Below are 52065 nucleotides of genomic sequence, written 5' to 3' on the forward strand. Positions count from 1 at the left end.
CTGGGCCGTGCGCCGCACCTCGCGTTCGCGGTCGGTCTTCGCCGGCTCCTCCTCGACGCCGTCCCGGACCAGCTTCTCCGGGTCGTCGGAGTAGCGCTTGTACCCCTCGTGGTCGAACGGTCTGCGCAGGTAGGCGCACAGCACGTCGAGCACGGTCTGCTTGTAGCGCGGCGACGAGAACGTCAGCCCTGCCAGCGCGTGCATCGCGCCGACACGCACCTGGTCGGCCTCGTGGCCGAGCATCTCCACCGACCGCGCGAACCGCTCGTCGGCGACCTTCACGCTCTCCAGCTCGTGCCGGGCCTCCTCGGTGCGCCGCCGCCGGTCGTTGAGCCACAACGCGTACAGCGCCACGACCGCGCCACCCGCGAGACCACCGGTCTTGAGCGCCTCGGCCTTGGACAGCTTCGGCTCCACCACCAGCAGGACCACGATCGTCGCGGCGGTCACGACGACGGCCGCCAGCACGCTGAGCAGCAGCATCCACCGGCCGCGCATCACAGCTCCTCCTCGGCGGCCTCGACGGTGTCGGCGGTCCAGCCGTCGGGCAGCACCGCGGTGCCGCCGCCTCCCACCCGGAGCGCCCGGATGTCGGGTTCGGCGCTGAACGCGGTGCCGCTGAAGGACACCCCGCCCAGGTACGTGCCATAGGCGAACTTGGCGCTTCCCAAGAACTTGCTGTCGTGGAAGTCGACGTTGTCGTGCGAGACGAAGTTGCTGAACCACGCCCGCGCGTGGAACACGGAGTCGTGCAGGTACAGCCTGCCGTGGTTCTGGGCGCCGGTGAAGTAGGTGTTGCCGTGGAACGCGGTGTGGTGGAAGGCGTTCGAGCTGATGAACTGGGCCCGTCGCGCGGCGAAGTTGCCCACCTGCCGGTTCTCCAGGTCGAAGTACTCCAGCCGCGCGTTCGTGAGGTTGAGGTCGTAGTGGGGCGCGTCGACCTGGTCGAGCCGGGGGAGCAGGTCGGAGATCAGCTGCTGCGCGGTCGTCCGCACCTCGTTCTCCAGCGGCGACTGGCCGTCGAACGGGCGCCGCAGGTAGGAGCAGAGGATGTCCAGCACGGTCTGGGTGTACTCGACGCGCGACTTCGCCAGGCCCGCCAACGCGTGCAGCGCGCCGACCCGCACCTGGTCGGTCTCGTGGCCCAGCAGTTCGACGGCGCGGGCGAACCGCTCGTCGGCCACCCGCGACCGGTCGTGCTCGGAGCGCTGGTTCTCCAAGTCCTGCCGGTCCTTCTCGATCGCCTGCCTGGCCTCCTCCGTCCGTCGCTTCCGGTCGTTGAGCCACAACGCGTACAGCGCGATCACCGAGCCGCCCGCCAGGCCGCCGGTCTTGATCGCCTCGCCCTTGGCGGTCGTGCTGTCGACCACGAACAGCCAGCCGGTGACCAGCAGGAAGGCGCCGATCGCGCCCACGATCGTGGCGGCCAGCATGTTCCGCTTCCCGCGCAGGCTGACCAGCAGCAGCACGAGGGCGACCGCGGTGGTGACCGCTCCCGCGATCCAGAGGTGCTTCACAAGACCGGCATTCTGCTCGGTGATCGCCACCGCCGTCACCGAATCCGGGAACCGGGACCTCCGGGCGGTGCGCCCGCGGGCCGCCGTGGACCATGATGGGCGTCCCGAGGTGTGCCGGAGGAGAGCGCGTGGCGGAACGGCCGAAGTGGGTGCCGGGTGACATCGACCTGGAACGCCCCAGCGTGGCGCGCGTGTACGACTACTGGCTGGGCGGCGCGCACAACTTCGCGGCGGACCGCGCGGTGGCCAACCGGACGCTGGAGGCCATGCCCGAGCTGCGCCGCGTGATCCTCACCAACCGGACGCTGCTGCGCCGGATGGTCCGCCACCTGCTGCGCCTGGGCGTCCGCCAGTTCCTCGACCTCGGGTCCGGCATCCCGACGGCGGGCAACGTCCACGAGATCGCGCACGCCGTCGACCCGACGGCCCGCGTGGTCTACGTCGACATGGACCCGGTCGCCATCGCGCACGGCAAGTCGCTCCTGGCGGACCTGCCGAACGTGGTGGCGCTTCAGGCCGACATCCGCGACCCGGCGTCGGTGCTCGGGGACCCGGAGGTGCGGTCGGTGCTCGACCTCGACCAGCCGGTCGCGGTGCTGATGATCGCGGTGCTGCACTTCGTGCCGGACGCCGACCACCCGTGCGGGATCATCGCCGACTACCTCGACGCCCTCGTCCCCGGCAGCTACCTCGGTGTTTCGCACTCGGGTGGGGAACAGGGCGAGGAGTCCGCCGCGGTGGCCGAGGCGCGTCGGCGCTACAGCGAGCAGGTCGCGCCGATGGTCCACCGCACCCGCGCCGAGCTCATCTCGCTGCTCGGCGGACTGGAGCTCGTGGAGCCCGGAGTGGTCCGATTACCGCACTGGCGCCCGGACTCACCGGACGACGTCGACGAGTCCGCGGACCGCTTCCCCGGGTTCGCCGCGCTGGGGAGGAAACCGTGATGGTCGACTGCGGCGGGCTACCGGCCGTATCCTCTGCGTTTGTGGTGGCAGGCCGGCGAACATGACGGAACGGGTTGACCAGCGGGTGCCCAGCAGTCGAGCGGAACTGGACCCGGCCATGGTGGCCGGGGCCGAGGCGTTCGCGCGCACCTGGGCGACGGCGGTGATCGGCAGCAGCTACGTGCCCATGACCAGGGCCGAGGTCGCCGAGCACCTCCAGTCCCTGACCGAGGTGCTGGTCGAGGCGCTGATCGCCGACCCCTTCCGCACGGCACCCGGCTACGACATCGGCGCCCGGCTCGTCGAGGCGCACTTCACCGGCACGGACACGCTGGGCCGCACGGTCCAGCTGCTGGGCGACGACCTGCTCACCGAGCTGGGGATCGGCGTCGACGGCCGGATGGAGTCCCGGCTCTCCGCGCTGCAGGGCGCGCTCGCCGCGGGGTACGCGCGGGCGCTGCGCGAGCGGACGCTGGCCGAGCAGGAGGCGATCAGGGCCGCCGTGCTCGACGCCCGCGACCAGGCCGAGACGGCGCTGCGGGCCAGCGAGGCGCGGTTCCGCGCGATGTTCACCGAGGCCGCGATAGGCATCGGCATAGCGGACATCGAGGGCCGCATACTGGACGTCAACCAGGCGCTGCAGGACATGCTCGGGTTCAGCGTCGAGGAGATGCGGCAGTACAACATCCGCGACCTCATGCACCCCGAGGACAGCGGCAACGTCTGGCGGCTCTACGACCAGCTCATCGCGGGCGACTGCGACCACTACCGGGCCGAGAAGCGCTTCCACCGGGCCGACGGCGAGCAGGTGTGGACGCACCTCACGCTGTCGCTGGTCCGCGACGACCACGGTGAGCCGCAGTACCAGGTCGCCATGATCGAGGACGTCACCGACCGGCACCTGCTGCAGAACCGGCTGCGCTACCAGGCGCTGCACGACCCGCTGACCGGCCTGCCCAACCGCGCGCTGTTCCTGGAGCGCCTCGGCCGGGTGTTCAACGCCGTCGGCGGCACGACCAGCCGCCGCGCCGGGCTCTGCTACCTGGACCTCGACGGGTTCAAGGTCATCAACGACAGCCTCGGCCACGACATAGGGGACCAGCTGCTGGTCGAGGTCGGCAGGCGGCTGGACCACTCGGTCTCCGGCGACGGCAAGCTGGTCGCGCGGATGGGCGGCGACGAGTTCGTCATCCTCGTCGAGGGCTCGGCCAGCACCCAGGACATCGTCAACGTCGCCGACCGCGTGCTGCACGAGCTGGAGGCCCCGATCAAGATCGGCGGCCACGAGCTGACCGTGTCGGCGAGCATCGGCATCGTGGAACGGCCGCTGGAGGGCACGACGGCCGCGGACCTGATGCGCGACGCGGACATCACGCTGTACTGGGCGAAGGCGGACGGGAAGTCGCGCTGGGCGCTGTACAACCCCGAGCGCAACGCCCGCGAGGTCGCCCGGTTCACGCTGTCGGCGACCATGCCCGCCGCGCTGGAGCGCGACGAGTTCTACGTGGACTACCAGCCGCTGGTGCGCCTCGCGGACAGCCGGGTCACCGGCGTCGAGGCCCTGGTCCGCTGGCAGCACCCGGAGTTCGGCAGGCTCGCGCCCGACCGGTTCATCGAGCTGGCCGAGGAGACCGGCCTGATCGTGCCGCTGGGCCGCTGGGTGCTGCGCAAGGCGTGCGAGGAGGCCCGTCGCTGGCTGGAGGAGTTCGGCGACTCGGCCCCGTTCGTCAGCGTCAACCTGGCCGTGCGGCAGAGCCGCGACCCGGAGCTGGTGCGCGACGTGAAGCGCATCCTCGACGAGTGCGCGCTGCCCCCGCACCACCTCCAGCTCGAGCTCACCGAGAGCGCGATCATGGGCACCGCCGACGAGCCGCTGGAAGCCCTGCGCGCCCTGTCGGACATGGGGGTCCGGATCGCGATCGACGACTTCGGCACCGGCTACTCGAACCTCGCCTACCTCAAGCACCTGCCGGTGCACGAGCTCAAGATCGCGGGGTCGTTCATGGAGGGGCTGCGCGCGGCGGACGAGGAAGACGCCGTGGACGCCCAGATCGTGTCGACCCTCGTGCAGCTCGCCCACGCGCTGGGACTCGGCGTGACCGCCGAGGGCGTCGAGACGCCGTCCCAGGCCAAGCGGCTGCACCGAATCGGGTGCGACACCGGTCAGGGCTGGTTCTTCGCCCGACCGGGTCGCCCCGAGGACATCGACCACCTGCTCCGCGGCGGCCTCTAGCCGTTCACCCGCACGACCTCGGCGCGCGCTGACCTGCGTGGACGTCCGGTTGAGGCGTGCCGCGCCACCGACGCCGGAACTTCCGCGCCCCCTCGTCTTGCTTATCTAACGATGCTTAGATAAGGTTGCTTATATCAACGAGGAGGCAGTCATGACCAAGGTTTCCGGTGGCGAGGTCGACGTCCGGTTCGACGACCAGGGCGAGGGGCGCGCGTTCCTGCTGCTGCACGGCGGCGGCGGGCCGCAGACGGTCGCGGGGTTCGCCGCGAGGCTCGCCGCGCACGGCCGCGTCATCACCCCCGTGCACGCGGGCTTCGGCGGCACCGAGCGCCCCGAGTGGCTGAGCTCCATGGCCGGCCTGGCCGAGGTGTACGTCCAGCTCCTGGAGGACGAGGACCTGCACGACGTGGTGGTCGTCGGCAACTCCATGGGCGGCTGGACCGCGGCGGAGATGGCGCTGCTCGGCAGCGACCGGATCAGCGGCATCGTCCTGGTCGACGCGGTCGGCATCGAGGTGGAGGGCCACCCCGTGGTCGACATCTTCCCGCTGACCCTGGACGAGCTGTCCAAGCTCAGCTACCACGACCCGGCGAAGTTCGGGATCGACCCGTCCACGTTCACCGACGCCCAGAAGGCCGGCATGGCCGCCAACCGCGCCGCGCTGGCCGTCTACGGGGCGTCGATGGCCGACCCGACCCTGCGGGAGCGCCTGGCGGGCGTCAAGGTGCCGTCGTTGGTGCTGTGGGGCGAGTCCGACCAGGTCGTCGACCCCGAGTACGGCCGCGCGTACGCCGAGGCCATCCCCGGCTCGGTGTTCCACGTGCTGCCCGGCACCGGCCACGTGCCGCAGATCGAGACCCCCGAGCTGCTGCTCGACGAGGTGACCGGGTTCGCCGGTCACACCGGCTCGGGCCACGCCCAGTAGTCGTGCTCGGGCAGCCGCAGCCAGACGTCGGGCGGGCCGGTGACGGCTCGGGCGTCGGCGGGGCGCAGGCCCGCGAGGGCGAGGCAGTGGGCCACGGCGTGGCCGTGGTGGAGGTAGGCCGTGAGGGCCTCCTCGGGGGTGTGGTCCACGTCGGGGCCGCCGCCGGGGGACAGGTGCCGCCGCTCGAAGACGCCGTCGTGGGCGGCGGTGGCCTGGTAGCCGCTCTTGGGGTTGGCGTAGAGGCCGTAGCAGGTGGTGCCCGCCGAGAGGCGGCCGACGACACCCGGCGTGGACGCCCCGAACGCCCAGGGCTGGCTGACCACGCACCCGCCCGGCACGTCGGTGGCGCCGACGGTCCGCAGGTTCACGTCGTCCAGCGGGTTGCCGCCGACGACGTCGGAGATCGGTCCGGGGACGTCGAGGCGGACGGCGCCCAGCCGCCGCGCCACCTCGGCCGCGTCGACGCCCGCGACGCAGGCCAGGCTGGCGCCCTCGATCCACGGGGTGCCCAGCGCGGCGAGCAGGCGCCTGGCCTCCGCGCCCGCCGCGGCCTCCGCCCGCGACAGGCCGGGCTCGTCCGCGGGTCTGGTGAACAGGTCGGGGTCCGGGCCCGCGAGGCTGAGCCTGCCCGCCGACCAGCCCGCGAGCACCGGCCGCCACGGGTCGGCGCCCGCCGCGGCCAGTGCGCGCGCGTTGTCGGACCGGCCCGCCGTCACCGCGAGCCACAGGGCGCCGCGGCCCGAGTGGAGCGCCTCGACGTCGTCGACCCGGCCCGCCAGCTCCGCGACCACCTCGGGCGAGCCGTACCGGGCCGCCAGGTGCAGCGGCGGCGTCGACCGCCCGGCGGGGTTCGGGTCGGCGCCCGCGTCCAGCCGGGCCAGCACCTCGGTGCGGTCCGCCCAGGACCGCAACGCCATGCCCGTCCAGTCCGCCATGCGCCCCCCTCGACGAAGAAGGCACCGAACCTACGCGGTCCGATCTTCGCCGGGGGTGCGAACGGGGGAACTCAGGCCAGGTCGACGACGACCTTCACGTCGTCCGGCCTGCGCTCCAGCGCGTCGGTGAACGAGTCGAGCGGCACCCGCCGGGTGACCAGCCCGCCCAGCCACGTCCGGTCGGCGGCGGCGAGCGCGGCGGCGGCCGTGCGGTAGTCGCCCAGCCCGGCGTTGACCGACCCGACGACCACGCGGTTGTGCAGCACGAGCTCGTCGGTCACGACCCGGTCGGCGGCGAACGTCCCGGTGTCGCCGGACAGCCCGGTCAGCGCCGTCACCGCGGAGCGGCGGACGGCCTCCCAGACCAGCTCGGCCACGCCGGTGCACTCGATCGCCACGTCCACCTCGGGCACGGTGTCCACAGTGGAGTGGTAGGTCGCGCCCAGCCCGCGCACCAGGTCCGGCTTGCGCCCGGACGTCGCCCGGTCGACCACGTGCGCGATGAGACCCCGCTGCACGGCCAGCATCGCGGCCAGCAGGCCGATCGGGCCCGCGCCGGTGACCAGCACCGTGCGCGGGGTGAGGTGCGCGCGGCGGCAGTTCAGCAGGACCTGGTCCCACGCCTTCGCCACCACCGACCCCGGCTCGGTCAGCACGCCGAGGTCGCCCAGGGTCGGGTCGAGCTTCACGGCGAACTTCGGCGGCACGGTCCAGCGCTGCATCCCGTAGCCGTCGAGCTCCTTGATCCCGCGCTCGGTGTACCGGCCGTTCTGGCAGAAGTCCCAGGCGTCCTCCGCGCACGCCGGGCACGGCGCGGCGTCCGGCCTGCGCACGACCCCGGCGACCAGGTCGCCCGGTGCCAGGTCGCCGCCCATCGGGGCCGCCAGCACGCGGCCGAGCGACTCGTGGAACAGCACGAACCCGGACCTGCCGGGCGGCGGCGTGCCGAAGCCGTCGCGCACGATCTCCACGTCGGTGCCGCACATCCCCACGAGCAGGCCCTCCACCAGCACCTCGCCGTCGGCGGGCACGGGCTCGTCCCACTCGACGACCTCGGCCTGCTCCGGGTTACCGGGGACCGCGAACGCCGCCTTCACCGGTCACCGCCGTTGCGGCGGTCGCGCTCGTCGCGCGTGTGGCCTTGGCCGTAGAGCACCGCGGCGCTGTTGACCAGCGCGAGGTGGCTGAAGGCCTGCGGGAAGTTGCCGGACATCCGGCCGGTGCGCGCGTCGTACTCCTCGGCGAGGAGCCCGACGTCGTTCACCAGGTCCACCAAGCGGTCGAACATCTCCACGGCCTCGTCTCGTCGGTCGGAGAGGGCGAGCGCGTCGACGAACCAGAACGAGCAGGCCAGGAACGAGCCCTCCTCGCCGCTGAGGCCGTCCACCTCGGACTCGCCGGGATCGGTGTCGTATCGGTCCACCAGGTCGCCGTGCTTCAGGCCGCGGCGGATCGCGTCGATGGTGCCGAGCACGCGGGGGTCGTCACCCGGCAGGAACCCGACGGCGGGGATGAGCAGCGTCGCCGCGTCCAGCTCGGTGCCGCCGTAGAACTGGGTGAACGCGCCCAGCTCGGCGTTCCAGCCCTTCTCCAGCACCTCGGCGTGCACCCGGTCGCGCAGCTCGCGCCACTCGTCCACCGGTCCGGGCAGCCCGTACTGCTCGGCCGCCCGCACGGCCCGGTCGAACGCGACCCACACCATCACCCGCGAGTGGGTGAAGTACCGGTCCGGGCCGCGCACCTCCCACAGCCCCTTGTCCGGGCGGTCCCAGATCCCGCGCAGGTGCCGCATCATGCCGCGCTGCATCGCCCACGACTCCGCGGACTCCGCGATGCCGCGTTCGCGGGCCAGGTGCAGCGCGTCCATCACCTCGCCGTACACGTCGAGCTGGAGCTGCCGGTAGGCCGCGTTGCCGATCCGCACCGGCTTCGCGCCGCGGTAGCCGGGCAGCCAGTCGGCCTCCCACTCCACCAGGTGCCGCTCGCCGCCCAGCCCGTACATGATCTGCAGGTCCGCCGGGTCGCCCGCGACCGCGCGCAGCAGCCACCGCCGCCATGCCTCCGCCTCGCCGGACCGGCCGAAGTTGTCCAGCGCCAACAGGGTCAGCGTCGCGTCGCGCAGCCAGCAGTACCGGTAGTCCCAGTTGCGCTCGCCGCCGAAGGTCTCCGGCAGCGACGTCGTCGGCGCTGCCACGATGCCGCCGGTCGGCGCGTAGGTGAGGCCCTTCAACGTGATCAGCGACCGGCGCACTACGTCGCCGTGCGGCCCGTGGTAGCCGAGGTCGTCCGTCCAGTCCTTCCAGAACGCCTCGGACCGGCGCACCTCGGTCACCGCGTCCACCGGCAGCGGCGGCCGGTCGTGGGAGTAGGAGAACTCCATCACCCACGACAGCCGGTCGCCCTCGTCCACGGTGAACACGGCCTCGTGCGCCCGCTTCCCCTCGACCCGGTAGGGCAGCCGGTCGCCGTAGAGCGCGATCGCCGACGGCCCCGCGACCGCGAACACGCACTCGTCGCCGTTCGCCGATGCGGACCGGCGCACCCACGGCACCGAGTCGCCGTAGGCGAACCGCACCACCCACCGCAGCCTCACCTCCACCGACCCGGTGAGGCCCTCGACCACCCGCACGAGCCGCGTGTCCGCGTCGTCGTCGCTGTCCTCCGGCGGCATCGTGTCGACCAGCCGGATCGTGCCCTCGTCGGTGTCGAACTCCGTCTCCAGCACCAGCGTGTTCTCCCGGTACCGCCGCCGCACCGCCGTCACCGGCGCCGTCGGCGCGATCCGCCAGTGCCCGTCGTCCTCGGTGCCCAGCAGCCGCGAGAAGCACGACGGCGAGTCGAACCGCGGCATGCACAACCAGTCCACCGACCCGTCCCGCCCGACCAGCGCCGCCGTCCTGAGGTCGGAGAGCAGCGCGTAGTCCTCGATGCGACCGGGTCCGGTGTCGTGTGCCACCACCGGAGGCTATCCGGGCGGCCTGGTCGGGGCAGGTCGCCGGTCGGTGGGCTCGCCGGGGCGTTCGACCGGATCTTCGGCACCCCGCTCGCGGTGGTCCACATCGGGCGGAGTGAAGGTGAACGGAATTCCTTTTAGGGGTGGGACGTTTATCCGTCCGACGAGCCCGGTGCGGAAACCCGAATCGGCCTTCCCGGCGTTTCGCGGTCCGATACCTTGCCCCCATGCGGAGTCACTGGCAGCGGGCCGCGGTGGTCGTCGTCGCCGCGGCGTTCCTCGGCGGCTGCTCGGAGAAGACGGCGGGCACGGCGTCGGCCGGGGCGGTCCAGGAGCGGAGTGCGACGGGGGCCGCGTCCGCGGTGTCGACGCCGGCCAGCGCGAAGCCGTCGGCGACCCGGCCGAAGAAGGTCGACCTCAAGGGCGTCGACTCGTGCGCGGTGCTGTCGGACGAGCAGAAGCAGCGGTTCGGGCTGACGAAGCCGCCGGGAACCCTGAGGTCGTCGGCCTACCGGGACGCGACGCTGTGCAGCATCGGGGCGGGCGACCTGACCTACGGCGTCGGGGTGGTGGTGTCCGCGAACGAGGGCGTGGAGCTCTACGAGTCGGGGGTCTCCAGCGGTGAGCTGACGCCGGTCCAGGTGGGTGGTTTCCCGGCGCTCACGGGTCGGTCGACGGCCGTGCTGCCGACGTGCACGGTGTACCTGGACGTGGCCGACGGGCAGCTGGTGGACCTCGGGGTGGACAGCACGAAGCTGCCGATGGACGAGCTGTGCGCGCGGGCGAAGACGATCGCGGAAGCAGTGGTCCAGACCCTCACCGCGGGCTGAAATGCTGCTCTGAGTAGAGCGCTTGAGTAGAACCGCGTGATTAGCGGCGGAACCATCCCACCGCGTCATGCATCCGAGTTAAAGTCATCTCAATTGCACACACTGGGGTATGTGCATCACTGAGGAGGGTGTGCCGTGTTCGTCGCGGATGGTGGTGGGGGCTCGTCGCAGCCCTCGATCCCCGAGTACAGCGGCTCGAAGCAGGGCCTGAGGGTCGACCCGTCGGCCATTCCCGCTGCTCGGAAGGTGTTCGAGGACGCTCTCACGGAGCTGGACACGCAGTTGAGGGACACGGCTTCCGCGCTGAAGGCGAAGCAGTGGGCGATGGACCCGGTCAGCAAGGAGACCGCGGAGAAGTTCAACCACGACACGTTCGCCTCCGGCGACTCGGCCGCGCTCACCGCGATCCTCGCCTACCGCGAGCAGCTCAACGGCGTTGTGACTCAGCTCACGCAGATCGAAGCCACCTACCGCCGGGTCGAAGGCGACAACGTCGCGTCCTGGGGGCGCATCAACCCCGCCTGACCGGCCATCGCTCACCACGAACTGGATAGACCGCACCTGAGGGGGCGAAGGACTTATGGGTGATCACCGCTGGCGCGGGTATACCCACGAAGAGCTGCACAAGATGATCAACGCCGGTCCCGGCGTGTCCGCGTCGATCCCGCTCGAGGACAAGTGGGCGTCGCTCTCGGACACCCTGAGCCGGATCGACGCGTCCATCCACGAAGGACTCGAGAAGGTCGGGGCCGGCTGGGAAGGCGCCTCGGCCGAGGCCGCGACGGGCGCGCTGTCGCCGTTGTCGCAGTGGGCCGCGGACGCGGGCCAGGGCTCGGACACGATGAAGGTCTCCGCGCAGCTGCAGGGCGACTACATCGCGGACGCTCGCAAGGAGATGCCGGAACCGGTGGCGGTGACGACCGAGGCACCGTCCACAGCGGACAAGGTGCTCGGCGCGCTGGCCGGCCCGGTCGGCATGATGCACGTGATCGACCAGCAGCGCGACCACGAGGCCCAGGAGGCCGCTCAGGAGAACGCTGAGCAGAAGGCCATCACGGTCATGAACAACTACCAGTCGAGCAGCGAGTGGAACAGCGGCACGCTGGGCCAGTTCGTCCCGCCGCCGCAGGTGGTCATCGACACCCCGCCGCCGGGTGGCGCCGGGTCGTACAACAGCTCCAGCGCGAACTACACGAGCGCCGACTCCTCGACCTACACGCCGAACGGCGGCAACGGCGGCGGTGGCACGACGAGCACGTCGTCGGCCGCGGCCCCGGTGCTGCCGCCCGCGCAGGTCAACCCGCCGCCGGTCTTCACCGGTGGTGGCGGTGGTGGCGGTGGCACGACGAACCCGTCGTGGACGCCCCCGCCGTCCGGTCCGCCGGTGCAGCCGCCGGTGAACCTCCCGCAGCCCACGCCTCCCAGGGCGCCGGTGCCCCCGCCCGTCGGCTTCCCGCCGCCGGGCAGCGGTCCGGTCCGCCCGCCGGTCACCGGTCCCGGCCGCGGCCCCGTGCCGCCCGGCAGGGCCCCGGTCCCGCCCGGCGGTCTCCGCCCCGGTCCGAACCCGGCCGGTGGCCCCGGCGTCGCCGGTCGTCCCGGCGGCCAGGGCGGTCTCCGTCCCGGCGCGCCCGGCGGTCCGGGTGGTGTCGGCGGCCCGAACGGCCCCGGTGCCCGCGGCGGCTTCGGCCCCGGCGGGACGCCCGGCGGCACCGGTGGTGCCAGGGGTCCCGCGGGCCAGTTCGGCCGTCCCGGCGCACCCGGCGGCTTCGGTCCCGGTGGGGCCGGTGCCGCGGGCGCGGCCGGTCGAGGCGGCCCCGGTGGCCGTCCCGGTCAGGGCGCGGGCGGCATGGGCGCCGGTCGCGGGGGCGACGGCGAGGAGGACGTCGAGCACAAGGTCGCCGACTACCTGGTCGAGACCGAGGACGTCTTCGGTGACGAGCGGCTCGTGGCGCCGCCCGTGATCGGGGAGGCGCCGCAGCAGTGACGTACTTCGGGGGGCAGGCGGAGAGGGAGCCCATCTCCCTCTCCGCCGAGGAGTTCGACGTGCTGTGGGAGCACCTGAACCTGGGGCCGATGCCGTTGGTGATCAAGGTGCCGTCGCCGGGTAAGACGTCGCGCGAACGCCGTGACCTGGAGACGCGGGTCTGGCACGCGCTGGAGGCCCGCGGCCTGGGTCGACCGGTCGGCCTGCACCCCGAGCTCGACGGGCTGCTCCGGATGTTCGTCCGCCCCGAACGCGAGGTGGACGCCAGGGTCTGGGTGGGCAGGAGCGTCCGGGTGCTGGCCGTCGCGAACGGCGACTGGGGTGCCATGGCGACGCTGTCGGAGAACCGGATCACGTTGCAGCGCGTGGCGGGGTCCGGGCTGCCGACGGCGGTGCTCGGCGCGCTGCCCCAGCACCCGGCCGGGTCCGGGCACTCGGTGACCATGCCGAGCGCCGACCTGGAGGCCGCCGTCAAGGGCTCCGACGGCTCGGAGAAGGGCCTGGAGAACTCGTTGCGCGCCCGCGGTGTCCGCGACGAGGACGCCACCACGCTGGTGAAGATGTTCACCGGCCTCGTGCACACGGGGAACTTCGGCGCGGCCGCGCGGGACAAGTACGGCAAGCGCTGCCGCCCGGACCGCGTGGTCGCGTTCTTCGACACCGAGGACGGCCGTTACCTGCAGCAACGTCGAGCTTCGGGGGGAACCGAACCCTGGAGCACCTTCACGCCCACCGACCTGCGTAGGCTCACCTTCCAGCTGGACGAGTTGCTCGCGGAAGCCGTGCGCGACGCGAAGAGCTGATGTTCGACGTCTCGGGCCCGTGCCGCAGGAGTGCCACGGGCCCGAGGCGTTTCTCCGGACTGTCACGGGCCCGTCCGGCACTAATCTGGTGGTGTGCCGTCGAAAACCGTTGACCCCAAGGAGCTGCGCGCCGCCGTGGCCGCCGTCCTGCCCTGGTTGGCAGGCGAGGCCGAGCAGCCCGAGCGGACCGTGCTGGCCGCCGCGGTGCGGCTGAGCCTGCGGACGCTGGAGCAGATCGCGCCGGGGCGCAGCGTCGAGGTGAGGGTGCCGCCGTTCGCGGCCGTGCAGTGCGTGCCCGGCCCCCGGCACACCCGCGGCACGCCGCCGAACGTGGTGGAGACCGACCCTCGCACCTGGCTGGAGCTGGCGACCGGCCGGGTCGGCTGGGACGAGGCGCTGGCGGACGCCAAGGTCAGCGCGTCGGGGAGCAGGGCCGACCTGTCGGCCGTGCTGCCGGTGCTCCGCTTCTAGCTAGTTGATGGATCAACCGGTTAGGTTGTCCTGATGAGCAACGTGGAAGCCGGGCCCGAGGTCGTGGCCCACGAGCCGTCGGACGCGCGTTCGGGGCCGGAGCTCCTCCAGCCGCGCCTCGTCCCCCTGGGCGGTCCGCGCGCCCAGCCGGTGCGGCGGACGCTGCCGCAGCGCACCAGGTCCCTGATCGGCGCCTGGTGCTTCGCCGACCACTACGGGCCGACCGACGACGTCGGGCTCATGTCCATCCCCGGCCACCCCCACACCGGGTTGCAGACGGTGTCCTGGCTGTTCGCGGGCACCATCGAGCACCGCGACACGGTGGGGTCGCACATGGTCGTCCGCGCGGGCGAGATGAACCTGATGACCGCGGGCAGGGGCATCGCCCACTCCGAGTACGCCGTGGCGGGCGACGAGGTGCTGCACGGCGTGCAGCTGTGGGTCGCGCTGCCCGACCGCGACCGGTTCTGCGAGCCGCGCTTCGAGCACCACGTGCCGGAGCCGTGGACGCTCGACGACGCGCGGGTGACGGTGTTCCTCGGGTCGCTCATGGGGTCGGTGTCGCCGGTCGCGACGAGCACGCCGCTGCTGGGCGCGCAGCTGGACGTCCCCGCCGGTGCCGCGCTGGTGCTGGACGTCGACCCGGCGTTCGAGCACGGGATCCTGGTGGACTCCGGTGACGTCCGGGTCGCCGGAGCGGCCGCGACCGACGCCGAGCTCCTCTACCTGCCACCGGGGTCGTCGACGCTGACCGTCGAGACCGGCGACCGCCCGGTGCGCGCACTGCTGCTCGGCGGCACGCCGCTGGACGAGCGGATCGTCATGTGGTGGAACTTCATCGGCCGCACCCACGAGGAGGTCGAGCGGTTCCGCGCGGAGTGGCAGGAGCAGGCGCAGGCAGGCGGAACGGGTCCGTACGGCACGTTCCCCGACCCGTGGACCTCGGTCCTGCCCGCCCCCGCGCTGCCCAACGCCCGCCTCAGGTCCCGCGGCTAGAACCAGGATCCGATCTTCTTCACCACGCTGCCCGCGCCGTCGTAGACGTCCCGGCCGAACTCGGCCACGTTGCCGACCGTGCCGACGACGATGTCGCCCGCGTCGTTGAGCAGCTCGGTCCCGGTGGCGACCGCGCCGTGGCCCGCGTCGGACCAGTTGCCGGAGAACAGGTCGCCGACCACGTGGCCGGTGCCGACCACGACGTCGCCGATCATCTCCGCGCCGCCCGCGCCGACGTCGCTGACGATGTCGACCACCGGGCCGACACCGGGCAGGTTCGAGCCCGGCAGGGTGGGGCCGGTGGGGCTGTCGTACCACTTCTGCGACGTCACCGAGCCGCCGTCGGCGGTGGCGATCTTGGCCAGGTTCGACACCGACTCGCTGCCGGGGTCGTAGTAGTCGGAGTGCGCGCCGAGCAGGCTCGCCGAGTCGGGGGTGCCGAACACCTTGGCGCCGAAGCCCTTGTCGTACGGGCCGGTCGACGAGCCGTCGGCGGTGAACCAGTCGGAGCTGGTGCCCTGCACGACGGGGTCGTGCTCGGTGGCGCCCGCGTAGACGTGGCCGGGGCCCGCGGAGAGCTGGTCGACGTTGGAGGCGCCGACGCCGGGCGACCCGACGAACGCGATGTCGTCGGCGGCCAGGCCGTTCATGCCCGCGTAGCCCACCGTCGTGCTGCCGTAGGAGTGCCCGATCACCGTCAGGTGCTGGTGGTTGCCCGCCGCGTCGGCCGCCGCGCGGTAGCCGTCCACGTCGGCGACGAGGTTGCCGCCGCCCTCCTTGGCCAGCTCGGGGCTGCCGACCTCGCCGGGCGTCCAGCCGGGGGCGTCGTAGCCGAGCCATTCGATCGTGGCGTTGCCCTCGGGGCCCATCTCCTCGCGGAGGTTGGCGGCCTGGTCGATGCCGAAGCTGTCCAGCTTCGACCCGGTGCCCGGCACGCACACGGCCAGGTTCTTCGCGGTGTCCGGGTCGCCGTAGGCGATGGCCATCCCGCCGTCGCCGCGCGGACCGTACGGGTCGTAGGCCATGACGCGCACGTCGGAGGCGGGCCAGCCCTTCCCGAAGGCGATGCTCTCGGCCTTGTCCACGCTCGTCTGCGCCATGGCGGCGTTCTCCGCCTTGGTCGCGGCGACCTGCCGGTCCTCCATGAGCGAGGCGTACTGCGGGTCGTTGAGCAGCTTGGTCTGGCCGTCGGACGTGCTGGGGTCGATGCCCAGCGCGGCGGCCCGCTCGGCCATGGCCGCGTCGAGCCGGTCGCGCTCCGCGCCGAAGCGCTGGGCGTCGTCTTTGATGCGGGCGCGGTTGGCGGTGTCGAGCACGTCGGACGGCAGCCCGCGGAGCTGCCCCAGGTCCTGGAACTTGGAGCGCAGCAGCTCGTCCTGCTGCTCCTTGGTGAGCGACTTCCACCAGGCCGCGACCTGCTTGGGGTCGGTGCCGGGTCCGGGCACGGTGGCGGAGGTGCGCATGGCCTCCACGGTCTTCGCCCAGCCGGGATCGGCCTTCGCCGTCTCCTCGAAACCGGGCTTCACCTGCGCCAGCGCCGACGCGTAGGACCGCAGGACCCGCTCGTAGCCGTTCTTCACGCCGGTGAGCGCGGTGGTGACCTTCTCGGCCAGCTCGGCCGTCTGCTGGGGGTCCATCAGCGGCGAGCGGCCCCGCCACACCGCGATGACCTGGTCCGCGCTGCCGCGCATCTGCGCGTACGCGCGGGACGCGGCCTGCACGACGTCGACACCGACACCGAGCCGTTCGCCCGCCACGACGGCGGACCTCGTCGACAGCTCGGCGCGGGCGCCGAACTTCTCCGCGGCCTGGCCGGTCCAGCCCGCCTTGGCGGTCGAACCGCCGCCCGCGACCGACTCGCGCGCCCGGCCCACCGCGCTGATCGCCCCGTTGATCGGGTCACCGGCGGCGACGATCCGGCCCGCGTCACCGGAGGCGAGCTGCCCGTAGAGGACCTCGGGGTCGTTCACCGGCCGCCGCCGATCTTGCGGAAGCCCTCGCTGGAGGTGTCGTCGGAGCGCTCGTAGGTCTCCGCGTTCTGGGTGAGCCCGTCGCCCGCGTCGCGGTACCAGGCGGCGCCGCGCCGCAGGTCGTCCGACTGCCGCGAGGTGAACCGCGCCAGCGCGTCCGCGAACTCGGCGGCCGCCGGAACCTCGCCGAGCGCACCGGCGTCAAGGGTGAGCATGGAGATCAGTTCGGCACCGTCGGCGGTGGCGTCCGCCCCGTCGTGGAACCCCTTGGAGGCGCCCCGCAACGCCTCTGGTCGCACACCGAACACGATTCCCGCCCTTCGTGACACCGACCGCTTGCACTGCGACGCGCCCGGACCGCGACCGGTTCCGGCACGATGACCGAGAACGACCGAACCAGGAGGCGACACGTGCCAGCAGGATGGACCACGCAGCGGTGGACCGAGGTCTTCCTCGACCAGTCCGCCATGTTCCGCGAGGCGGTCGCCGAGGCCGATCCGGCCGCGGCGGTGCCGAGCTGCCCCGGCTGGACCTTCGCCGACCTCGCGGTGCACGTCGCGCGGTTCCTGGAGACGTCGATCGAGTACCTGCGCACCGGCAGCACCGTCCGGCTGAAGCCGCCGCCCCCGCCGGTCGGCTCGTCCCCGATCGAGTACCTGGACACCCAGCTCGCCGATGCCGCCGAGGTGCTGCCCCTGGTGCCAGGGAACCGGCCGACCTGGACGTTCTCGCCCGCCGCGCCGGATCTGGCGTGGGTGTGGCACCGTCGGATCGCGCACGAGCTGGACCTGCGCCGCTGGGACGCCCAGGCCGCACTGCGCCACCTCGTCCTCGGCGACGCGGACCTGGCCGCCGACGGCATCGACGAGGCGCTGGGCACGCTGCTGGCCGCGAAGTACACGACCGACGTGCCGCTGGAGACCGCCGGGACGGTGATCGTGCGCTGCACCGACGTGCCCGAGGGCTGGCACGTCCGGCTGACCCCCGGCGAGGTCCCCGAGGTGCGGGCGGTCGCGCCCGGCGAGGTGGCCGACGTCGAGGTCGACGGCGAGGCCCAGCTGATCCACTACGGGCTGTGGGGTCGTCTGCCGCTCAAGGCGGTCGGCGACGAGGCGGTGCTGCGGGCAGTGAGGATGGACCGATGAGGAAGCTCCTCCTGCTGGTGCCGGTCGTCCTCCTGCTCTCGGGGTGCGCGAGCGAGTGGAACGGCGAGGTGCGGTTCAAGGTCCGCACGATCGGGGAGATCTCCAGCGGGCCGGTCGTCGCGCTCGACGTCGACGGGGACAAGCCCTCCGGCACGCTGGAGCAGCTGACCTCCGGGGTCACCAAGCCCGACCAGCTGCCCGCCGGCGTCAAGGTGGGTGACGTGGTGGTCTGCTCCGTGCGCCAGCACGACGCCAACGGTTTCGACGGGGGCAACACGGAGACCGCGATCGGCCCGTGCAAGCGGGCTTGAGCGTGCGTTTCGTCACGTCAGCGGGGTCAGGATGGGGTGGGTTCACCGGTTGTTCGCCGTACACTCGTGGTGCCGCCCGACATCGTCGCTAGGGAGCACTCGGTGGTCACCGACCAGTCAGACGCCGGCCGCACAACCACCCCACCTGTGGACACCATCGACTCGGACCCGCGCGAAGAGTGCGGTGTGTTCGGCGTGTGGGCTCCTGGCGAGGACGTCGCCAAGCTCACCTACTACGGCCTCTACGCCCTCCAGCACCGCGGCCAGGAGGCCGCGGGCATCTCGGTGGGCGACGGCAGCCAGGTCGTCGTCTTCAAGGACCTCGGCCTCGTCAGCCAGGTGTTCGACGAGCAGGTCCTGCAGTCCCTGAAGGGCCACGTCGCCGTCGGGCACTGCCGGTACTCCACGACCGGGTCGACGACCTGGGAGAACGCGCAGCCCACGTTCCGCACCACGGCGGCGGGCAGCGGTCTGTCGCTGGGGCACAACGGCAACCTGGTGAACACCGCCGAGCTGCTGGAGCGCGCCCAGAAGCTGGGCATCGTGTCCCGCAACGGCGCCACCACCGACTCGGACCTCGTCTGCGGCCTTTTGGCCGCGACCGCCGCGGACATCGGCATCGAGCAGGCCGCCCTGGAGCTGCTGCCGACGTTGCGCGGGGCGTTCTGCCTGACGTTCTCCGACGAGAACACGCTGTACGCCGCCCGCGACCCGCACGGCGTCCGCCCGCTGGTCCTCGGACGGCTCGAACGGGGCTGGGTCGCCGCGAGCGAGACGGCCGCGCTGGACATCGTGGGCGCGTCGTTCGTCCGCGAGGTCGAGCCGGGCGAGCTGATCGCGATCGACGAGAACGGCCTGCGCTCGACCAGGTTCGGCACGCCCGAGCCCAAGGGCTGCATCTTCGAGTACGTCTACCTGGCCCGCCCGGACACCACGATCTCCGGCCGCGGCGTGCACGCCACCCGCGTGGAGATCGGCCGCAGGCTGGCCGCCGAGCACCCGGCCGAGGCCGACCTGGTCATCCCGGTCCCGGAGTCCGGCACGCCCGCCGCGATCGGCTACGCGCAGGCCTCCGGCATCCCGTACGGGTCCGGCCTGGTCAAGAACGCCTACGTCGGCCGGACGTTCATCCAGCCGTCGCAGACGATCCGCCAGCTCGGCATCCGGCTGAAGCTGAACCCGCTGCGCGACGTCATCCGCGGCAAGCGGCTCGTCGTCGTGGACGACTCGATCGTGCGCGGCAACACCCAGCGCGCGCTGGTCAGGATGCTCCGCGAGGCCGGTGCGCTGGAGGTCCACGTCCGGATCGCGTCGCCGCCGGTCAAGTGGCCGTGCTTCTACGGCATCGACTTCGCCTCGCGAGCCGAGCTCGTCGCGAACGGCCTCGACCTGGACGGCATCCGCCGTTCCGTCGGCGCCGACTCGCTCGGCTACGTGTCGCTGGAGCAGCTGATCGCCGCCACCGAGCAGCCCAAGACGCGGCTGTGCAGCGCCTGCTTCGACGGCGACTACCCGATCCCGCTGCCCGAGGACGCGCTGATGGGCAAGCACCTGCTGGAGGGCATCAAGGGAGTAGCGGGCTCGGCGGCTCCGGTCCTGCCCACCGGGTACGGTGCCGAGGACGCCCTGCAAAGGCCCTGAATCCCCCCACGATGGAGCACGTTGACGTGAGTGCCGAGACCGACAACGCCAAGGCGACCTACGCCGCGGCCGGAGTGAGCATCGCCGCTGGGGACGAGGCGGTGGAGAAGCTCAAGCCGTGGGCGGTGAAGGCGCAACGACCCGAGGTCCTCGGTGGCATCGGCGGGTTCGCGGGCCTGTTCCAGCTGAAGCTCGACCGCTGGAAGGAGCCCGTGCTCGCGGCCTCCACCGACGGCGTCGGCACCAAGATCGCCGTCGCCCAGGCCATGGACAAGCACGACACCATCGGCCACGACCTGGTCGCGATGGTCGTGGACGACCTGGTCGTCTGCGGCGCCGAACCGCTGTTCATGCAGGACTACATCGCCGTCGGCCGGGTCGTCCCGGACAAGATCGCCGCGCTGGTCAAGGGCATCGCCGAGGGCTGCGTCCTCGCGGGCTGCGCGCTGCTCGGCGGCGAGACCGCCGAGCACCCCGGTCTGATGGGCGACGACGACTACGACATCTCCGGCACCGGCGTCGGCGTCGTCGAGGCCTCCCGGATGCTCGGCCCGGACAAGGTCAAGCCCGGTGACGTCGTCATCGGCATGGGCTCGTCCGGCCTGCACTCCAACGGGTACTCGTTGGCCCGCCACGTGCTCCTGGAGCTGGCCAGGATGCCGCTGGAGGGCCACGTCGAGGAGTTCGGCCGCACCCTCGGCGAGGAGATGCTGGAGCCCACCCGCATCTACGCCAAGGACTGCCTGGCACTGGCCGCCGAGGCCGAGGTGCGCACGTTCGCGCACATCACCGGCGGCGGCCTGACCGCCAACCTGGCCCGCGTGCTGCCCGCGGGCGTGCACGCCGACCTGGACCGCGGCACCTGGACGCCCGCCCCCGTGTTCGCCCTGATCGCCCAGCGCGGCCGGGTCGAGCGCGAGGAGATGGAGAAGACGTTCAACATGGGCGTCGGCATGATGGCGGTCGTCTCCCCCGAGGACGTCGACCGCGCCCTCGCCGTGCTGACCGCCCGCCACGTGCCCGCGTGGGTGCTGGGCGAGGTCAACAAGGCCGACGACGCGGACGCGCCGCGCGCGACGCTCGCCGGGGACCACCCCAGGTTCTGAGGTCGAGGCAACCTCCCCGGTCGTCGTCCACGTACAGGACGACGACCGAGGGGAGGGGCCCGTGGGAGATCGCGACAGCGAGTTCTCCGAGTACGTGGACGCCCGCGCGCTGGTGCTGCGGAGAACCGCGTACCTGCTGTGCGGTGACTGGCACCGCGCGGAAGACCTGGTGCAGACCACCTTTGCCAAGCTGTACGTGGCCTGGCCGCGCCTGGTGCGCGGCGGCACCGTCGACTCGTACGCCCGCAAGGTGCTGGTGCGCGTGTCCGTCGACGAGTCGCGCCGCGCCTACCGCCGACGTGAGCGCACCGTCGGCACGATTCCCGAGCAGCACCACGACCCCGCGTGTCCGGAGGACCGGGTGGACGTGCGCTCCGCGCTGGACAAGTTGCCTCCAGGGCAACGAGCCGTGGTCGTGCTGCGCTACTGGGAGGACCAGTCGGTTGGCGACACCGCCCGGCTGCTCGGCAAGTCCGAGGGCACGATCAAGAGCCAGGCGGCCAAGGGTCTCGCGACCCTGAGGGCTCTCCTGGGCACCCACGTCCTGGAGGAGCAGCGGTGAGCGAGGACGATCTCAAGAAGGTGCTGGCCATCGCGTTGGCCGACGAACCACCCAGCCACTTGACCAGCGAGGAAGCCCTCAAGGCCGGCCGGGCCCGGCTCCGCGGGCGCAGGTTCTCGTCGGTCGTGGCGGTCGCGCTCGTCGTGGTCGGTGCCGTGTTCGCCGTGTCCCTGGCGACCGCGGTGCCGCACAGCGCCACCCCCGCGATCGACCCCTCGCCTCCGGCGGACTGCGTGGGTGGCACCTCCTGCCCCCCGCGGAAGCAGAGCCTGCACGACCCCGTGCGCGCCGCGACCCTGGACGAGGTGATCTTCGATTCGGGGGTGCTGCCGAAGGATTTCGCGTACTCGCTGGTCGGGGACGCGGGCTCCGCCGCGTACCCCGATCGGTCCGAGCCGCGCGACTACCAGCTCCTCTACCGGGCAGAGGGCCCGGACGGCCGGGTGGGCTCCGTCTCCGTCGAGATCGGCGTCGCCACCACGGCGGTGACCCGGCCCGACTGCGGCGGTCCCATCTCCTGCGAGACCCGCTGGATCAGGGGGCTGGAAGTCCTGTTCACCACCTCCTCGCAGGGCGACGGTGACGCGGCTGTGGTCCTCGTGACCGCCTACGCGGACCAAGCCGACGGTTCGCGGGTCATGGTCATCTCGTGCAACCACGAGCCCCCCACCGGGGGTCCCGTCGTGATCAACCCCGGCTGGCAGCCACTCGACCTCGAGCAGCTCGGAAACCTGGTGACCTTGCCGGGCCTGGAGTTCTAGGCTTACCCGGTGGCCGACGACTTGACCGTGACGCGGGCGCTGGTGCTGCCGGCGGCCGAACTCCGCGAACGGTTCTCCAGGTCGGGCGGCCCCGGTGGCCAGGGCGTGAACACGGCGGACAGCCGGGTCGAACTCAGCTTCGACCTGGCTGCCTCGCCGTCCGTGCCGGAGTGGCTGCGGAACCGGATGGTCGAGCGGTTGGCGAACCGGCTGGTGGACGGCGTGCTCACGGTCGCCGCCAGCGAGCACCGCGCGCAGCTCCAGAACCGGCAGGCCGCCCGCGGCCGGATGGCGAACCTGCTGCGCGAGGCCGCGGCCGCTCCGCCGCCGGTCCGCCGTCCTACCAAGCCCAGTCGTGGCTCGAAGGAACGTCGGATCGCCCAGAAGAAGCGCCGCAGCGTCACCAAGCGCGGGCGCAGCGGCGGGTTCGACGACTAGGGCGTGTGTCGAACGAGACTTCGACACACGCCCTAGCGGGCGTCGCCGCCCAGCCACACGTACTGCCGTTCGGGCCGTCCGGTCCCGCCGTAGCGCAACCGGACCTCGGCCTTCCCGATCCCGACGAAGTACTCCAGGTACCGCCGCGCACTGACCCGCGCCAGCTCCGTCACCTCGGCGCACTCCGACGCCGACAGCCCGTCCAGCCTGGCGCGCAGCGCTCGTTCCACGAGGGTCGCGGTCTGGGCGGTCAGCCCCTTCGGCAGCACCGGGGCCGCGCTGCCCGGCCGTGCCCCGAACACCTGGTCCACGTCGGCCTGCCCGGCAGCCCCCAACCCGTCCAACTTCCTGCGCAGCGCCGAGAAGTGCGCCAGCTGGTCCCGCAGCGCCCCGAACTCGAACGGCTTGATCAGGTAGTGCAGGACCCCGCCCCGCATCGCACCGCGCACGGTCTCCACGTCCGTCGCCGCGGTGATCACGATGACGTCGACGGCCTCGTCCCCGCGCGCCCGCAACGACCGCAGGACCTCCAGCCCGTCCAGGTCCGGCAGGTAGATGTCCAGCAGCACCAGGTCCGGTCGGACCTCCCGCACCAGCCGCAGCGCGTCCGCCCCGGTGTGCGCCACCCCGACGACCTCGAACCCCGGTGTCCGCGACACGTACCCGCTGTGCACCTTCGCCACCATGAAGTCGTCGTCGACGACCAGCACGCGGATCACACCGACACCTCCCTCGGCAGCCGGGCGGTGAAGACCGCGCCCTCGTCGTTGTGCACCCGCACCGCGCCACCCCGCCGCAGGCACGTCTGCCGGGTCAGGGCCAGGCCGAGCCCGCGTTGCCCCTGTTCGGCGGCTTTCGTCGTGAAGCCGTTCTTGAACACCTCTTCGGCGATCTCCGGCGCCACGCCCGGTCCCGAGTCCCGGACGACCACGAGGACCTCGCCGTCGTCCTCGTGCACCGAGACCTCGATCCACCCGCGGGCGCCCGCCAGCGCGTCCAGGGCGTTGTCGACCAGGTTCCCCAGCACGGTCACCAGGTCCGTGGACAGCACCTCGTCCACCTCGCCGAGGTGGCTGTCGGGGTCGATCCGCAGGCCCACGCCGCGTTCGGCGGCGAGGCTGGACTTCGCGACGAGCAGCGCGGCCACGGCGGCGTCGTCGACGCGGGACCCGACCTCGGCCTGCCACTGCCCCTGCGACGAGCTGATCCGGTTCACGAACCCCTGGACCTCGTCGTACTCGCCCAGCTCGATCAGCCCGGAGATCGTGTGCAGCCGGTTGCTGAACTCGTGCGCCTGCGCCCGCAGCGTGTCGGTGGCGTGCCGGTTCGCGTCCAGCTCGTTCTGGAGCACCATCAGCTCGGTCCGGTCCCGCAGCGTCACCACGGACCCGACCTCCACGCCGTGCACGGCGATCGGCATCCGGTTCATGGTCAGCACGTTGCCACCGCGCATCACCAGCTGGTCCGCGCCCGTCGCGCGGCCGGTCAGCACGTCCTGGAGCCGGTCGTCGAGGTCGAGGTCGGCGACCGCGCGGCCGACGCAGTCCGCGGGCAGGCCCAGGGAGGAGCGGGCGTGGTCGTTGGCGAGCGTGATCCGGTGTTGCGGGTCGAGGCCGACCACGCCTTCCTTGATGCCGTGCAGCAGTGCTTCCCGGTGCTCCACCAGCTCGGTGATCTCGCGCGGCTCCAGGCCGAGGGTCTGCTTCTTCACCCGCCTGGTGAGCAGCAGCGACCCGACCACGCCGATCGCCAGCGCGATGCCGAGCAGCCGCAGGGCGTCGCCGGGCGAGTCGAGCACGCCCTCGAAGAACCCCGGCGACTCCTGGCCCGCCGCGACCACGCCGAGCACCTGGCCGCTGTCGCCCATCACCGGCACGTGCGCCACGATCGCGCCGCCCAGCTCGCCGACCCACGACCGCCCGCTCAGCGCGGTGCTGCCGCCGACGTCCAGCGGCTGGCCGACCTGGGCGGGGTCGGGCGAGGTCAGCACCCGCCGCGAGGCGTCGGCGATGATCACGTAGCTGGCGCCGGACAGGCTGCGCCCGCTCTCCGCGAACGGCGCCAGCGCGTAGTGCCGCAGGGGGTCGGCCAGCGCGGCCCGCACCCCGGCCGTCGCGGCCACGTCCTCGGCCACGGACAGCATCCGGCGACCCTCGGTGGTGGTGAAGTTCGCACCCGCTTGGACGACCGACAGCGCGCCCACCGCGCACAGCAGGGCCACGACGACTACGAGTTGCCAGGCGAGCAGTTGCCTTGCCAGCGTTCCCCGGCCGCCCATCGCACCTCCCGCCCGTTCACGTGGGAGTGACATTAGGACGTCGGGGGGTGTGGTGCGCGTGACCACAAAGACCAAAAGAACCGCTAAGCCCGCAATCGGGACTTCGGGTTAACACGCGGGCAACATCCCGGTCCAGGTGCGGGAGAGGCGGAGGTCGCGGTGCGAATGGGGAACTGGCTGGCGGCGGGGGCGGCGCTCGTGGCCGTGGTCGTCGTGCCGCCGCTGCTCACACCCGGTGGCGACAGCGGTGCCACGGGTCAGCTGCGCGGGCTGCGCGTGCTCGTGCCGAACGCGCCGGGCGGCGGGTACGACATCACCGCGCGCACGGCGGCGAAGGCCATGGAGGACGCGGACCTGCTGCGCAACGCCGAAGTGTTCAACCTGCCCGGCGCGGGCGGCACGGTCGGGCTCGGGCGGACGGTGGCCGAGCGCGGCAACGGCAAGCTGATCATGTCGATGGGGCTCGGCGTCGTCGGGAGCGTCTACACGAACAAGGCGCCGTCCTCGCTGCTGGACACCACACCGGTCGCGAAGCTGATCGAGGAGCCGGACATCGTCGTGGTCGGCGCGGAGTCGCCGTACCGGACGCTGGCCGAGCTGGTGGCGGCGTGGAAGGCGGATCCGGGCGCGGTGCCGGTCGGCGGCGGCTCCTCGCCCGGCGGACCCGACCACCTCGCGCCGATGCTGATGGCCAAGGCGGTGGGGATCGAGCCGCGGACGGTGAACTACATCCCGTTCGACGGCGGCGGCGAGCTGCTGGCCTCGGTGCTCGGTGGGAAGGTCGCCTTCGGCGTGTCCGGGATCGGCGAGTACCGCGACCAGATCGAGGCCGGGACGCTGCGGGTGCTCGCGGTGACCAGCGCGGACCGCATCCCCGGCGTGGACGCGCCGACCTTGGGCGAGTCCGGGGTCGACGTGAAGTTCAGCAACTGGCGCGGGATCGTCGCGCCGCCGGGGATCTCGGACGTCGACCGCGACCGGCTGGTCGGGCTGTTCACCACCCTGCACAAGACCGCGCAGTGGCAGGAGGCGGTGCGGCGCAACGGGTGGACCGACGCGTTCGCGCCGGGCGAGGAGTTCGGGACCTTCCTGGAAGAGGAGAACACACGGGTGGCGACGGTGCTGAAGGACTTGGGGCTGGCATGAACGCGTGGCTGAAGGAGCGCTCCGAGCTCGGGGTGTCCGCCGTGCTCGTGGTGCTGGGTGTGCTCGTGCTGACCGACGCGCTGCGGATCCACACCGACTTCGCCCAGCGCGGGCCCGTCGGGCCGAAGGCGGTGCCGATCCTGGTCGGGTCGCTGCTGCTCGTGGTGGCGGTGCTGCTGGCGCGGGACGTGCTGCGCGGCGGCCGGGGCGAGGCCGAGGGCGGCGAGGACGTCGACCTCGCCGCACCGGCGGACTGGCGGACGGTGCTGTTGCTGTGCGGGGCTTTCCTGGCCAACGCGGCGCTGATCGGCGTCGTCGGGTTCCCGCTGTCGGGAGCGGTCCTGTTCTGGGGCGCGGCCTACGCGCTGGGCAGCCGCGACCTCGTGCGCGACCCGCTGATCGCCGCCGGGCTGTCCGTGGCGACGTTCCTGGTGTTCAACAACCTGCTCGGGGTCCCGCTGCCGGGCGGCCCGCTGATGGGGGTGCTCTAGGTGTTCGACGATCTCATGGGCGGGTTCGCCACCGCGTTGACGCCGACGCACCTCGCGCTGGCGGCACTGGGGGTGCTGCTCGGGACTGCCATCGGCGTGCTGCCGGGCATCGGGCCCGCGATGGCGGTGGCGCTGCTGCTGCCGGTGACCTACGGGCTGGAGCCGACCGGGGCGTTCATCATGTTCGCAGGCATCTACTACGGCGGGATGTTCGGCGGGTCGACCACGTCGATCCTGCTGAACACACCGGGGGAGAGCGCGGCGGTCGTCGCGGCCATCGACGGGAATCCCATGGCGCGCAAGGGACGCGGGGCGCAGGCGCTGGCCGCCGCGGCCATCGGGCACTTCGTCGGCGGGATCATCGGCACGACCGCGCTGGTGCTGCTGGCGCCCACGGTGGCGAAGTACGCGGTCGACATCGGCGCGCCGGACTTCTTCGCGATCATGGTGCTGGCGTTCATCGCGGTCACGTCGGTGCTCGGCGCGTCGCGGGTGCGCGGGTTCGCCTCGCTGCTGATCGGGCTGACCATCGGGCTCGTCGGGCTGGACGAGATGACCGGGCAGCAGCGGTTGACGTTCGGGTCGCTGCACCTGGCCGACGGCATCGACGTGGTGATCGTGGCGGTGGCGCTGTTCGCCGTCGGCGAGTCGCTGTGGGTCGCGGCCCACCTGCGCCGCAACGTCGCCGCGCCCATCCCGGTGGGACGACCGTGGCTCGGCAGGGCGGACCTCAAGCGCGCCTGGAAGCCGTGGCTGCGCGGGCCGTTCATCGGGTTCCCGTTCGGCGCGATCCCGGCCGGTGGCGCGGAGATCCCCACGTTCCTGTCCTACGTCACGGAGAAGCGGCTGTCGAAGGCGCACCGCGACGAGTTCGGCAAGGGCGCGATCGAGGGGGTCGCCGGGCCGGAGGCCACGGCCAGCGCGTCGGCCGCGGGGACGCTGGTGTCGATGCTGACGCTCGGCCTGCCGACCACGGCGGTGGCCGCGGTGATGCTGGCGGCGTTCCAGCAGTACGGGATCCAGCCGGGTCCGCTGCTGTTCCAGCGCGAGTCCTCGCTGGTGTGGGGCCTGATCGCGTCGCTGTTCATCGGACTGACGCTGCTGCTGGTGCTGAACCTGCCGCTGGCGCCGCTGTGGGCCAAGCTGCTGCGGATCCCGCGGCCCTACCTGTACGCCGGGATCCTGTTCTTCGCCAGTGTCGGGGCCTACGCGGTCAACGCCGACGTGTTCGACCTGCTGGTGATGTTCGTGATCGGCGTGCTCGGGTTCGTGATGCGCCGGTACGGGCTGCCGGTGCTGCCCGCGATCATCGGGGTGATCCTCGGACCGGCCGCCGAGCAGCAGATGCGGCGGGCGCTCCAGCTGTCCGACGGCGACCTGGTCGGGCTGGTGAACACCCCGTTCTCGATCGTCGTCTACGCGGTCGTCGCGGTGCTGCTGTTCTTCCCGCTGATCCGGAAGCTGGTGCGGCCGGAGAAGCCGTCCTCCCCCGAGGAGGAGAGGGTCGAGGTCTGACGGTTCCCCGGTTCCACCGCGCCCCTCGTGCGGTGGAACCGGGGAGCGCTTCAGCCGTGGGTCGGGAAGCCGAGGTCGACGCCGTGCTGACGGGGCCAGCGGGCGGTGACGGCCTTGGCCCTGGTGTAGAAGCGGACGCCCTCGGCGCCGTGCACGTGGGTGTCGCCGAACAGGGAGTCCTTCCAGCCGCCGAAGGAGTAGTAGGCCATCGGGACCGGGATGGGGACGTTGATGCCGACCATGCCCACGTGCACCCGCCGCTGGTACTCGCGGGCCGCCAGGCCGTCGCCGGTGTAGACGGCCGTGCCGTTGCCGTAGGGGTTGGCGTTGACCAGCTCCACCGCGGCCTCGAACGTGGGCACCCGGACGACGACGAGCACCGGGCCGAAGATCTCGTCGCGGTACAGCGCCATGTCCGGGGTGACGTGGTCGAACAGGCTGGGCTTGAGCCAGAAGCCGTTCTCGTGGCCCTCGGGGGCGTGACCACGGCCGTCGACCACCAGCGTCGCGCCCGCGGCCTCGCCACCGTCTACATAGGACTTGACCTTGTCGCGGTGGACGCCGGTGACGAGCGGGCCCATCTGCGAGGCGGGATCCGTTCCGGGACCGGTGGTCAGGCCGGCGGTGCGTTCGGCGATCTTCGCCACGAGCTCGTCGGCCGCGTCGCCCACGGCGACCACGACGGAGATGGCCATGCACCGCTCGCCCGCGCTGCCGTACCCGGCCGACACGGCCGCGTCCGCCGCCACGTCCAGGTCGGCGTCGGGCAGGACGACCATGTGGTTCTTGGCGCCGCCCAACGCCTGCACGCGCTTGCCCGCGGCCGTGCCGCGCGCGTAGACGTGCCGGGCGATCGGGGTCGAGCCCACGAACGACGCGGCGGCGACGTCCGGGTGGTCGAGCAGGGCGTTGACCGCGAAGGCGTCGCCGTGCAGGACGTTGAGGACGCCGTCGGGCAGACCCGCCTCGCCGAACAGCTCGGCCAGCCGCACCGACGCCGACGGGTCGCGCTCGGAGGGCTTGAGCACGAAGGTGTTCCCGCTGGCGATGGCGACCGGGAACATCCACATCGGGACCATCACGGGGAAGTTGAACGGGGTGATGCCCGCGACCACGCCCAGCGGCTGGCGCACCGAGTACGCGTCCACACCCCGTGACACCTGCTCGGAGTGCTCGCCCTTGAGGAGCTGGGGGATGCCGCAGGCGAACTCGACGACCTCCAGGCCGCGCTGCACCTCGCCCGCGGCGTCGTCGAGGACCTTGCCGTGCTCGTCGGTGATGATCGCGGCCAGCTCGTCGCGGTGCTCGTGCAGCAGTTGGCGGTAGTCGAACAGGATCCGGGTGCGGGTCGTCAGCGAGGACTCCGACCAGGAGGCGGCGGCCTTCAGCGCCGAGCCGACCGCCAGGTCGACGTCCGCCTGGTCCGCGAGGCCCACCTGCTTGGTGACCTCACCGGTGGCGGGGTTGAACACGTCACCGGTCCGGGTCGACACCCCGGCGGTGCGGGCGCCGTCGATCCAGTGCGGCGTGGTGGGGCTCAAGACGCTCCTCCTGGGGGTGCGGTCGTGCTGCGGACTACCAATGACGGGTGCAGGAGGTGGCGGACGGGGTCGGTGCGCTCGCCGCGCACGCGTTGCAGCAGCGCCTCGGCGGCGAGCCTGCCCATCTCGTTGCGGGGCTGGTCGACCGTGGTGAGGGAGACGTGCCGCAGCGCCGCCAGCGACGTGTTGTCGTAGCCGACGACGGAGACGTCCCCCGGCACGCCGAGCCCGGCCTCCTCCAGCGCGGAGATGGCGCCGACGGCGTTGAAGTCGTTGCAGGAGATGACGGCCGTGGGCATCCGGCCGCCGCCGCGCAGCTCCTGGACCGCCCTGGCGCCCGCGGTGTCGGTGTACTCGCTGTCGACCACCCGCGGGTCCAGGCCGTGCCTGGCCATGGCGCTGACGTAGCCGCGCCGCCGCGGGCCCGCCTGGCTGCCCTCGCCGCCGTCGAGGTGCACGATGTCGCGGTGACCAAGCGACACGAGGTGGTCGACGGCCAGCCCGACGCCCTGCTCGCCGTCGTCGTTGACGGTGTCGACCGTCGACACCCGCGACGACCTGGCCACCAGGACGATCGGCAGGTGGTCGGCGGCGGTGCTGATGGCCGCGGTCGGGACGACCGGGCTGAGCAGCGCCAACCCCGCGGGGCGGAACGAGAGCAGGCTGTCCAGCGCGCGCCGCTCCCTGGCCGGGCTGCGGCCGCCGGTGTTGATGATGAGCTCGAAACCCTGTTCGCGGGCGACGGAGTCGAGGCCGTCCACCACCTCGGCGAAGAAGGCGTTGTGCAGGTCGGAGACCATCACGCCCAGCACGGTGGACGTGCGGCTGGCCAGCGAGCGGGCCATCGCGTGCGGGGAGTAGCCCAGCTCCTCGGCGGCCCGCAGCACCGCGGTGCGTCGCTGCTCGCTCACCTTCGGTGATCCCCGCATCACCAGCGACACCAGTGCCCTGGACACCCCCGCCCGCTTGGCGACGTCCTCCATGGTCGGTCTGGCCACCGCCACCTCCCTCGTCCGCCGGTCACGAGCAGGAAACGCCCCCTTGACACCCGTGTGACGGAAGCTACAGCATTGGAGCGCTCCAACCAATAGAGCGCTCTAACGCCACAGACCTCCTACCAGGACGGAGACCCTCCGCATGCGGATCGGAGTCGCTGGAGTCGGCCGGATCGGCACGATGCACGCCACCAACCTCGCCTCGCTGGACCGGGTGGACGAGGTCCTCCTGTTCGACCCGGTGCCAGGTCGCGCGGCGCAGGCGTCGGCCGGACTGCCCGGCACGAAGGCCGTGGACGACCTCGACGCGTTGCTCACGGCGAGTGACGGCGTCCTCCTGGCGACCCCGACGGACACCCACCCGACGCTGCTGCGCGCCGCGCTGGCGGCCGGGGTGCCCGCGCTGTGCGAGAAGCCGATCGCGAGCGACCTCGACGCGATGCGCGCGCTGGTCGACGACGTCGAGGCCTCCGGCGTGGAGGTGCTGGTCGGGTTCCAGCGCCGGTTCGACCCGGCGGTCTTCGAGCTGCACCGGCGCATCCGCGCGGGCGAGGTCGGCGACGTCTACCTGGTGCGCGCCGTCGGCAACGACGCCCAGCCACCGGACTTCGGCTACCTGCCCGCGTCCGGTGGCATCTTCCGCGACCTGCTCATCCACGACCTGGACGCCGTCCCGTGGCTGGTCGGCGAACCGGTGGTCGAGGTCTACGCGTCCGGCTCCGTCCTGGTGCACCAGGCGTTCGCCGACGCCGACGACGTGGACAACGCCGTGGTGCTGCTCAAGTTCGCGGGCGGCGCCCACGCCACCCTCGCGGGCGGCCGCCACGACCCGCTCGGCTACGACCACCGCATCGAGGTGCTCGGCAGCAAGGACTCGCTCGCCGTCGGCGTCGACGCCCGCACCCCGCTGACCTCGCTGGAGCCCGGCGGCCCCGTCGTCGCCGACGACGCCTACCCCGGTTTCCCGGAGCGCTTCCACCGCGCCTACCTCAACGAGATGTCGGTGTTCACGCAGGTCGTCGCGGGCGAAGTGGCGAACCCGTCCCCGGCGCGGGAGAGTTTGATCAGCCTCCGGCTCGCCGAGGCGTGCGAGGCTTCCCGGCGTTCCGGCGCACCGGTCCGGCTGACAGGGGACACCGAATGATGAAGATCGCCGGCGCCCCCATCTCCTGGGGCGTGTGCGAGGTGCCCGGCTGGGGGCGGGTGCTGGAGCCAGAGCGGGTGCTGGGCGAGATGGCGTCGCTCGGGCTGACCGCGACCGAGCTCGGGCCGCCGGACTACCTGCCCGCCGACCCGGAGGCGCTGCGCGCGCTGCTGGCGGAGCACAACCTCAGCCTCGTCGCGGGGTTCCTCGCCGTCGTGCTGCACGACCCGCCGCGGGTCCCGTCCACCGTGGAGGAAGCCGAACGGGTCGCCGCGCTGCTGGCCGCGGGCGGTGCCGAGGTGCTCGTGCTGGCCGCCGCGACCGGGCTGGAGGGCTACGACGAGCGTCCCGACCTGACCGTCGAGCAGTGGCGCACGCTGATCCAGACGTCCGCGAAGATCTCCGACATCGCCGCGCGGCACGGCCTGCGCACGGTGCTGCACCCGCACGTGGGCACGCACGTCGAGCGCGCCGCCGAGGTCGAGCGGTTCCTCGCGGACTCCGAGCTGAAGCTCTGCCTGGACACCGGCCACCTGCTCATCGGTGGCGCGGATCCGGTGGACCTGGTCCGCCGCCACCCCGACCGCGTCGGCCACGTGCACCTCAAGGACGTGCGCGCGGACATCGCGGCGAAGGTGCGCGGCGGGCAGGTCGGCTACACCGCCGCGGTCCAGGAGGGCATCTACGTCCCCCTCGGCGACGGTGACGTCGACATCGAGGAGCTGGTGGAGCTCGTCCAGGAGGCGGGTTACACCGGCTGGTTCGTCCTCGAGCAGGACACCGCGCTCGGTGACGGCGGTCCCGCCGACACCCCGGTGCTGGACACCGCGCGCAGCCTCGCGCACCTCAACAAGATCACCGGAAAGGGCTAGGGACGATGACGTCTGTCCGCTCTGCAAGACGAAGTGCTCTGCGCGTAGGCCTCGGGATGGCCGCCGTCGCACTGCTGGCCGCGTGCAGCGGTCCCGCCGCGAGCAACAACACCAGCAGCTCCGGCAGCCCGGACACCGGCTCCGCCACCGGCGGCGGACCGCTCAAGGTCGCCGTGGTCACCCACGGCTCGGCCGGTGACACGTTCTGGAACGTGGTCAAGAACGGCGCGACCGACGCGGGCAAGGCGCTCGGCGTGACGGTCGACTACAACTCCGACGGCGACCCCGGCGCGCAGTCCAAGCTGATCGACAACGCGGTGTCGCAGAAGGTCGGCGGCCTGGTCGTGTCGATGGCGAACCCGGACGCGCTGAAGACGTCGATCGACGCCGCCGTGAAGGCGGGCATCCCGGTGATCACCATCAACTCCGGCGGTGACAAGAGCGCGTCGTTCGGCGCGCTCGCGCACGTCGGCCAGGAGGAGGGGATCGCGGGCGAGCAGGCGGGCAAGAAGCTCAAGGAAGCGGGCAAGACCAAGCTGCTCTGCGTGATCCACGAGGCGGGCAACATCGGCCTCAACCAGCGCTGCGACGGTGCGAAGACCGGGTTCGGCGGCACCGTGACGAACCTCCAGGTCGACATCAACAACCCGACAGACATCGAGGCCCGGATCAAGGGCGCGCTGCAGACCGACTCGTCGATCGACGCCGTGCTGGCGCTCAACCCACAGGTCGCCGTCAACGCCGCGAGCGCGGTCAAGGGCGCGTCCTCGAAGGCGGCCGTGGCGACTTTCGACCTCAACGCCGACGTGGTCTCCGGCATCAAGGCAGGCGACGTGCTCTTCGCCGTGGACCAGCAGCAGTACGAGCAGGGCTACCTGCCGATCGTGATGCTGAAGCTCTACCACGACAACGCGAACACCGTCGGCGGTGGCCAGCCCGTGCTGACCGGTCCCGGCTTCGTCGACAAGTCCAACGTGGACAAGGTCGAGGAATACGCCAAGCGCGGAACCCGCTAGAAACCCGGCTGGAGGGAGGGAGATGTCCGTGGCGGCGCAAGCTCCACCGGCCGACGAGCGCGTCGGCAAGCCAGGGGTGCTCGACCGCCTGGTCGTGCGACCGGAGATCGGCTCGCTGCTCGGCGCGCTGCTGGTGTTCCTGTTCTTCTCGGTCGTCACCGAGCAGTTCCTGAGCCCCGGCGGTGTCGCGACCTGGCTCGACGACGCGTCGACGCTGGGGATCATGGCGGTGGCCGTGTCGCTGCTGATGATCGGCGGTGAGTTCGACCTCTCCGCCGGTGTCATGACCGCGTCCACCGCGCTGGTCACGGCCATCCTCTCCACCCAGCTCGGTTGGAACGTCTGGCTCGCCCTGCTCGTGTCGTTGCTGTTCGCACTGGGCGTCGGTGCGCTCAACGGGTGGCTGGTGATGCGGACCGGGCTGCCGAGCTTCATCGTCACGCTGGGCACGTTCCTCGCGTTGCAGGGCCTCAACCTGGGCATCACGCGGGCCGTCACCGGCACCGTGCAGGTGTCCGGGATGCGCTCCACCGACGGCTACTCGTCGGCCGGGTTCCTGTTCGCGTCGACGTTCACCTTCGGCGGCACGTCGTTCTACATCTCCATCGTCTGGTGGATCCTGTTCACGGTGGTCGCCTCGACCGTCCTGGTGCGCACCAGGTTCGGCAACTGGATCTTCGCGGTCGGCGGGTCGGCGCTGAGCTCCCGCGCGGTCGGCGTGCCGGTGATGCGCACGAAGATCTTCCTGTTCATGACCACGGCGTTCGCGGCGTGGCTGGTCGGGTCGATCAACATCCTGCGGTTCACCAGCGTGCAGGCGAACCAGGGCATCGGCCTGGAGTTCCAGTTCATCATCGCGGCGGTCATCGGCGGCTGCCTGCTCACCGGCGGCTTCGGCTCCGCGGTGGGCGCCGCCATCGGCGCGCTGATCTTCGGCATGGCGCGGCAGGGCATCGTCTACGCCAACTGGAACAGCGACTGGTTCCAGCTGTTCCTCGGCGTGATGCTGCTGTCCGCGGTGCTGGTCAACAACGCCCTGCGGCGGCGAGCGGAACGGGTGCGGCGATGACGTCACTGATCGAGACCAGTGGGATCGGCAAGACCTACGGCAGCGTCATCGCGCTGCGGGACGTCTCCACGGTGGTCAACGCCGGTGAGGTCACCTGCGTGCTCGGGGACAACGGCGCGGGCAAGTCCACGTTGATCAAGATCCTCGCCGGTGTGCACCAGCACGACCGGGGCAGCCTCAAGGTCGAGGGCGAGGAGATCAGCTTCGCCTCGCCGCGCGAGGCGCTCGACCACGGCATCGCCACGGTCTACCAGGACCTCGCGGTGGTGCCGCTGATGAGCGTGTGGCGCAACTTCTTCCTGGGCTCCGAGCCGACCAAGGGCGTCGGGCCGTTCAAGGTGCTCGACCGCAGGCAAGGCCGCGAGGTGACGAAGAAGGCGTTGTCCGAGATGGGCATCGACCTGCGGGACGTGGAGCAGCCGGTCGGCACGCTGTCCGGTGGTGAACGCCAGTGCGTCGCCATCGCGCGGGCCGTGCACTTCGGCGCGAAGGTGCTGATCCTGGACGAGCCGACCGCCGCGCTCGGCGTGAAGCAGGCAGGGGTGGTGCTGAAGTACGTGGCACGGGCCCGCGACCGCGGTCTCGGCGTCGTGCTGATCACGCACAACCCGCACCACGCCTACCCGGTCGGCGACCGGTTCCTGCTGCTCAAGCGGGGGCGTTCGCTGGGGTCCTACGACAAGGCCGACATCTCCATCGAGGAGCTGACCCGGCAGATGGCCGGTGGCGCCGAGCTGGACGCGCTGTCGCACGAGCTGCGCGCGGCCCAGGTCGATCCGGAGGCTTCCGGTGCGGCTTCCGATGGCGTCGTCGACAAGGAGGACGTGGGCTGATGGCGTTGGACGTGCTCACGGTCGGTCGTGTCGGTGTCGACCTCTACCCCGAGCAGAGCGGTGTCCCGCTGTCGGCCGTGCGCACGTTCGCCAAGTCCCTGGGGGGCACCGCGACCAACGTCGCGGTCGCCGCCGCGCGGCTGGGCCGCCGGACCGGGGTGCTGACCAAGGTCGGCCCGGACGGGTTCGGCGACTACGTGCGCGAGGCGCTGGCGGGGTTCGGCGTCTCGCCGGAGTTCGTCGGCACGGCGCGGGACCTCCAGACGCCCGTGGTGTTCTGCGAGCTCAACCCACCCGAGGACCCGCCGCTGCTGTTCTACCGCTCGCCCGTCGCTCCCGACCTCACGCTGGTGGAGTCCGACGTGCCGTGGGACGTCGTCGCGGACGTGCCGGTGCTGTGGGTGACCGGGACGGGGGTGTCGACCGAGCCCGCGCGGGGAACCCAGCGCAAGGTGCTGGAGCACCGCGGGAGGAGGGCGCACACCGTGCTCGACCTCGACTACCGGCCGATGTTCTGGTCCGATGTGGACAGTGCTCGGCGCGAGATCGGCTGGATGCTGGACCACGTGACGGTGGCCGTCGGCAACCGGACCGAGGTCGAGGTCGCCGTGGGCACGGCGGACCCGGACGAGGCCGCCCGCAGGCTCCTCGACCGCGGGGTGGAGCTCGCGCTGGTGAAGAAGGGCGCGGAGGGCGTGCTGGTCGCGACCCGCGAGGGCTCGTGGACCGTGCCGCCGCACCCGATCGACGTGGTGTGCGGCCTCGGCGCGGGTGACGCGTTCGGCGGCGCGCTGGCGCACGGCCTGCTCGCGGGCTGGGACCCGGTGCGGATCGCCCGCTACGCCAACGTCGCGGGCGCGCTGGTGGCGTCCCGGCTGGCCTGCGCGGACGCCATGCCCGAACCGCACGAGATCGAGGAGCACCTGTGATCACCGACCAGCGGTGGGCGGAGCTGCTGACCACGCGCGCCACCGACCCCGGCTCGATCCGCCGGGCCTACCAGGCCCGGCGCGGCCGCAAGAGCCTGCTGTCCGAGCACGGCACGCTGTTCCTGGTCGCTGCGGACCACCCGGCCCGCGGCGCGCTCGGCGTCGGCGGCGACCCGATGGCCATGGCGGACCGGCGTTCGCTGCTGGAACGGCTGCTCACCGCGTTGGAGAACCCCGACGTGGACGGCGTGCTCGGCACGCCCGACGTCGTCGAGGACCTGCTGCTGCTCGACGGCCTGCACGAGAAGGTCGTGATCGGCTCGATGAACCGCGGCGGGCTCGCGGGCGCGGACTGGGAGATCGACGACCGGTTCACCGGTTACGACGCCGCGTCCATCGCCACCAACGGGCTCGACGGCGGCAAGATGCTGCTGCGCCTGGTGGACTCCGACGCGGGTACCGCCCCGACGTTGGAGAGCTGCGCGCAGGCCGTGTCCGCGCTGGCGCAGCACGGCCTGATGGCGATGGTCGAACCGCTGCCCTACGACCGCGACGCGACCGGCGGACTGGTGCTGCGCAAGGACTCCGCGTCGCTGGCCCGCGCCGCCGCGATCGCCGCGGGCCTCGGGGTGACCTCGGCGTACACCTGGCTCAAGCTCCCCGCGCCCGCGGACCCCGAGGTCGCGCTGGGCAGCACGACGCTGCCCGCGCTGGTGCTCGGCGGCGTGCCGTCCCCGCGCCCGGAGGACGACCTGGCCTCGTGGGGCCGGTCCCTGCGCCACCCCACCGTGCGCGGCCTGGTCGTCGGCCGCGCCCTGCTCTACCCGCCGGACGGCGACGTGGCGGGCGCGGTCGCCTCGGCGGCCGCGGTGCTCCGCGCCGCCCACGAGGAGGTCACGGCATGAGCTGGCACCGTCCACACGGGACGCTCACCTACGGCGACGACCCCGTCCGGCTCGGCCCGGCCGAGGCGGGCTGGACCTACACCGGCCTGCGCGTGCTGGTGCTGGCCGCCGGGGAGAGCCGCACGATCGACACCGACGAGTTCGAGGCGTTCGTGCTGCCGCTCGCGGGCGGCTGCGTGGTGGAGGTCGGCGGCGAGCGGTTCGAGCTGACCGGCCGCGACTCCGTGTTCACCAGGGTCACCGACTTCGCCTACGTGCCAAGGGACGCCCGCGTCACGCTGACCTCCGAGGCCGGTGCCGAGCTGGCACTGCCGATGGCCCGCTGCGAACGGCGGCTCACCCCGAGGTACGGCCCGGCCGAGGACGTGCCGGTGGAGGTGCGCGGCGCGGGCAACGCGACCAGGCAGGTCACCAACTTCGGCGTCCCCGGCGTCTGGGACCACGCCGACAAGCTCGTCGCGTGCGAGCTCATCACCCCCGACGGCAACTGGTCCTCCTACCCGCCGCACAAGCACGACGACACCGAGCCGTGCGAGGTGGTCAACGAGGAGGTCTACTACTTCCGCATCGCCGGGCGCGACGGCGTGACCCCGTCGCGCGAGGGGTTCGGGCTGCACAAGACCTACACCGGTGACGGGGAGGTCGACGAGGACGTGGCGGTGCGCGACGGCGACGTCTTCCTGATCCCGCGCGGCTACCACGGTCCGTGCGTGGCCGCCCCCGGTTACCCCATGTACTACCTGAACGTCCTGGCCGGGCCCGGCGCCGAGCGCTCGCTCGCGTTCTGCGACGACCCGGCCCACACCTGGATCCGGGACAGCTGGGCCGAGCAGGACCTGGACCCGCGCTGCCCCGTGACGACCGCGAAGGGGCGATCGGCATGAAGCTCACCACGGCACAGGCACTGGTCCGCTGGATGCTCGCGCAGCGCACCGAGCTGTTCGACGGCTCGGAGGCGCCGCTGTTCCCCGGTGTGTTCGCGATCTTCGGCCACGGCAACGTGCTCGGCGTCGGCAACGCCCTGGAGGAGGTCCGCGAGCAGCTCCCGGTGTGGCGCGGGCACAACGAGCAGGGCATGGCGCTCGCCGCCGTGGGCATCGGCAAGGCGACCCACCGCCGCCAGGTCGGCGTGGCCACCTCCTCCATCGGGCCCGGCGCGCTGAACATGGTGACCGCGGCCGGTGTCGCGCACGCCAACCGGCTGCCGCTCCTGCTGCTGCCCGGCGACACGTTCGTCGGCCGCGCCCCCGACCCGGTGCTCCAGCAGGTCGAGCACTTCCACGACCCCGGCGCCACGGTCAACGACGCGTTCCGCGCGGTCAGCCGCTACTTCGACCGGATCACCCGCCCCGAGCAGCTGATGTCCACGCTGCCGCAGGTGGCCAGGGTGCTCACCGACCCCGCCGACTGCGGCCCGGTGACCCTCGCGCTCCCGCAGGACGTCCAGGCCGAGTCCTACGACTTCCCCGACGCCCTGTTCCACCCCGTCGTCCACCGGTTGCAGCGCCAGCGCCCGGACCTGCGCGCGCTCGGCAGCGCCGCGGACGCCATCACCGCCGCCCGCAAACCGCTGCTGGTGCTGGGCGGCGGCGTCCGCTACTCCGGCGCGGCGGGCCGCGCGCTCCGGTTCGCCGAACAACACCGGATCCCGATCGTGGAGACCACCGCCGGTCGCACCCTCGTACCGCACGACCACCCGCTCAACGCGGGCCCGCTCGGCGTCACCGGCTCCACCTCCGCCAACGTCCTCGCCGCCGCGGCCGACGTCGTGCTCGCCGTCGGCACCCGCCTCCAGGACTTCACCACCGCCTCGTGGACGGTGTTCTCCCCGGACGTCCGCATCATCACCCTGAACGCCGCCCGTTTCGACGCCGTGAAGCACGGCGCCCAGGCGCTGGTCGCCGACGCGGACGAGGGCCTGCGCGAGCTGACCGACCTGCTGGGCGACTGGCGGGCCGACTCGCACTGGGCGGACGAGGCCGTCGTCGAGCGCTGCCGCTGGGACGAGCACATCGACGGCCTCCGCACCCCCGGACCCGACCTGCCGACCTACGCCCAGGTCGTCGGCGTCATCAACGACTTCAGCACCCCGGAGGACTACGTCATGACCGCCTCCGGCGGCCTGCCCGGTGAGCTGATCGGCGGCTGGCGCGCCGTCGGCGAGTCCACCATGGACGTCGAGTACGGCTTCTCCTGCATGGGCTACGAACTCGCAGGCGCCTGGGGCGCCGCGATCGCCCGCCCGAACGGCGTCGTCACAACGCTGTTGGGCGACGGCTCCTACCTCATGCTGAACTCCGAACTCTTCTCAGCCGCCTTCGCCGGCCACGGCTTCGTCGCGGTCGTCTGCGACAACGACGGCTACGCCGTCATCAACCGCCTGCAAACCGGCCAGGGCGGCAAGCCCTTCAACAACATGTACCCCGACGTCCGCACCTCGCACACCACCCCACCCCGCACCGACTTCACCGCCCACGCCGCCTCCATGGGCTGCGCCGTCTTCCCAGTCACCACCTTCACCGACCTACCAGACGCCTACCGCAAAGCCCGCGAAGCCGCCACCGGCGAACACCGCCCCGCAATAATCACCCTCCAAACCCACCCCTCGTCGTGGACCGAGGCAGGCGCATGGTGGGAAGTGGGCATCCCGGAAACCGCTCACCACACCACCATCACCGACGCCCACAACCAAATGCAGACCGACAAAACCCGCCAACTCCGCTACCTGAACTAACCACCCACCAGCCAGCCCCGTCCGGCGAAGCTCGGATGCCTTGTCCAACGCGCAGCAAGGATGCCCTGTCCAACGGCGCAGCCGAGGATCCCCACTGGGCGCAGCCCGCCAGCGCGCATCCGGCGCGGAGCGCCTGGGGCCTTGTCCGCCGCGAAGCAAGGATGCTCAGTCGGCGCCAGCCGATGCCCTGTCCGTCGCGGAGCGTCGGATGCCCTCTAAACCCACCCTTCCCCCACGCACCCCGCCGAAAAACCACCTCTATGCCCACTCCCGCTTGTCAAGACAGCTTCACCGTCTTGACAAGCGGGAGTGGGCATAGAACACTCGGCGACCGGGGTGCCCCCAGAAACCACACACCCCGCCCCCAAAACATCACCCAGTAGCCGGCCCAGGATGCACCACAGCCGCATCCACCGGCGTATGCGGCAACACAGGACTGATCGCCCCCAACACCGCCCTAAGCTCCCCCTCCAACTCCGGGTGCTCCCACAGCACCGCGTGGATCGACCCCCTCCACTCCGTCGCGAAGTCCGCCCGTGCCTGCGTCTGCCTCTCCCAGGGCACCAGCGCCAGCTCGTCCCGCGACGCCTGCAGCCTCGTGCTGACGACTTCGACCCGTCGGGGTACACCTGATCCGAGGACGCCCGCGACTTCGCTGCGCACCCCGTTCCACAGGTGGGTGTCCATGGCCTTGACCAGTGCTCCGGCCACCGTTCCTGCGAGCAGGCGGAGTCCTTCGTCCGGCATCCGGCGTTTCCTCTCCGTGCGCACCATCAGTTCTTGCCGGTCCCCTGGTGGTAGTTCGGGCCGAAGTGAGAGCCCTTCATGTCGTTGCGGTCGAAGTTCTGGATCACGTCCGTGTTCTGGACGGACCGCGGGATCCGGATGTCGTTGCCCGCCATGTAGACGGTGGAGCCGCCGCTGGCGGTGGCGTGCTGGGTGACCGACCCGGTCCGCCCGGCGGCGGGCGCCTCGGTGAGGTCCAGGGCGTGGACGTCGCCGTTCGGCACCCACATCCAGCCGTGGCCGCTGTACGTCTTCTCGGTGACCTCGACGCGGCGGAAGGCGCTCGGTTCCAGCGTGGTGTGGCCGGTGGCGACGAGCGTGTCGTAGAGGTGCTCGGACAACACCACGACCAGGTCCGCGGTGGGGGTCTCCTCCAGGGCGAGGTGGGCGGCGCGGCTGTTGAGGAGCCTGCTGACCAGCACGGCGTCCTTGCCGGGGAACCCGTTCGCGCCGTCCACGACCACGCCGTGGTGGATCGCGAGCCGCATCCGCACCTTGGCCTCGGGTACGCGGTAGCGGTTGACCGACCGGAGCTCGGCGTCGAGGGCGCGCACGTAGTCGTCGACGACCAGGTGCTCCGGGGTGTCGGCGGGCAGCACGGCGAACTCCTCGTCGCCCTTGGGCTGCCGGTGCCAGGTGGTGCGGTCCAGGCCCGCCGCGGCTCCCGCGCGGTCGAGGCTCTGGATCAGCAGCTCCTGCAGGATGCGCTGGAGCTGGTCGTCGGCGGCGCCGTACTTCCGCAGGTCGCAGCACACCAGTGTGCTGCGTCGAAAGTTGGCCTGGTCCATCGCTCATGACCTCCAGGGGGTGTGCTGAACCGGCAGCTGCACAGAGTCACTGTGGGGTACGGCATCGGATGGAAAACCGCAGAAGTGCGGTCTCGTCTCAGCAGCTTGCGAATTCACGCAGGCGCTGCAGGTCCGGGACGACGACATTGCGCCGGAGATGGCTCACCACGACACCCGCCTTGCGCAGATCGCTGAACGCCTTCTCGGCGGTTCGTGGCTTCATGCCGGCGATCGACGCCAGTTCGACTTTCGTCAACGGGATTCCGAGCACCCACCCCTCGGGTTCTTCGCGACCATAGGTCTGCACGAGTTCGTAGACCACTCGGGCGACCCTCTCGGCCGCCGGGTGCGAGAGGAAATCACGTCGTCGTTGATTCGCCCACCGCAACCGGTCATTGATCATGGAGAACAATTCGACGAACGCGTCGTTGCGGCGCAGCAGAAAGCTCATGAGCTCGGCACTGCTGATCATCTTGGCCACGACGTCCCCGCAGGTCACCACCGTGGCCGAGCGGGGTTTCTGGTCCAATGCGGACATCTCGCCCACGAGGTCGCCCGCGACCCTGATGGCCAGCAGCGCGGTGTTGCCGGTCTCGTCCGAGGCCTGGACCTTCACCACACCGTCCAGCAGGAGCAGCACATGAGTGTCACTCGCATCCTGCTCGATGACCTCGCGGTCGGCCTGATAGCGCACGACCGTGCCGATGTTCAGGAGTTCTTGTCTCGGTGCGTCGCGCAAGCGCCCCAGCAGGCTGTTCGACGGCCACGCGAGATCCGGTGTTGCTGTTGGCAATGGCATTTGGATCCTGGTTACTCGTCGGTACCGGCGGGCGATGTGAAAATCGAATTCATCGTGAGCGCACGCTCGTACCTGAGAGTAAGTGCGCGCGGCGGAGTCCCCGAACGTGCAGCGGAGAGTACACCCAATTGGACGCATGCCGCCGAGCCTCGGGCTTATCCGTATTCGATGATCAACAGCTATGCGAATGGGATACCGGTCGGACTGGAATTCCGCTGCTCCCACCTGGTGTGATCCGCGTCGGAACGGGAACAACCGACCCCCTGATACGCCTTGGACGTGGGAGGACCCCCATACCTAAGGAGTCGGATGAGCCCCCTGTTCGCCCCTCTCACCCTGCGCTCGGTCACCTTGCGCAACCGGATCGCCGTGAGCCCGATGTGCCAGTACTCGGCCGTGGACGGCGTGCCGAACGACTGGCACCTGGTGCACCTCGGCTCGCGGGCGGTCGGCGGCGCCGGACTGGTGCTGGCCGAGGCGACCGCGGTCCAGGCGATCGGGCGCATCTCGCCCGCCGACACCGGCATCTGGAACGACGACCAGGTCGCCGCCTGGCGGCCGGTCACGAAGTTCATCCGCGAGCACGGCGCGGTCGCGGGCATCCAGCTCGCCCACGCGGGCCGCAAGGCGTCCACCCACGCCCCGTTCGACGACGCCCACGGCGGCGTGCCGGACGAGGAGGGCGGCTGGACGCCCGTCAGCGTCGGCACCGAGCCGTTCACGCCGGACTACCGGGTGCCCGACGAGCTGGACGAGGAGGGCATCCGGCAGGTCGTCGCGGACTTCGCCGCGGCCGCCCGCAGGTCCCTGGACGCGGGCTTCGAGCTGATCGAGGTGCACGCCGCCCACGGCTACCTGCTGCACCAGTTCCTCTCGCCGCTCACCAACCGGAGGACCGACGGGTACGGCGGGGACTTCGAGGGGCGCACCAGGCTGACCGTCGAGGTCACGGCCGCGGTGCGCGAAGCGGTCGGCGAAGACGTGCCTGTGCTCGTCCGCATCTCCGCCAGCGACTGGGTCGACGGCGGGTGGAACGAGCACGACAGCGTCGCGCTGTCACGGGCGCTCGCCGAAGTCGGCGCAGACCTCGTCGACGCGTCGTCCGGCGGCCTGGTGCCCGACGCCAAGATCACCTTGGGGCCGGGGTACCAGGTGCCGTTCGCCGACATCGTCCGAAGCAAGGCCGAAGTGCCCACCGGGGCGGTCGGCTTGATCACCGACGCCCGGCAGGCTGAAGCGATCATCGCCGACGGGTCGGCCGACATCGTGCTTCTGGCGCGCGAACTGCTCCGCGACCCGTACTGGCCGCTGCACGCAGCGGTGCAGCTCGGGGCGGAGGTGAGGGCGCCCAAGCAGTACGCAAGGGCGTTTTAGCAGGTCCCGAGACTTCGAGGGTTGAGCCGCCGGAGCGGCTCAACCCTCGAAAGCCTCAGGCTGATTCAGCGACGGTAGTCGTCGTATCCGTCTTCCGACGGATCGTCTGGTCGCTCGTCGCTGAAGTGTCCATTCGCGGACTCGCCGCTGGACAGCTCGCGTTGCAAGGCGTCAAAGTCGGTGGAATGGGAGCTGTACTTAAGCTCTCGGGCCACCTTCGTCTGCTTGGCCTTCGCTCGGCCGCGCCCCATGGCTCGACCCCCTCAGACAGGGACGGGGGCGGCCGGGGGAACGGCGGCCCCACTCGTCTCGACAACTAGTTCCTGCTAACTACCGTACCGTGTCGATGGGGTTCCTCGCGACGCGGTAGGCCTTGGGAGTTGTGAGACGCACCGCCCAATCTCCTCCGAGGCCCCTCGTGGCACGATGCACACGTGCCCAGACCGTTCGTCGCCTACCTGCGGGTGTACGAGCCGCTGTCGGTGCTGGAACCCCCGTTGGCTGATCAGGTGCGTCGTGCGCTGGAAAAAGGCGCGCTGAGCCGGGCCGACGTCGGGGACCGGGAACGGGAACTGTGGTTGCGGTCACAGCTGGCCACGCCGTCCAGATTGCTCCCAGGAGATCGTTCGGACGGGCGTGGCGTCGTCCAGGACGCCCCCTTCGACGTGATGACCATCAGCCCGGCCGAGGTGCCCACGAGCGACGCCGCCCGCGTCGGCCCCGGACCGCTGGTCTGCCCCCTCGACCTGCGCGCCCGGTCCGCGGCCGGCCTGATCGGCTTCCTGGCGAACTCCACCGGCCCGTTGCAGGCCGAGGCGCTCAACCGGGCCGCGGACGAGGTGCGCTCGCGGGCGGCGTTCGTGATGGCCGAGCTGAACGCGGGCGCGGTGCACGTGGTGTCCACGACCTGGACCGTGCCGCTGCCGTGGTTCGCGCTGGTCGACCCGGACACCCGGCGGATCGTGCTCGCCCCGCAGAACGACCCCGCCCGCCAGCTGTCCTGGCGGGTCGCGATGGCCGACGCCCGCAGGCGGGTCGCCCGCGCCCACACGATCGTGAAGCGCTCGATCGGGGAGAACGGGCCCGCGAAGATCCTCGCGGACACCGGCCGCTGGCTGGAGCACTTCCACCCGCACTCCGCCGTCGAGCTCGACTACGGCGGCCTCGTGCAGCTGATCGAGGACAAGGACCTCCTGGAGGACACCTCCGCCCAGGACGTGAACGCGATCATCGACGCCTTGGAGGCGGGGGACGCCGAGGAGGTCGCGCTGCGCTACGAACACCTCCGCGACTTCTGGGGTGAGCTGGGCTTTCGCGAGCGCCACGGGTAGGTGCCCGCTCGCCCTCCCGCGGCGCGACCCGCCGGGGAGGCTGGTGCGCGGGTCGTAGGGGATCGGGCCCCGAACGGCCCAGCGGGGCGGGCGCCGAAAGCGCGGGCTGCCGCCGAACGGCTGGTGGTGCGCGGTGTCGACCGTGCGGTCCGGGACCTGTGCCAGTATTTCCGCATGGCCCGCCCTGGTTCCCACGGCACGCTGCTCACCGTCGCGCCCCGCGCGACGGGAACGGTGGACGAGTGGGTGGCGGCCGCGCGCAACGGCGAGCGGGTCGGGGTGGCCATGGCCCAGGTGCGGGTCAGGGGGCTCGACCAGGCGCGAGAGGTCGTGGCGGGGCTGCGGGAGCAGACCGGGGTCGTCGCGCAGGTCGCGGCCGACGCCGACCGGCTCCGCCTGCTGGACGCGGCGCCCGACTCGCTGGTCTGCCCCCTGGACGAACCCTGGGACGCCCTCGTCGAGCTGCACGGGGCCATGCGGGAACGCGGTGTCGCACCCGAGTACGAGGTCACGGCCGCCGGGCAGCTCGAGGTGCTGCGCAGGCTGCTGGACGAGCACGGGCCGACGGCGGGCGGCCGGGTCCACGTGGGCCTGGTGCTGGGTGCTCCCGGAGGGCTGGCGGGGGACGCGGAGACCCTGGTCGAGGTGCTGCGGCTGCTGCCCGAGGGCGCGTCGTTCGCCGCGGCGGGCATCGGGGCCGCGACCATCCCGGTGATGCTGGCCGCGCTGGCGGTCGGCGGGCACCTGCGGGTCGGGACGGCGGACACCACGAGCTACGCCGAGGGGCAGCCGGTCCGGGACGACGTCCAGCTGGTGGCGAGGGCCGCGGGGCTGGCGAAGATCGCTCAACGGCCGCCGCTGCCGGTGGCCGAGGTACGGGAACTACTGGGTGTGCGCGGTCCGGTACGGGTTTGACACCACTTTGGAAGCAGGTTTGTGTTGGCGGCTGAGCAGGATCTACCTCAGGATGAGTACGTGATCGAGGTGCGTCCTGGCGGACGCCGCCGTATCGACCGGGTGCTCGCCCCTGACTACGCAGAGGGCGTCGAGCAGCGCCCTCTGGCCGACGTGCGCGCGTTGCGCGACGAAGCGGCGCAAGAAGAGACCGACCTCTCCTACCTACGACGACTGCTGCACGCGCGGATCGACATCGTGCGTGCCGAGAAGCTGCGCCGGACCGACGGCGGCTCGTCGGTCGTGGACCAGCTGGCGACGATCCTCGCGTCCAACGCGGTGGGCCCGTCGACCGGTCTCGGCCGGTACCAGACGCACGAGCCGTCGCGGGCCGACGCCCACCAGCGGCACGTGGAAGCGCTGGTCTCGGACGTGGACCTGTCCGACGTCAGCACCCTGTCCGACGAGAAGCTCGACCTGACCCTCCGCACCTTCATCGGTGAGGAGGCGTCGGTGTCGCAGCGCAGGCGCCAGGTGCAGGTCGTGATGGACCAGCTCAACGCGGAGATCGCGGGCCGGTACCAGCGCGGCAGCGCCTCGGTGGACGACCTGCTCGCGGACGAGCGCAGCCGACCGAACCACCGGATCGTCAAGGACTGATCCGGGCACCACCCGACCGCCCGGCCACCACCGCGGGCACGGCGGACCTCTGCCGCTTCGACGTGCCCCACCGGGCGGGTCGGGCGGCTTTCTTCGTTCTGCACGTGCAAATGCACTAGTCGTGCGTACGCCGTGACGTCCAGTCCGGGCGTCCGGGCGCGTCCGCCCACCTCAGCCCTCAGCAGGCCAAGGCTCGCCGTTGCTCATCTCACCAAGTGGAAATTTCTTCCCAAGGGCTGAGCGGCGGACCTAGCGTGCAGGACATGGCAGGTCGCTACCGGTGGGTGGTCCTCGGCGTCGGCGCGCTCGCGCAGGGCACGAACGCGGCGGTCTTCCTCGGCCTCCCCGCGCTGACGCCGCAGCTCAGAGCCCACTTCGGCCTCACGCTGCCGCAGGTCGGCCTGCTCATCGGCGCGGTCAACCTGGGCACGATGCTCACCCTCGTCCCCTGGGGCGCCATGGCCGACCGCCGGGGCGAACGGCTGGTGATGACCATCGGCGGGATCGGCGCCGCCGCCTTCCTCGCCCTGGTCGCGACTGGGAACGCGCTGCTCGCCGGGCTGGCGCTGTTCGGTGCCGGTGTCTTCGGCGCCAGCGTGAACGCCGCCAGCGGGCGGGCCGTCATGAGCTGGTTCACCGCGGACCGCCGCGGCCTGGCCATGGGCATCCGGCAGACGGCGACGCCCGTCGGCGCGGCGCTGGCCGCCGTCGTGCTGCCGGTGATCGCCGCGAACGCCGGGGTGCCCGCCTCCTTCCTGGCGCTGAGCGCCTTCACGGCCCTGGTCGCCGCCGCCATCGCGGTGTTCATCCGGGAACCACCCGGTGCCGCCCGCGCCTCGCACAGCCAGGGCGTCGTGCTGCGCGACCCCGAGCTCATCCGGCTGAGCACCGCCAGCGGCCTGCTGGTGGTGCCCCAGTTCACCGCTGCCGCTCTCATGGTGGAGCTGCTGCACGACCACCGCGGCGTGGCGCTCGGACTCGCCTCGGGCCTGTTCGCGGCCGCCCAGGTGCTCGGCGGCGCGGGCAGGCTCGGGGCGGGCCTGTGGTCCGACGCGGTCCGCAGCAGGCTGGGCCCGCTGCGGACCGTCGCCGTGGTGGTCGCCGCCTTCTTCCTGCTCTGCGCCCTGCTGGTCGACGCCCCCGTGTGGCTGCTGGCGACCGCGCTGGTGCCCACGACCGCCCTGGCGGTGTGCTGGAACGGCCTCGCGGTGACCGCCGCCGTCGAGCTGGCGCCCGAGGGCAGCAGCGGCACCGCGCTGGGCATGCAGAACTCGGCGAACTACCTGAGCGCGTCGATCACCCCGGCACTGGCCGGGTGGGTGGTCGTCGCGCTCTCCTGGCAGGCCGCGCTGGTGCTCGCGGCCGCGGCCGCCGCTACCGCTCGCTTCCTGCTGCGGGACCTGACCGAGCGGAGCAGTACCCCGCCGCGACCAGGTAGCGGTGGTGAGCCGTCGGCGCACCCGTCGCCACGTCCCTGAGCAGCGCGTCGAGCACCCAGCCCGACCCGGCCGCCACGTCCGACTCACCCGTGCCGACGAACTCCTCGACCTGGGCGGGGTCGGTGATCCTGACCAGCTCGAAGTCCACCACCGTCGCCGCGTCCACCGGCACACCGGTCACCGGGTCCGGCGTCGCACCGTCCACCCAGTGGTACCCGGCGTCGCTCTGCACCCGCACCACCCCGGTGTCACCGCGGACGGTCCCGTCCGCCGCGCACACGACCGAGCTGTCCGCCCCCAGCAGCGCGTAGATGGTCCGATCATCGGCTCCCACCAGCCGGAAGTGCTCGTCCACACCCCCGGAACCCCCGTCGACACCGCCGCTCAGCACCCGAAGGCCGATCGCGAACGGACTGGAGCCCTGCCAGTGCCCCACCGGCCGGACCTCCTCGCAGCACGGCACCGGCAGACCCTGCCGCCCCTCGTAGACGTCCGCCACGGTCGTGCCGCTCTCGACGTCGCGGGCGAGCACCGGGATCACCTGCGCGTGCGCGAACCACTCACCCGACGCCCGCGCCACACCCACACCGCCCAGGACGGCCCCCACCGCGAGCACCCCGGCCAAGAACTTCCTCAAGACGACCCCCTCCGTCGTGGAAAAGCAGACAGGAGGAGTTGTACCGGGCACCACCGACAATTCCCCGGCGCGCCCGCAAAAGCCCAGCTCACGCCACAAGTGACTGAGGTGTTCACGGGTGGTCGGCCCACCCGAGCACCGCGAACGGCACGCCGTCGAGGTAGGCGCGGATACCGGCCAGCGGATAGGGGATCACCCCGTCGGGCAACGCGTCCCGGTCGAACCACTCGACCGCCGAGCACTTCCCCGGCTCCCGGTTGACCGGCTCGCCGACCCACCGCCGAGCCTCGAAGAACAGACCCAGCCGCGGCACGGGTCCCGAGCCAGCCACGTGCAAGGTGTGCACGTGGCGCAGGTCCGGCAGGCCGACGACCACCCCGACCTCCTCCTCGGCCTCCCGCGCCGCCGCGGCGAGCACCGACTCACCCGCGTCGAGCTTGCCCGACGGCAGGTGCCACATCCCGCCGCCGTAGCGGCCGCGCCGCCGGATGAGCAGCAACCGGTCGCCTCGGACGAGCAGCACGTGCACGTCGACGACCGTCCTGCATCCGGGGTCGTCCTCGCGGATCCCGGTCACCACCCGCCGACGGGCCGACCGCTAGCGACCCAGGTTCCGGGCCGCCTCGCGGCCGAGTGCCGGGGTGTCCGGGGGGATCGAGTCCGGGTCGATGGAGCCCTGGACGACGCGGTCGTCGACGCCGAGCAGCAGGTCGGCGTCGACCGGCACCGAGCGCTTGACCAGCGCCAGCGCGATGGTCCCCAGCTCGTGGTGCAGCGCAACGCTGCCGACCCGGCCGACCACCCGCTCACCCAGCACCACCGGGTCACCGGTCTCGGGTTGGACCTCGCGGGAGCCGTCCAGGTGCAGGAGGAGCATCCGGCGCGGGGGGCGGCCGACGTTGTGCACCTTCGAGACGGTCTCCTGGCCCCGGTAGCACCCCTTGTCCAGGTGCACCGCCGACCCGATCCAGTTCACCTCGTGCGGGATGGTCTTCTCGTCGGTGTCGATCCCGAGCCGGGGGCGCAGGGACTCGACGCGCAGCGCCTCGAACGCCCACGTGCCCGCGGGTCGGGCGCCCGCGTCGGTGAGGCGTCGCCACCAGGTGAGCAGGTCGGCGCGGGGGACGAGCAGGTCGACGGCGTCGTGGCCGGGCCAGGTCATGCGGCGGGCGAAGCCGCCGCTGGGCAGGCCGAGGGCTCCGTCGGGTTTGCCGGGGACCGGGAGGTCGAGCTTCGCGAGCAGGTCGGCGACCTCCGGCCCGACCAGGGACAGCACGGCGAGCTCGGCGGTGGCGTCGCGCGGGTCGACCTTGGACCAGAAGCGCATCGAGTCGAGGTACTTGAGCAGCGGCTCGGTGGTCCTGGCCTCCATGTCGAGGTACACGGTGCCGTCCACGTTCGCGACGACCGCGTGGTGCTCGACCCGGCCCTGGACGTCGAGCACCAGGGCCTCGGTGCCGCGGCCCTCGGCGAGAGCGGTGAAGTGCTGGCTGGTCAGCGAGTGCAGCCAGGTCAGCCGGTCCTCACCGGGCACGGCGATGACACCGCGGTGCGAGCGGTCGAAGACGGCGACGGACCGGGCGGCCGACCGCTGTTCGGCGAACGGGTCCCCGAAGTGCCACGGCACCCCCTGGTCGGGGAGGCCGTCGAACGGTGCGATGGCACCCGGCACGGCGAGCAGCGGTGAGGTCACGCGGTCTCCTGTTCCAGGCAGTCCCGACAGGTGCCGGAAAGCGCGAGGTGGCTTGCATCCAGTTCGAACCCGTAGGAGTCCCCGAGTGTTCCGGCGAGGCTGTCCAGGATCTCGCACGGGATCTCGTCGGTCCGCCCGCAGCGGTGGCAGACCAGGTGCACGTGCTCGTGGTCGTCCGCCGAGTAGGTCGGGGCACCGTGCCCGAGGTGGGTGTGCCGGACGAGGCCGAGCTTGTCCAGCAGGTCGAGCGTCCGGTAGACGGTCGTGATGTTCACGGTCGACGCCGTGGCCTGGACGCGCTGGCAGATCTGCTCGGGGGTGGCGTGCTCCAGCTCGCGCACGGCGTCGAGCACGAGCTGTCGCTGGGGGGTCATGCGCATGCCGCGCTCGTGCAGCGTCTTGCGCAGAGCTTTGCGGCTGCTTGCGGTCTCCACGATGGTGATGGTAGGCCGTGAGTAGGCTGCCCCGTATGCGCGTGCTGGCTCTTCTCGACGGAACCCTGGCCGACCCGGACGCCCCGCTGCTGCGGGTGGACGACCTCGGATTGATGCGCGGTGACGGCATCTTCGAGACAGTCCTGGTCGTGAACGGCAAGCCACGGGAGTTGGACCCCCACCTCGACCGGCTGGCCCGGTCCGCCGAGATGCTCGACCTCCCGGAACCCGACCGGGCGTCGTTCGAGCGGGCGCTCACCCTCGTGCTGGACAACTGGTCCGGCGGCACCGAGATGGCGCTGAAGCTCGTCTACACGCGCGGCGTGGAAGGCGGTGACGGCACGCCCACCGGCTTCGCGCTGGGGCTGCCGATCGGCGCCAAGGTGCTGACCCAGCGGGAGGCGGGCCTGTCCGCCATCACGCTGGACCGCGGCATCGAGCCCGGCCTCGCCGAGCGCGCCCCGTGGCTGCTGCTGGGCGCCAAGACCCTGTCGTACGCGGTCAACATGGCCGCGCTGCGCGAGGCCGAGCGCCGGGGCGCCGAGGAGGTCGTGTTCACCACGTCCGACGGCAGCGTCCTGGAGGGGCCGACGTCGACCCTGGTCACGGTCAACGGCCGCACCCTCACCACCCCGCCCGCGACCCTCGGCATCCTGCCCGGCACCACGCAGGCCGCCCTGTTCCGCGCGGCCGAGCGCGAGGGCTGGACCGTGGTGGTCGAGCCGATCGCCGTCGTCGACCTGCACTCCGCCGCGGGCGTCTTCCTGGTGTCCAGCGTCCGCAAGATCACCCGCGTGCACACGCTGGACGGCAAGCCGCTCGCCGACTCCTCGGCGATCCACGCGGAGCTCGCCGACCTCTACGAGTCCGAGTACTAGTGCCGTATCAGGCAACGTTCGCCATGTTGACGACCTCGCGTAGCCGCCGATCCTGAGCGTGCTTGTTTCGCCAGATGATGTAGCGGCGGATCATGCTGCCCTGCTGCTTGTGGTCGAGGTGGTCGGTGCCGTCGAGGGTGAAGTACCGCAGAGCGGTGAACTGGGCCTCGATACGGTTGAGCCACGACGAGTTCGTCGGGGTGTAGGCGATCTCGACGTTGTTGGCCTCGGCCCAGTCGGCGACCCGACGACACCGTCTGGTGCTCAGGTGCGGGGCGTAGTTGTCGCACACGATCGCCAACCGCACCGTCGGCGGATACAGCGTGCGCAGATAACGACAGAACTCCAGGAACCTGGTC

General features: G+C 71.9%; 53 protein-coding genes and 1 pseudogene (1 of these 54 only partly in view). 34 read left to right on the top strand and 20 right to left on the bottom strand.

Annotation, left to right across the window (positions count from 1 at the left end; translation table 11 throughout):
• Together CLV43_RS49870 and CLV43_RS43105 are read right to left on the bottom strand one after the other, a co-directional pair.
• A pseudogene (locus CLV43_RS49870) lies at nucleotides 1-498 on the bottom strand (pentapeptide repeat-containing protein) (its annotated part extends 288 nt beyond the left edge of the window); the annotation flags it as partial.
• Nucleotides 498-1547 (bottom strand): hypothetical protein, encoded by a 1050-nt coding sequence (locus tag CLV43_RS43105; protein WP_146175137.1) that lies wholly within the window; start codon nucleotides 1545-1547, stop codon nucleotides 498-500. The gene CLV43_RS43105 and the pseudogene CLV43_RS49870, both read right to left, overlap by 1 nt.
• A gap of 98 nt (nucleotides 1548-1645) precedes the next feature.
• Here CLV43_RS43105 and CLV43_RS43110 point away from each other — a divergent pair, with 98 nt between their 5' ends.
• From CLV43_RS43110 to CLV43_RS43120, 3 genes are all read left to right on the top strand, one after another.
• Nucleotides 1646-2461: an SAM-dependent methyltransferase gene (locus CLV43_RS43110; protein ID WP_245887465.1), complete on the top strand. Its 816-nt coding sequence runs from the start codon at nucleotides 1646-1648 to the stop codon at nucleotides 2459-2461.
• Nucleotides 2462-2522: 61 nt separating this feature from the next.
• The gene (locus tag CLV43_RS43115; RefSeq protein WP_211304834.1) at nucleotides 2523-4694 is read left to right on the top strand and encodes a putative bifunctional diguanylate cyclase/phosphodiesterase; all 2172 of its coding nucleotides are present in this window, start codon (nucleotides 2523-2525) and stop codon (nucleotides 4692-4694) included.
• 151 nt (nucleotides 4695-4845) lie between these two features.
• Nucleotides 4846-5619 carry an alpha/beta fold hydrolase gene (locus CLV43_RS43120; RefSeq protein ID WP_106196173.1) on the top strand — a complete coding sequence of 258 codons (774 nt, stop codon included), beginning with the start codon at nucleotides 4846-4848 and terminating at the stop codon, nucleotides 5617-5619.
• On the opposite strand, the gene CLV43_RS43125 is transcribed toward CLV43_RS43120, so the two are convergent.
• The 3 genes from CLV43_RS43125 to CLV43_RS43135 all read right to left on the bottom strand — a co-directional run bounded on the left by CLV43_RS43125 (nucleotide 5592) and on the right by CLV43_RS43135 (nucleotide 9510).
• Nucleotides 5592-6554 (bottom strand): ankyrin repeat domain-containing protein, encoded by a 963-nt coding sequence (locus CLV43_RS43125; protein ID WP_106196175.1) that lies wholly within the window; start codon nucleotides 6552-6554, stop codon nucleotides 5592-5594. The genes CLV43_RS43120 and CLV43_RS43125 overlap by 28 nt on opposite strands.
• A 71-nt stretch (nucleotides 6555-6625) precedes the next feature.
• Nucleotides 6626-7651 carry a glucose 1-dehydrogenase gene (locus CLV43_RS43130; RefSeq protein WP_106196177.1) on the bottom strand — a complete coding sequence of 342 codons (1026 nt, stop codon included), beginning with the start codon at nucleotides 7649-7651 and terminating at the stop codon, nucleotides 6626-6628.
• Nucleotides 7648-9510 (bottom strand): glycoside hydrolase family 15 protein, encoded by a 1863-nt coding sequence (locus CLV43_RS43135; RefSeq protein ID WP_245887466.1) that lies wholly within the window; start codon nucleotides 9508-9510, stop codon nucleotides 7648-7650. The genes CLV43_RS43130 and CLV43_RS43135 overlap by 4 nt, the downstream gene beginning before the upstream one ends.
• A gap of 224 nt (nucleotides 9511-9734) precedes the next feature.
• On the opposite strand from CLV43_RS43135, the gene CLV43_RS43140 reads away from it, so the two are divergent.
• The 6 genes from CLV43_RS43140 (at nucleotide 9735) to CLV43_RS43165 (ending at nucleotide 14591) form a co-directional block, all read left to right on the top strand.
• The gene (locus CLV43_RS43140; protein WP_106196179.1) at nucleotides 9735-10337 is read left to right on the top strand and encodes a DUF3558 domain-containing protein; all 603 of its coding nucleotides are present in this window, start codon (nucleotides 9735-9737) and stop codon (nucleotides 10335-10337) included.
• A gap of 135 nt (nucleotides 10338-10472) precedes the next feature.
• The gene (locus CLV43_RS43145) at nucleotides 10473-10862 is read left to right on the top strand and encodes a transcriptional regulator (RefSeq protein ID WP_106196181.1); all 390 of its coding nucleotides are present in this window, start codon (nucleotides 10473-10475) and stop codon (nucleotides 10860-10862) included.
• A gap of 103 nt (nucleotides 10863-10965) precedes the next feature.
• A complete protein-coding gene (locus tag CLV43_RS50280) occupies nucleotides 10966-12321 on the top strand; it encodes a PPE domain-containing protein (RefSeq protein ID WP_170156271.1) in 1356 nt (451 codons plus the stop codon).
• On the top strand, nucleotides 12318-13124 hold the full coding sequence (locus CLV43_RS43155) for an ESX secretion-associated protein EspG (protein WP_106196185.1): 807 nt from the start codon (nucleotides 12318-12320) through the stop codon (nucleotides 13122-13124). Before CLV43_RS50280 ends, CLV43_RS43155 begins: the two co-directional genes overlap by 4 nt.
• 93 nt (nucleotides 13125-13217) lie before the next feature.
• Nucleotides 13218-13595 (top strand): sterol carrier family protein, encoded by a 378-nt coding sequence (locus tag CLV43_RS43160; protein WP_106196187.1) that lies wholly within the window; start codon nucleotides 13218-13220, stop codon nucleotides 13593-13595.
• A 33-nt stretch (nucleotides 13596-13628) separates the two neighbouring features.
• Nucleotides 13629-14591, top strand: coding sequence for a pirin family protein (locus CLV43_RS43165; protein ID WP_106196188.1), 963 nt, complete (start codon nucleotides 13629-13631; stop codon nucleotides 14589-14591).
• On the opposite strand, the gene CLV43_RS43170 is transcribed toward CLV43_RS43165, so the two are convergent.
• Nucleotides 14588-16561, bottom strand: coding sequence for an alpha/beta hydrolase (locus CLV43_RS43170; protein ID WP_106196190.1), 1974 nt, complete (start codon nucleotides 16559-16561; stop codon nucleotides 14588-14590). The two genes, CLV43_RS43165 and CLV43_RS43170, sit on opposite strands and share 4 nt — an antisense overlap.
• On the bottom strand, nucleotides 16558-16860 hold the full coding sequence (locus CLV43_RS43175) for a hypothetical protein (RefSeq protein ID WP_245887467.1): 303 nt from the start codon (nucleotides 16858-16860) through the stop codon (nucleotides 16558-16560). The genes CLV43_RS43170 and CLV43_RS43175 overlap by 4 nt, the downstream gene beginning before the upstream one ends.
• Nucleotides 16861-16971: 111 nt before the next feature.
• Here CLV43_RS43175 and CLV43_RS43180 point away from each other — a divergent pair, with 111 nt between their 5' ends.
• From CLV43_RS43180 to arfB, 7 genes are all read left to right on the top strand, one after another.
• Nucleotides 16972-17706, top strand: a complete 735-nt coding sequence (locus CLV43_RS43180; protein WP_106196194.1) for a maleylpyruvate isomerase N-terminal domain-containing protein — start codon at nucleotides 16972-16974, stop codon at nucleotides 17704-17706.
• Nucleotides 17703-18017: a hypothetical protein gene (locus CLV43_RS43185; RefSeq protein ID WP_106196196.1), complete on the top strand. Its 315-nt coding sequence runs from the start codon at nucleotides 17703-17705 to the stop codon at nucleotides 18015-18017. The genes CLV43_RS43180 and CLV43_RS43185 overlap by 4 nt, the downstream gene beginning before the upstream one ends.
• 102 nt (nucleotides 18018-18119) lie before the next feature.
• Nucleotides 18120-19658 carry an amidophosphoribosyltransferase gene (purF, locus tag CLV43_RS43190; RefSeq protein ID WP_425445801.1) on the top strand — a complete coding sequence of 513 codons (1539 nt, stop codon included), beginning with the start codon at nucleotides 18120-18122 and terminating at the stop codon, nucleotides 19656-19658.
• A gap of 11 nt (nucleotides 19659-19669) precedes the next feature.
• On the top strand, nucleotides 19670-20764 hold the full coding sequence (gene purM, locus CLV43_RS43195) for a phosphoribosylformylglycinamidine cyclo-ligase (protein WP_106196198.1): 1095 nt from the start codon (nucleotides 19670-19672) through the stop codon (nucleotides 20762-20764).
• 61 nt (nucleotides 20765-20825) lie between these two features.
• Entirely contained in the window at nucleotides 20826-21326 is a 501-nt protein-coding gene (locus tag CLV43_RS43200; protein WP_106196200.1) for a SigE family RNA polymerase sigma factor, read from the top strand.
• Nucleotides 21323-22087 carry a hypothetical protein gene (locus CLV43_RS43205; protein ID WP_106196201.1) on the top strand — a complete coding sequence of 255 codons (765 nt, stop codon included), beginning with the start codon at nucleotides 21323-21325 and terminating at the stop codon, nucleotides 22085-22087. Before CLV43_RS43200 ends, CLV43_RS43205 begins: the two co-directional genes overlap by 4 nt.
• 9 nt (nucleotides 22088-22096) lie before the next feature.
• Nucleotides 22097-22525 carry an alternative ribosome rescue aminoacyl-tRNA hydrolase ArfB gene (arfB, locus tag CLV43_RS43210; protein ID WP_170156272.1) on the top strand — a complete coding sequence of 143 codons (429 nt, stop codon included), beginning with the start codon at nucleotides 22097-22099 and terminating at the stop codon, nucleotides 22523-22525.
• A gap of 32 nt (nucleotides 22526-22557) precedes the next feature.
• Here arfB and CLV43_RS43215 read toward each other — a convergent pair whose 3' ends face one another.
• On the bottom strand, nucleotides 22558-23244 hold the full coding sequence (locus CLV43_RS43215; protein WP_106196203.1) for a response regulator: 687 nt from the start codon (nucleotides 23242-23244) through the stop codon (nucleotides 22558-22560).
• Nucleotides 23241-24803, bottom strand: coding sequence for a sensor histidine kinase (locus CLV43_RS43220; RefSeq protein WP_106196205.1), 1563 nt, complete (start codon nucleotides 24801-24803; stop codon nucleotides 23241-23243). Before CLV43_RS43220 ends, CLV43_RS43215 begins: the two co-directional genes overlap by 4 nt.
• A gap of 165 nt (nucleotides 24804-24968) precedes the next feature.
• Here CLV43_RS43220 and CLV43_RS43225 point away from each other — a divergent pair, with 165 nt between their 5' ends.
• From CLV43_RS43225 to CLV43_RS43235, 3 genes are read left to right on the top strand one after another with little or no spacing between them, the layout of a single operon-like run.
• On the top strand, nucleotides 24969-25949 hold the full coding sequence (locus tag CLV43_RS43225; RefSeq protein WP_106196207.1) for a Bug family tripartite tricarboxylate transporter substrate binding protein: 981 nt from the start codon (nucleotides 24969-24971) through the stop codon (nucleotides 25947-25949).
• Complete coding sequence (locus CLV43_RS43230) at nucleotides 25946-26440, top strand: tripartite tricarboxylate transporter TctB family protein (protein ID WP_106196209.1); 495 nt, start codon at nucleotides 25946-25948, stop codon at nucleotides 26438-26440. Before CLV43_RS43225 ends, CLV43_RS43230 begins: the two co-directional genes overlap by 4 nt.
• Before the next feature lie 15 nt (nucleotides 26441-26455).
• Nucleotides 26456-27955: a tripartite tricarboxylate transporter permease gene (locus tag CLV43_RS43235; RefSeq protein ID WP_106196276.1), complete on the top strand. Its 1500-nt coding sequence runs from the start codon at nucleotides 26456-26458 to the stop codon at nucleotides 27953-27955.
• A gap of 50 nt (nucleotides 27956-28005) precedes the next feature.
• On the opposite strand, the gene CLV43_RS43240 is transcribed toward CLV43_RS43235, so the two are convergent.
• Together CLV43_RS43240 and CLV43_RS43245 are read right to left on the bottom strand one after the other, a co-directional pair.
• Complete coding sequence (locus tag CLV43_RS43240) at nucleotides 28006-29496, bottom strand: CoA-acylating methylmalonate-semialdehyde dehydrogenase (RefSeq protein WP_106196210.1); 1491 nt, start codon at nucleotides 29494-29496, stop codon at nucleotides 28006-28008.
• Complete coding sequence (locus CLV43_RS43245) at nucleotides 29493-30494, bottom strand: LacI family DNA-binding transcriptional regulator (protein WP_106196278.1); 1002 nt, start codon at nucleotides 30492-30494, stop codon at nucleotides 29493-29495. Before CLV43_RS43245 ends, CLV43_RS43240 begins: the two co-directional genes overlap by 4 nt.
• 139 nt (nucleotides 30495-30633) lie before the next feature.
• On the opposite strand from CLV43_RS43245, the gene CLV43_RS43250 reads away from it, so the two are divergent.
• Genes CLV43_RS43250 through iolD form a run of 9 tightly spaced genes read left to right on the top strand, consistent with a single transcriptional unit; the run spans nucleotide 30634 to nucleotide 39993 of the window.
• Entirely contained in the window at nucleotides 30634-31635 is a 1002-nt protein-coding gene (locus tag CLV43_RS43250) for a Gfo/Idh/MocA family protein (RefSeq protein WP_106196212.1), read from the top strand.
• The gene (locus CLV43_RS43255; RefSeq protein WP_425445802.1) at nucleotides 31635-32507 is read left to right on the top strand and encodes a TIM barrel protein; all 873 of its coding nucleotides are present in this window, start codon (nucleotides 31635-31637) and stop codon (nucleotides 32505-32507) included. Before CLV43_RS43250 ends, CLV43_RS43255 begins: the two co-directional genes overlap by 1 nt.
• A gap of 56 nt (nucleotides 32508-32563) precedes the next feature.
• The gene (locus tag CLV43_RS43260) at nucleotides 32564-33523 is read left to right on the top strand and encodes a sugar ABC transporter substrate-binding protein (RefSeq protein ID WP_245887469.1); all 960 of its coding nucleotides are present in this window, start codon (nucleotides 32564-32566) and stop codon (nucleotides 33521-33523) included.
• A gap of 22 nt (nucleotides 33524-33545) precedes the next feature.
• Entirely contained in the window at nucleotides 33546-34592 is a 1047-nt protein-coding gene (locus tag CLV43_RS43265; RefSeq protein WP_106196218.1) for an ABC transporter permease, read from the top strand.
• Nucleotides 34589-35425, top strand: a complete 837-nt coding sequence (locus CLV43_RS43270) for an ATP-binding cassette domain-containing protein (protein WP_106196220.1) — start codon at nucleotides 34589-34591, stop codon at nucleotides 35423-35425. The genes CLV43_RS43265 and CLV43_RS43270 overlap by 4 nt, the downstream gene beginning before the upstream one ends.
• The gene (gene iolC / locus CLV43_RS43275; protein ID WP_106196222.1) at nucleotides 35425-36354 is read left to right on the top strand and encodes a 5-dehydro-2-deoxygluconokinase; all 930 of its coding nucleotides are present in this window, start codon (nucleotides 35425-35427) and stop codon (nucleotides 36352-36354) included. Before CLV43_RS43270 ends, iolC begins: the two co-directional genes overlap by 1 nt.
• Complete coding sequence (locus tag CLV43_RS43280; protein ID WP_106196223.1) at nucleotides 36351-37259, top strand: Cgl0159 family (beta/alpha)8-fold protein; 909 nt, start codon at nucleotides 36351-36353, stop codon at nucleotides 37257-37259. Before iolC ends, CLV43_RS43280 begins: the two co-directional genes overlap by 4 nt.
• Complete coding sequence (gene iolB, locus CLV43_RS43285; RefSeq protein WP_106196225.1) at nucleotides 37256-38143, top strand: 5-deoxy-glucuronate isomerase; 888 nt, start codon at nucleotides 37256-37258, stop codon at nucleotides 38141-38143. The genes CLV43_RS43280 and iolB overlap by 4 nt, the downstream gene beginning before the upstream one ends.
• Nucleotides 38140-39993: a 3D-(3,5/4)-trihydroxycyclohexane-1,2-dione acylhydrolase (decyclizing) gene (gene iolD / locus CLV43_RS43290; RefSeq protein ID WP_106196227.1), complete on the top strand. Its 1854-nt coding sequence runs from the start codon at nucleotides 38140-38142 to the stop codon at nucleotides 39991-39993. The genes iolB and iolD overlap by 4 nt, the downstream gene beginning before the upstream one ends.
• A gap of 372 nt (nucleotides 39994-40365) precedes the next feature.
• Here iolD and CLV43_RS43295 read toward each other — a convergent pair whose 3' ends face one another.
• The 3 genes from CLV43_RS43295 to CLV43_RS43305 form a co-directional block, all read right to left on the bottom strand.
• Complete coding sequence (locus CLV43_RS43295; RefSeq protein ID WP_106196228.1) at nucleotides 40366-40740, bottom strand: hypothetical protein; 375 nt, start codon at nucleotides 40738-40740, stop codon at nucleotides 40366-40368.
• A gap of 26 nt (nucleotides 40741-40766) precedes the next feature.
• Nucleotides 40767-41567, bottom strand: a complete 801-nt coding sequence (locus CLV43_RS43300) for a hypothetical protein (protein ID WP_106196230.1) — start codon at nucleotides 41565-41567, stop codon at nucleotides 40767-40769.
• Between the two features lie 97 nt (nucleotides 41568-41664).
• Nucleotides 41665-42366 (bottom strand): Crp/Fnr family transcriptional regulator, encoded by a 702-nt coding sequence (locus CLV43_RS43305; protein ID WP_106196232.1) that lies wholly within the window; start codon nucleotides 42364-42366, stop codon nucleotides 41665-41667.
• A gap of 309 nt (nucleotides 42367-42675) precedes the next feature.
• Here CLV43_RS43305 and CLV43_RS43310 point away from each other — a divergent pair, with 309 nt between their 5' ends.
• Nucleotides 42676-43740, top strand: coding sequence for an NADH:flavin oxidoreductase/NADH oxidase (locus CLV43_RS43310; RefSeq protein ID WP_106196234.1), 1065 nt, complete (start codon nucleotides 42676-42678; stop codon nucleotides 43738-43740).
• A 65-nt stretch (nucleotides 43741-43805) separates the two neighbouring features.
• Here CLV43_RS43310 and CLV43_RS43315 read toward each other — a convergent pair whose 3' ends face one another.
• A complete protein-coding gene (locus CLV43_RS43315; protein WP_106196235.1) occupies nucleotides 43806-43991 on the bottom strand; it encodes a DUF3073 domain-containing protein in 186 nt (61 codons plus the stop codon).
• Nucleotides 43992-44174: 183 nt separating this feature from the next.
• Here CLV43_RS43315 and CLV43_RS43320 point away from each other — a divergent pair, with 183 nt between their 5' ends.
• From CLV43_RS43320 to CLV43_RS43335, 4 genes are all read left to right on the top strand, one after another.
• Nucleotides 44175-45071: a DUF8083 family protein gene (locus CLV43_RS43320; protein WP_106196237.1), complete on the top strand. Its 897-nt coding sequence runs from the start codon at nucleotides 44175-44177 to the stop codon at nucleotides 45069-45071.
• A gap of 174 nt (nucleotides 45072-45245) precedes the next feature.
• Entirely contained in the window at nucleotides 45246-45986 is a 741-nt protein-coding gene (locus CLV43_RS43325) for a 3-keto-5-aminohexanoate cleavage protein (RefSeq protein ID WP_106196280.1), read from the top strand.
• 60 nt (nucleotides 45987-46046) lie between these two features.
• The gene (locus CLV43_RS43330; protein WP_106196239.1) at nucleotides 46047-46625 is read left to right on the top strand and encodes an RsiG family protein; all 579 of its coding nucleotides are present in this window, start codon (nucleotides 46047-46049) and stop codon (nucleotides 46623-46625) included.
• A 263-nt stretch (nucleotides 46626-46888) separates the two neighbouring features.
• Nucleotides 46889-48103: an MFS transporter gene (locus CLV43_RS43335; protein ID WP_245887470.1), complete on the top strand. Its 1215-nt coding sequence runs from the start codon at nucleotides 46889-46891 to the stop codon at nucleotides 48101-48103.
• Here the strand turns inward: CLV43_RS43335 and CLV43_RS47450 are convergent.
• The 4 genes from CLV43_RS47450 to CLV43_RS43355 all read right to left on the bottom strand — a co-directional run bounded on the left by CLV43_RS47450 (nucleotide 48000) and on the right by CLV43_RS43355 (nucleotide 50774).
• Nucleotides 48000-48701, bottom strand: a complete 702-nt coding sequence (locus tag CLV43_RS47450; protein WP_146175138.1) for a hypothetical protein — start codon at nucleotides 48699-48701, stop codon at nucleotides 48000-48002. The genes CLV43_RS43335 and CLV43_RS47450 overlap by 104 nt on opposite strands.
• Nucleotides 48702-48813: 112 nt before the next feature.
• Nucleotides 48814-49281: an NUDIX domain-containing protein gene (locus CLV43_RS43345; protein WP_245887471.1), complete on the bottom strand. Its 468-nt coding sequence runs from the start codon at nucleotides 49279-49281 to the stop codon at nucleotides 48814-48816.
• An 18-nt stretch (nucleotides 49282-49299) separates the two neighbouring features.
• On the bottom strand, nucleotides 49300-50394 hold the full coding sequence (ygfZ, locus tag CLV43_RS43350) for a CAF17-like 4Fe-4S cluster assembly/insertion protein YgfZ (protein WP_106196243.1): 1095 nt from the start codon (nucleotides 50392-50394) through the stop codon (nucleotides 49300-49302).
• The gene (locus CLV43_RS43355) at nucleotides 50391-50774 is read right to left on the bottom strand and encodes a transcriptional repressor (protein ID WP_106196244.1); all 384 of its coding nucleotides are present in this window, start codon (nucleotides 50772-50774) and stop codon (nucleotides 50391-50393) included. The genes ygfZ and CLV43_RS43355 overlap by 4 nt, the downstream gene beginning before the upstream one ends.
• An 89-nt stretch (nucleotides 50775-50863) precedes the next feature.
• Between CLV43_RS43355 and CLV43_RS43360 the strand changes: the two genes are divergently transcribed.
• Nucleotides 50864-51706 carry an aminodeoxychorismate lyase gene (locus CLV43_RS43360; protein ID WP_106196246.1) on the top strand — a complete coding sequence of 281 codons (843 nt, stop codon included), beginning with the start codon at nucleotides 50864-50866 and terminating at the stop codon, nucleotides 51704-51706.
• A gap of 7 nt (nucleotides 51707-51713) precedes the next feature.
• Here the strand turns inward: CLV43_RS43360 and CLV43_RS43365 are convergent.
• On the bottom strand, nucleotides 51714-52065 hold a 352-nt coding region (locus tag CLV43_RS43365; RefSeq protein WP_211304835.1), incomplete at its 5' end, for a transposase.

Source organism: Umezawaea tangerina (assembly GCF_003002815.1).
Classification (GTDB): domain Bacteria; phylum Actinomycetota; class Actinomycetes; order Mycobacteriales; family Pseudonocardiaceae; genus Umezawaea; species Umezawaea tangerina.

Excerpts from the sequence above, each read along its gene's own strand:
- CLV43_RS43335 (WP_245887470.1), top strand. The coding sequence starts at position 46,889 with ATGGCAGGTCGCTACCGGTGGGTGGTCCTCGGCGTCGGCGCGCTCGCG.
- iolD (WP_106196227.1), top strand. The coding sequence starts at position 38,140 with ATGAAGCTCACCACGGCACAGGCACTGGTCCGCTGGATGCTCGCGCAG.
- CLV43_RS43115 (WP_211304834.1), top strand. The coding sequence starts at position 2,523 with ATGACGGAACGGGTTGACCAGCGGGTGCCCAGCAGTCGAGCGGAACTG.
- CLV43_RS43300 (WP_106196230.1), bottom strand. The coding sequence starts at position 41,567 with ATGGACCAGGCCAACTTTCGACGCAGCACACTGGTGTGCTGCGACCTG.
- CLV43_RS43295 (WP_106196228.1), bottom strand. The coding sequence starts at position 40,740 with ATGCCGGACGAAGGACTCCGCCTGCTCGCAGGAACGGTGGCCGGAGCA.
- CLV43_RS43230 (WP_106196209.1), top strand. The coding sequence starts at position 25,946 with ATGAACGCGTGGCTGAAGGAGCGCTCCGAGCTCGGGGTGTCCGCCGTG.
- CLV43_RS43225 (WP_106196207.1), top strand. The coding sequence starts at position 24,969 with ATGGGGAACTGGCTGGCGGCGGGGGCGGCGCTCGTGGCCGTGGTCGTC.
- CLV43_RS43120 (WP_106196173.1), top strand. The coding sequence starts at position 4,846 with ATGACCAAGGTTTCCGGTGGCGAGGTCGACGTCCGGTTCGACGACCAG.
- CLV43_RS43260 (WP_245887469.1), top strand. The coding sequence starts at position 32,564 with ATGGCCGCCGTCGCACTGCTGGCCGCGTGCAGCGGTCCCGCCGCGAGC.
- CLV43_RS43265 (WP_106196218.1), top strand. The coding sequence starts at position 33,546 with ATGTCCGTGGCGGCGCAAGCTCCACCGGCCGACGAGCGCGTCGGCAAG.
- CLV43_RS43250 (WP_106196212.1), top strand. The coding sequence starts at position 30,634 with ATGCGGATCGGAGTCGCTGGAGTCGGCCGGATCGGCACGATGCACGCC.
- CLV43_RS43165 (WP_106196188.1), top strand. The coding sequence starts at position 13,629 with ATGAGCAACGTGGAAGCCGGGCCCGAGGTCGTGGCCCACGAGCCGTCG.
- CLV43_RS50280 (WP_170156271.1), top strand. The coding sequence starts at position 10,966 with ATGATCAACGCCGGTCCCGGCGTGTCCGCGTCGATCCCGCTCGAGGAC.
- iolB (WP_106196225.1), top strand. The coding sequence starts at position 37,256 with ATGAGCTGGCACCGTCCACACGGGACGCTCACCTACGGCGACGACCCC.
- CLV43_RS43325 (WP_106196280.1), top strand. The coding sequence starts at position 45,246 with ATGGCCCGCCCTGGTTCCCACGGCACGCTGCTCACCGTCGCGCCCCGC.
- CLV43_RS43305 (WP_106196232.1), bottom strand. The coding sequence starts at position 42,366 with ATGCCATTGCCAACAGCAACACCGGATCTCGCGTGGCCGTCGAACAGC.
- CLV43_RS43220 (WP_106196205.1), bottom strand. The coding sequence starts at position 24,803 with ATGGGCGGCCGGGGAACGCTGGCAAGGCAACTGCTCGCCTGGCAACTC.
- CLV43_RS43360 (WP_106196246.1), top strand. The coding sequence starts at position 50,864 with ATGCGCGTGCTGGCTCTTCTCGACGGAACCCTGGCCGACCCGGACGCC.
- CLV43_RS43255 (WP_425445802.1), top strand. The coding sequence starts at position 31,635 with ATGAAGATCGCCGGCGCCCCCATCTCCTGGGGCGTGTGCGAGGTGCCC.
- CLV43_RS43140 (WP_106196179.1), top strand. The coding sequence starts at position 9,735 with ATGCGGAGTCACTGGCAGCGGGCCGCGGTGGTCGTCGTCGCCGCGGCG.
- iolC (WP_106196222.1), top strand. The coding sequence starts at position 35,425 with ATGGCGTTGGACGTGCTCACGGTCGGTCGTGTCGGTGTCGACCTCTAC.
- CLV43_RS43185 (WP_106196196.1), top strand. The coding sequence starts at position 17,703 with ATGAGGAAGCTCCTCCTGCTGGTGCCGGTCGTCCTCCTGCTCTCGGGG.
- CLV43_RS43310 (WP_106196234.1), top strand. The coding sequence starts at position 42,676 with ATGAGCCCCCTGTTCGCCCCTCTCACCCTGCGCTCGGTCACCTTGCGC.
- purM (WP_106196198.1), top strand. The coding sequence starts at position 19,670 with ATGGAGCACGTTGACGTGAGTGCCGAGACCGACAACGCCAAGGCGACC.
- CLV43_RS43355 (WP_106196244.1), bottom strand. The coding sequence starts at position 50,774 with ATGCGCATGACCCCCCAGCGACAGCTCGTGCTCGACGCCGTGCGCGAG.
- CLV43_RS43125 (WP_106196175.1), bottom strand. The coding sequence starts at position 6,554 with ATGGCGGACTGGACGGGCATGGCGTTGCGGTCCTGGGCGGACCGCACC.
- CLV43_RS43315 (WP_106196235.1), bottom strand. The coding sequence starts at position 43,991 with ATGGGGCGCGGCCGAGCGAAGGCCAAGCAGACGAAGGTGGCCCGAGAG.
- CLV43_RS43270 (WP_106196220.1), top strand. The coding sequence starts at position 34,589 with ATGACGTCACTGATCGAGACCAGTGGGATCGGCAAGACCTACGGCAGC.
- CLV43_RS43235 (WP_106196276.1), top strand. The coding sequence starts at position 26,456 with ATGGGCGGGTTCGCCACCGCGTTGACGCCGACGCACCTCGCGCTGGCG.